This is a genomic window from Shewanella sp. S1-49-MNA-CIBAN-0167, from assembly GCF_040310145.1.
GTDB classification, from domain to species: domain Bacteria; phylum Pseudomonadota; class Gammaproteobacteria; order Enterobacterales; family Shewanellaceae; genus Shewanella; species Shewanella psychromarinicola.
On record NZ_JBEOPO010000012.1, the window covers coordinates 1 to 57,671 of the forward strand.

Consider the following 57,671-nt stretch of genomic DNA (forward strand, 5'->3'; position numbering starts at 1 on the left):
GCCGATACACTCGGTGATACAATTAATGATAACTTTCAGAAATTAAAACCTGCAGTTTGAATTCACTTGAGTATATATGTAAAATATATGAATAACTACTGATTTAGATATGAACTAATAAGTAACGAATATGAAAGATTATGAATACCAATATTTAACATGACCTAAAGCATTCTGGCTCTGTTGATGAGATTTTAATTCCATTGACGATGAACAATATAATAGTCGACACCTATAGGGCTTACCTTGCATTAATATATTCACCCAAAAATAAAGCATTCTAGAATTTAGCTTGTGATCTTCATCATCGGATTTCGATTCTATCAATAGCCGCTTCGGCTATTTTCACTGTTGAAAACCTCCGCCACTGAGTAGATTGGTGGTTATCAACAATGGTTACCAGCATTGGTCTTAATATCATTGCTCATAAAAATAGTGGAATTTCATCATGGCATTACAAGATAATATTGTTCAAATAGTCAGCCACCCTCAACTTTCTCCTAAGCAAAAATCGAATTATTTGGCATTAGAAGCTGAAAACAGCCTGCCTTATGTGGCGGTATCTGAGCAGGTTAATAATGCGATGACGGACGGCATTATCTGCGATATGTTTGAAGGCCATGCGCCGTTTAAGCCGCGTTATGTGTTACCCGATTATGCTAAATACCTTCAGCAAGGCTCCGAGTATTTGGAATTAGCGCCAGCTGAAGATTTTGATGACGCCTTAAATGCATTAACCATTCTTTATCACCATGTGCCGTCGGTGACCAATATTCCGGTGTACTTAGGCCAATTGGATGGGTTATTAATGCCTTTTACCCTAGGGCTTGATAATGATGCAATCTATCGCAAACTAAAACGCTTTTGGATTTTACTTGATAGAACCTTACCCGATGCGTTTATGCATGTGAATATAGGTCCGACCGATAATATTATTTGTCGGACCATATTGCGAATTGATGCCGAGTTACAGCAAATTGCACCTAATTTAACCTTTATGTACGACCCCGCCGTCACCCCAGATGATTTATTACTGCTCGCCACCACCAATATTTGTCAGTGCAGTAAACCTCACATTGCTAATTACCCATTACATGCCGAAACGTTCGATGAGCGGGGTTTTGGGATTGTCAGTTGCTATAACGCTTTACCATTAGCTGGCGGCGCCAATACCTTAGTACGACTTAACCTTAAGCAAGTTGCCATCAAAGCCACCAGCATTGCTGATTTTTTTGAGCAAACGTTAACTCATTATTGTCAGCTCACGTATGAGCTTATTGAAGCGCGTTCGGCCTTTTTACATCAACAATCACATTTTTTTGATAGTTTTTTAGTTAAAGAACAGCTCATTGATGAGTCACGGTTTGCACCAATGTTTGGGATTTATGGTATGGCTGAAGCGGTCAATATTTTACAAGCCTTGCCCACGCGTGGTTTAGCCGACGTAGGATCCACAAACAGTGTTAATCAATCCGGTAACGGTTATGGACACGAGCTTGAAGCAAATGAACTCGGACTGAGGATCTCTGCCGCATTAGATAAAATTGTCAAATCGACGCCGGTGACCTATGGCTACAAAGGCCGAGCATTATTACATTCTCAAAGCGGTATTAGTCTGGATAAAGGCGTAACCCCAGGGGTTCGTATTCCCTATGGTACAGAGCCCGATCCCATTAGCCATATTCAAGCATTAGCGAAACATCATCAGTATTATACCGCTGGGATTAGCGATATTCTCACCATAGATGAAACTGTAAAATCTAATCCTCAAGCTATGTTCCAACTCTGTAAAGGCGCTCTTAGCTCAGGTTTTAGAGAGTTTACCGCCAATGTTGCTAATAATGATTTAGTCCGCGTGACTGGCTATATGGTAAAACGTTCAGACATTGAGACGTTTAAGCAATGTGGCTCGCGTACCAACACCACGGGCTTAGCCGCCGAGGCTGCTACCAATACAGGGATATTACAGCGCCAAGCTCGGGTGATTGCTCACGAACAGTCGCCTCTTGTTTATGAGTAAACACGCCATTGTAAGCCAAATATTGCCGTTTTCATGTGTCGATGGGCCTGGCAGTAGATTGGTAATTTTCCTGCAAGGCTGCAATTATCAATGCAAAAACTGCCATAATCCTCACACGATAAGCTTGTGTGATGCTTGTGGCGATTGTGTTGAACATTGCCCTGAGCAAGCACTGACACTCATGGCGTCACAAGACGCTCTTTCATATGACATAGCGTTGCAAGGTGCTGTGGTAAAGGAGAAGTCGCATATAGTGTGGAACAGCTCGCTGTGCAGTCAATGTGATACATGTCTTGCGGTATGCCCTAAACAGTCAACGCCCAAAACGTCCAATTATACCATTGAGCAAATGCTTGAGGTCATTAGCAGTCAACGGCATTTTATTGATGGTATTACGGTCAGCGGCGGTGAAGCCAGCCTGCAATTACCTTTTGTCATTGAGCTGTTTAAGGCGATTAAGTCATCTGAGCACTTATCACATCTTAATTGCATGATCGACACCAATGGCAGTTTACCTCCAACGGGTTGGCATAAGTTGCTGCCTTTTTTAGATGGCGCTATGGTTGATTTAAAAGCATGGCAACAAGATACCCACCATTACATCACCGGCCGTGATAATCATCCGGTATTTAAATCCATTGAGTTACTTGCTCAGCATCATAAGCTTTATGAAGTGAGACTGTTACACATTCCTGGGATCACAGATTATGATGTGGAGATTAACGCCCTAGCGACATATTTACAGCAGCTACCCAGCGATACCCGAGTTAAGTTAAATGCGTTTCACCATCACGGTGTCGGACAAGTTGCTTCGACATGGCCGCAATGCACCCAAGCCGATATCGAAGCCTTAGCGTCTCAACTTACCCAGCGAGGCGTAAGCAATATCGCCTTGCCGGCCTTGTACATTTAATGTAACTGAGTACATTCAATTTAATTAATTTAACTAAGCGCATTTAATTCAGCTTAGCGACTGCACAGCAATATTTGCTCATACAACCAGCGGTGCGCAGGGTCGTTCATACTCTGGCGATGCCAAACAAGACTATAAGCCACTTTGCCGTAATCTATGGGTAATGTTTTAATGATCAATCCTTGGGCTTGTTTGGCCATTGACGCCCAGCGGCGCGAGCACGTAAATAGCAGTTCACTGTGATGGCACATTAGCGCTGCACTGCCAAAGTCTGCCACCGAAATGGGTACGGCGCGCTTTTTGGATTGCTGAGCCAGCAAAATATCAAAATACGGCGTGCTTAGGTCGGTATCTGTGATGCCGATGTGACTAAAATGCAAATAGTCATCGAGGCTGATGTCTTGCTGCAAAGCTAATGGGTGTGATGAATTCATTAAGCAAACCATCTCATCATTTATCAAGGTTTCCCATTTTAAGTCTTCGTCTATATTAGTCGGTTGACTTAGATCATGGGGTAAAATGATAAAATCTAACGATCCCTTTAGTAGCCCGTCAAAACCAATATTGTCTTTACTGTAAATATCTAAATGGATATTGGGCGCCAAATTGAGAATATGAGCGCTTATTTTGGCGGCCAGCAGTTCAAAGGTGCTTTCTCGCATGGCGAGTGAAAATCGCCCCTGATAATCGGCAGGACTAAACACATCTTGGCTCATGATATGGTTTATATCATTGATCATTTGCTGCACGCTTGGGCCTAACCTTCGCGCTAAGGGGGTGGCGATAAGTGAGTTGCCATGTCGATAGAATAATTCATCATTCAGGCTTTCTCTTAACTGACTCAAGGTTTTACTGACCGACGATGGGCTTAAGCATAACCGTTCTGCACTGGCGGTTACACTGAGGGTATCAAGCATCACATGTAAAGTGATTAAATGTTTCATGCTGATACGGGAAAGTTTAGCCAAATCCATTAGCGTATTGCCCCTGATAAGTGGTGCATTTGTTTGCAAAATATAAACGTAAATTAGCCTGCAGTATAGGCTACACAACCACAATCAAGACCCGCTTCACATTGCTAACTGATATGGTTTACATTTCATCCAGAAGACGGGTTAGATCTTCAGCAACAGCCGAACGTTTCAGTCATAGCGGTTGAAATAAGCGTTTTTGTATTACCCATAAAAAACTTCCTCTCAGACAAGTCCGAGAGGAAGTTAAATGAAGCACACTTTCTACACGTTAAGCTAGCGTATTTCTCTAACTAATATAGCTTTGACCAGCATAGACAATGAAGTGACGAAGGGCTAACACCCCGGTCAAACTACAACATGCCACGGTCAACATTAAGGCTTTACTGTGGCGAGCGCTCGAAGGTAATAGCATTGCCAATAATGGAATAGCGAAGCCAATTCCAACCACCCCAATCCAAAACACGCTTGCCCAAATACCGGTATTTAACGATGCTAACGCAGTAGCGGCTGAACCGCCAGTGAAATAGAGTGCGCTAAACAGCATCACTAGAAACATCATTTCAGCAATGATAACCGGTAACTCAATGCGGTGCATTTTGGCAACTTCAGGGCTATGGGTATCGGTGTTAAACATCAATAACGCCACCACAAGGTTAGCAGCTGCTCCTGCTGATAATCCCGACACTAAAAATAGTGCAGGTAATACCGCAGTGTTGAGCATTGGATAAGCATTCATCGCCGAGATTAAAAAGCCAGTATATGCGCCAACCCCAATAGCAAGGATGAATAGCAAGACTTCAATAATCTTACGGAACGGCATTAGCAAATCGGCAATGCCGGATAAGAAACCCAGCTTCCACTTAGGTAAATCATCCTTAAGCACGATTAGCGCATAGGCGATACCCAGTGGTGAATATGCCAATAACGCTGCAACACCTATTGCCATAACAGACTGGAAGTTATAATTAACTAATATCAGCCAGAAATGAAACGGTTTAGTTAAATCAAACACCAAGCAAGCTAAACCTAAACTGATTGCCACCGGTCCAATTAGCGCTGCAGCTTTTAATATTGGACTTTCAGTTTGCTTATCACGGCTGTACCAACGCATACCAATACCAATGAGTACGCTACCTGCTGATAAACCGGCCATAAATAAGTAGACTGCGATAACCCAGTTCCATGTCACCGGATCATATTGCGCCATATCGCCCCATGTATTATTCATGACTCAATCCCTCCTCGTTTAGTTGGAATACGATACACACGAGGCTTAGTGCCTAAGTGAGTTTTTTCTTGATAGGTTATTTTAGTATTAAGTAATAGTGCAACCTCACTTTGACTATCGTTAGCATCACCAAAATACAACGCATCTGTTGGACATGCTGTGACGCAGGCGGGTTGCTCACCTCTGGCTAGGCGAGTGTCTTTACAGAAGTTACACTTGTCTGCAGCCTTGGTGATTGGATTGATAAAGCGGACTTTATAGGGACATGCCGCCACGCAATACTGACAACCGACGCACTTATCATTATGAATTGACACTAATCCATTTTCATCAATATAAGCCGCTCCTGTTGGGCAAACACTGACACACGGTGCATTTTCACATTGCTGGCAGGACACGCGATTATATTTAAAATGTAGATGAGGAGCTTCACCAAAAGGCCCTTCCACCCTAACCTGCAAGCGTGTGACACCCTCGGGTACGTTGTTTTCACTTCGACAAGCTATATTACAAGCTTGGCAGCCGATGCATTTGTTTTCATCATGCACCATGACATATCGTTTATTCATAGGAGATTCCAAATCTATTATTTACCGGCTAAATTTTTACCAACTTGACACCAGTGGTATGTAAATTCATGCCACAAATGGGCGCAATGACATTCGGAAGCAGATTGCCACAATGGATACCTTTTCCTGTTGCCCTTACCAGCTCTTTGTTTTTAGAGCCAAAGCCCATGTATGCAAATACCGTGTCTTGGCGAATGCCCGGAGTCACTAAAGCGGTTCCTTCTTCACTGCCAACACTGCTGATTAATTGAATGGCATCGCCACTGTGGATATTTAATCGTCCAGCGGTTAATGGATGGATCCAAACTGCGTTGTTAGACATAAGGTTGGCCAGCATTGGCACATTATGTGTTGCGCCGTTGGTATGTACGGCAACCTTACCTTGGATAAAATAAAACTCGTCAGCTTGCTTTAGTTGCACATTTCGATGCTTAATCACGCCTCGGCCAGGTGCCATGTCTTCTATTTTTTGCGATGTTAATTCAATTTTTCCACTGGGGGTTTTGAACTTCATTGCCGTTGCATAGCTGCCATCTTCATCAACACTTCTCGCGTTTGGAAAAGCCTTAACGAACGCTGCAATCATCTCAGGTTCACGCAGCATCAATGGCTTACCATAACTGACATAACCCATTTTTTTGATGTTTTCCAATAAGCTATGGTCACGATTAAGCTGCATTAATTGCAACGTTTGCATATTTTCCCAAGGATAAAATTTATCAAGTCCCAAAGACTGGCCTAACTCTTTGAATATTTGCCAGCTTGGGCGTGTATTCCCAATAGTTTCAACAACACGTTGGCGCACATAATAAGCAGGATTTTTGCCTGATTTATCTTGTATTTCTTCATCTCGTTCAAGGTAGGTTGACTCAGGCAAAATATAGTCTGCATAGGCTGCGGTTTCGCTGATATAAAGATCGCACGACACCACTAAATCTAACGCTTTAAGCGTTTGCTCTACTTTGGCCCTGTCTGTAAGAGTCTGCATAGGGTTAGTGCGGCTCATCACCCATGCTTTTAGTTGATAGGGTTTTGCTTCTAACGTTGCATCCAATATGGTTTGATAAATCCCCCCTGAAGACCACATCATTGCGTATTGCTTTTCAACCTGGTCAATACGAATTGCTGAAGATTTAGGCATACCTTCAACACCTGGTGTAGCTAACACTGGGGCGATATTTTCACCGGCAAATTTATTGTAGCCGGGTGCTTTTTTACCCATGTACAAACCACCTTTACGTTCAATGTTGCCAATTAATATATTGGCAGCATATAACGCACGGCGCATATCGAATTCTTCAGGGGTAAAAGTAGCGCGATGACCAAAGTCGACAACCGCATGTGGCGCATGGCTAGCATATTCGTGAGCGATACGGCGAATGGCACTAGCAGAAACATCTGAAATAGTTTCGGCCCACTCTGGCGTGTATTGCTCGACCTCTGCAGCGAACTCATCAAAACCCACTACAAACTTTTCGATAAAATCACGGTCGTATAAGTTGTCATAAATTAAAACATGACATAGCGCCAGAGCAACTGACACATCAGTACCAGGACGTATCGCATGCCATTCATCTGCTTTGTCGGCCACAATGGAAAAACGTGGTTCGAATACGACTAATTTAGCGCCTTTATCCATTTGCGCTTGCATCATTCCTCTGGTTTCAGACATATTGATGCCTTCATAAAGGTTATGACCAAAGTTAATAATGTATTTAGAATTACTCAAATCGCGCTTCATTTTGGTGCCAAATATCGCCTTAGCGGCCACCACATAACTTCCTGGACAGGTTGAAGCATGGGTAAATGTGTTTGGCGAACCGAATGCTTCAGCCAGATGAAATATATGACCAGAAAGCGAACCAGACTTAGATGAGAACGCAATGGTTTCTGCACCATATTGTTGTTTAATTTGGTTCATTTTGGTTGCAATTTCTTTATAAGCATCAGCCCAAGAAATCTCAATCCATTCACCCGCGCCACGTTCACCAACACGCTTCAATGGATTAACAATCCGCTGTGGATCGTAAAGTAAACTATGACCTGCGCCACCTCTGGCACAGACCTTGCCGCCAAATGATTTGGCTTCTTTATTGCCGGTAATAAAGACATTTTTCCCATCAACTATGCGCGCTTTTATAGGGCACCGAGTGGAACACATCTCACAAATACTGGCCACTTCAGAGGAAACACCTTTGAGAGGTTGTTTTTCTAATGCTGCCAGTGAACCAGGAAGAATACTTGCTAGCGCACAAGATGCACCACTGACCCCAGCTCCCTTCAAAAAATGACGCCGATTTAACTCAATCATGATTGCCTCTTAACCTTCGACGAGGTGCGAAGTTATTACGGTTAACGTATGATTAATGGAACTTATCAAAACTTATAAACTAATAAGCACCATCGCTAAACAGATTGTTAACCGACCAATAACTTAAGGATATTGTGGTAAACCACATCGAAGATAATCATTTGATTGATATCACGGTTTCAGCGCGCAATTAAAGAGATAGCAACATATTACGAGAGTATATAAAAGCGGAAGACGAATTCTTAATAGGCTAATTAGCAGAGTTATTTAACGGTATATCGATTAATACCCGACAACCCATTTGCCAAGCTGAATCTGGATCATCTTTACATTTGGATAAATTTATTTTGCCACCAAACTGCATAATGACATCATTGCAAATGGCGAGACCTAAGCCTAAACCGTTTTCTTTAGTGGAGAAAAAGCTCGTTTTAAAATCATCTGCAGAGCAGCTCAAACCAATACCGTTATCATAAATTTTCAATTTCAATCTATGGTCAACAATATATGAATCAATCCTAATCCGGTTAGGGATTTTTGCTGAGAAACCTCTTTCTGACATGGCATCAACAGCATTTTTTAACACATTAATTAATACTTGGCAGAAGCCCACCTTATCGCCGGTTAATTTGATGTCAGTACTAGTGAGTTGAGTGTTGAGTTTAATATTATGAATTTTAAACTCATGCTCGAGTAACTCTAGGCATATCATTAATTGTTCGTGTACATAAAACTCGGTCGCTTCAGCGTTCTTTCGTTGCAACAAGCCTCTTATTCTATGGACTATTTCACCGGCACGAATCGACTGTTGGTGTATTTTATCGAGCAACTGATACTGTTTAGAATCTTCCCCAGTATTATTGGCCTGCTCAATCATACCTCCTTCACTATATTGTGTTATCGCAGCAATAGGTTGGTTAAGCTCGTGGGCTAAGCCCGCACCTATCTCGCCCAAAATGGCTGCACTTTGTAAACGCTCTAATTGCAATGCTTTGTTTTTTAATTGTCGTTCACTGCTTAATAAATTTTCACTCTTTTGTCTAAACCTATATTCCAGCCATAAGTGATAAATTGTTGCGATAACAAATAAACCTAATAAACCAAAGCCCCACTTTTGATTCAGTTTAATCCATTGCCAAACTTGTAAATAAACCGGCATTTTATTGGACTCTATATCAAGTTCTTTAAATAACTTCACCACTTGAAATTGGCTAATGGGTGCTGCCCAACCTCGATTTTGACCCACAATTGAAGCTTGATGAGTCGCACTGACTGAAAGCAATGCGCGAGTAATATCGGTTCTCACTTTTAATGGCACAGCATCTGACGAGGCAAACGACCAATTAGGATATAGATGCGTACTCACTGCACATTCATAACCTTCTGGTGTGACATCATTGATGACTCTATAATCGGCAGCATTAATGTAGCCATCTCTAACCATCTGCTCTAAAGTACAGAATGGGGTAATGGCAATATCCGCGGTGCCATCACGGACTTGGTAAATTAACGGCTCTAATGGAAAACCGAGAAAAGTCACTTTACCGAAAAAGTTATTTGTCGAATAAGCCTTGGAATTAATTAACCCTATTGCGGCTTGATAACCGCCTAATGCACTAGGGTCACTGGCCACCACGGAATGCCCAGACAAATCTTCAAGAGTCTTATATGGACTTTCACTGCGAACAATAATGGTCGCCCCAATCGCAAAAGTACTGCCATTATGCTGATTGCTTTTCATTGTGGCTAACCACGAAATAGGAAAATCACTACTCATATTAAAGTAATGCCCAGGATTGGTGACGACAAATTGCACCTGACCATTAAGTAACTGATCATTCATATGATTAAAATCTAAGGGCACCACTTCAAAACTGGCGTTTTTTACTCTTTTGGTTAAATAGGTCATTAATGGCTGCCAGCGTTGTATGCTTTTAGCCACACCATAGTTGGCTAATACCGCAACACGGTAATGGACCTGAACAGGATCTTCATTTGCAGCTTGCTGTTGAGCGACTGGCGCAATTTTGGCAGACAGTGCAAACGTTGCTGTTGAATGAACCAACAGAAAAACCAATATAAACCATAATAACAGTCCAAAACGCATCAGTAAGCTTCACCTAAATCAATGTCAATACAGCACAATAAAGGCTAGTTTAATGCAGTTATAGAAACAAAAAAGTTGCGTGTCGCACAAAAAACTCATCTACAATTTGCTCAATCTATAACAAGGATTACACTGTATTTATAATCAATTAACTTATGCTTAAATAACTTATAGCCAAATGCCGAATTTAAACAATATTTTTATGGTTGATGATGACCTCGCGATCCTTGATTCAATGCAATTTATGCTTTTGCAATACGGTTTCAACTTACAAATATACCCATCAGCTAATCAATTCCTTGCCAATAGTGATATATCTCAGCCAGGCTGTCTTATTGTTGACAGTAAAATGCCGGAAATCACCGGCCAAGAATTGCAACAAACACTCGTCAAAGGTAAAAGTCCGTTAGGGATTATTTTTCTGACCGGCCATGGTGATCTGCCGATGGCGGTTCAGGCATTTAGACAAGGTGCCTGTGATTTTTTTCAAAAACCGGTAAAAGGAATAGAGCTTGTTAGTGCAATAGAGAAAGCATTAGCTACTAGCAAATACACATTTGAAGCAATGCAATTAAGGCAACGTTACAGCACCCTAACCGAAAGAGAAAATCAGGTGCTACATCTATTAATTGATGGAAAAACCAATAAGAAAATGGCAGATATTCTGTTTGTATCGTTGCGAACCATAGAGGTTCACCGTTCAAAAATAATTAAAAAGCTCCAGGTACGTAATGCAGCTGAGTTAGCCAAATTCAGTCCCTTACTTGTTGACTAGCAAATTTCATTGATTATTTAGTGGTTACTTAACTGGATATTTAAGCTGCACTACTAAAGGTTATTTGTTCTACGTGAATAATCGATAACGCAACACAAGCAAACCAACAGCGCTATTAAATCAAGTTTTTGGATAATATGAGATAACGTTACAAACGTCCTTGTATAACCCTGTCGACTTAATTAAATTATATTCAATAGCATCAGCAATACTTTCTCTCTTTCGCTGATGCTATCTTTAATTCATAAAATGCGATGTTAAGTTACACCAGATGATGTTCTGAGTCGTTTGCACGCTGCCCTAACCTTGTTCTGGCTCTCTTTAGTGAAGATATTCGCGCATACGCCTTGTTTGTTCATGCCTCAATTCACCACTAATAGCATTTGTAGCAATACTCTTCGACCCACAGCGACAATTAACACAGTCAGTTTTGTCGCTTATGTCATATTTGACACAATAAAATGACAATTTATGATTTCCTTAATAAAACTATGACGTTAAAATTAAATATAAAAACATTAAACTGTTTATAATCATAAGCTTAATAAGTATTGTTATTTTTATTTTAATCTGACTGATGTTGGCCCAGCTATTGCTATTACTAAGTATGTTCGCAATCTACTTTATAGATTAGATTTGGATTAACTTAACCACTTTTTTGGAGTAATAACATGACTGATTCTATTGTTTCTTTTCCACAATTAAACCGACCCGCTCCGGCATTTAATACCAAGACCACACATGGCATGCGTTCACTCACTGACTATAAAGGCAAGTGGCTAGTATTGTTCTCTCATCCGGCTGATTTTACGCCTGTTTGTACTACAGAGTTTATCGGTTTTGCCCAACGTGCAGAAGAATTTGCCCAGCTTAATACCGAATTATTAGGTTTATCCATCGACAGTATTCATTCACACATCGCTTGGGTACGGAATATTGAAGAAAACTTCGGTGTTGAAATTACCTTCCCTATTATTTCCGACTTATCAATGGAAGTGGCTAAAGCCTACGGCATGATCCAACCCGGTGCGAGTGATACCGCGGCCGTCCGCGCGACCTTCATTATTGATCCTGAGGGTATTTTACGTGCCATGGTGTATTACCCAATGAGTAATGGCCGCTCTATCGATGAATTTGTTCGATTAGTCAAAGCATTGCAAACCAGTGACGCCAATGGCGTTGCCACCCCAGAAAACTGGCAGCCTGGTGATGACGTGATAGTCCCCCCACCAGCCACCACAGCAGAAGCCAAGGCCCGTTTAAGCCAAGGGTTTAAATACACAGATTGGTACTTTAGTAAAAAGTCGCTTTAAGCCTTTACCAGCACAGGGGCGCGAGTCCTTGTGCATCATTTATATAGGAGGTTTGTGATGAATTCGACGTTTAGTGTGCATGAGTTTTTAGATGAAGACAGTGAAACATTTACTTATGTCGTAGCCGATAATGCGACCTCATATGCAGTGATTATTGACCCTGTTTTAGATTTTGATTATAAATCGGGCCGCACTGATACCCGCAGTGTGCAACGTGTTTTACATTGGATTAACCGCCAGAAATTGACGGTTAAATGGATATTGGAAACCCACGCCCATGCAGACCATTTATCTGCCGCCAGTTTTCTGCGTGACAAAATAGCGGGCCAAATTGGTATTGGTGAACACATCACTCAAGTACAAGACACCTTTAAAACGATTTTTAATCTAGAGCCAGGTTTTTTGCCTAATGGCAACCAATTTGACCGGTTATTTAAACATAATGACCGCCTAAAAGTGGGTGATATGACGATTCGCATTATGCACACACCGGGCCATACACCAGCCGATCTAGCATATATCGTTAATGAGCAAGCGGCTTTTGTTGGCGACACTATTTTTATGCCTGATGTGGGTACCGCCAGATGCGATTTCCCTGGTGGTGATGCCAATACCTTATACGATTCAATTCAGACATTATTCAGCCTTCCTGAAACCACCGATATTTATGTGTGTCATGACTACCCGACCGAGGGCCGTGACCACCAATTTAAAACCCAAGTAAGCCTACAAAAAAAACACAATATCCATGTTAACGACAGCATGAAAAAAGCAGATTTTGTGGCACTTCGTCAACAACGAGACGCGACATTAACCATGCCAAGGCTGATATTGCCAGCGATTCAAGTCAACATTCGCGCAGGGCAACTACCAGCGGCTGAAGACAACGGCACTGTGTATTTAAAAATACCCATTAATATCCTTTAAGCCTAAGAGTAATCAAGATGATACAAGCAATCATTGGCGCATTATTAATTGGTTTCGTGTTAAGTGTTTTAGGCTCTGGAGGCTCAATTCTTACGGTTCCGGTGTTGCTATACCTTATTGGTATGCAAGCCGAGTTAGCCATTGCTTCATCATTATGCATCGTAGGAGCGATAAGTTTAATCAGTAGTATTGGTTTTATTAAGCAAAAAAAGGTCTCTTGGCCTCATGTATTTTTATTTGGTTTACCCGGCATGGCGGGTACTTATTTAGGTGCATGGACCAGCACCTTTGTCACCAGCGACATACAGCTAATGGTGTTTGTCATGCTAATGCTCATTGGCGCCGTCATGATGTGGCGTAATCAATCTAGCAGGTGTAAAGCGGGTGAACTAAATATCATTAAAATCCTCTCACAAGGTTTAGCTGTCGGTGTCGTGACCGGATTTGTTGGCGTTGGCGGTGGATTTTTAATTGTCCCAGCACTGGTTTTGCTCGGTGGTATTGAAATGTGGCTGGCAATAGGCACCAGCTTGGTGATTATTGCCATGAATTCACTGGTGGGCTTTGTTAAATATTACAGCTTGCTGTCAAACAAAGGACTTGAATTTGATTGGTCGGTTATCGCCATCATGATTGCCGGCGGGCTTGTCGGCAGTATTGCAGGTCAATGGATAAGCCAATATTTACCCAAAGCCATTTTACAAAAAATATTTGCCGTCTTTTTAGTCATGATGGCGCTATTTATGTTATCAAAATCTATCATTTAATATCACGAGGTACACATGAAAACAGCTCAAGAATACATAAGTGAAATCAAAGCGAATATTAGGGAAGTGAGTACTCATGAATTACATACCGCGATGAGTAAACCAGATGTGGTGATCATTGATGTTCGTGAGCATGAAGAGTTTCTGACAGGTCACATAGAAGGTGCAATAAATTTTCCTCGTGGCGTATTAGAGATGAAAATTCATGAACATCCTTTGGTGAGTCATCACTGTGAATGGGTATTAGCATTAACTGAGTTAGCTCAAAAAGACATATACCTTATTTGCCGTACGGGTGGTCGTTCAGCACTTGCCGCAGCATCATTACAGAATATGGGCTTTACCAAACCATTGTCTGTCGCTGGTGGCATGATGCAATGGCAACAAGATGAATTTCCGTTAGTGCCTCATAAGGTATAAATGCATCCAACATAAACCAGCATGTTGTGGTTTATTGCTCATTAATCATGACTGATTGCTGATTTCTAATGGCTAATCGATTTATGACAACTGGTTAAGCGGTATTTTAAGGTAAGCGTTACCCTTACGGTCTGCTGGTGGCATGTTACCTGCTCGAATATTAATTTGGATTGCCGCTAACAATAGATGCGGTATATCAGAATCAATGTGGCGTTGTTGATGTCGCTGAACAAACTCAGCGAGGGTCACTTTACCGCCGACAACGCAGTTATACCTTTTCTGCGCAATCACTGATGTTTCAAATATATTATCTTGGCGTTTGTATCCAAGGGGATCATGCCCTATAAACACCCGAGTACAATTAGGTAACGCTAATATATTGTTAATTGAATGATACAAGGTGGTCGTGCTGCTATTGGGGAAATCAGTATTCACAGTACCCCATTCTGGCGTAGATAATGTGTCACCGACAAATATCACATCTTCAATGAGATAGCTCACACAAGCAGGTGTATGTCCGGGTGTATGCATAATGTGAATAGTTAAATGACCCAATTTAATGAGTTCTTTATCGGTAAACAGTTGATCAAACTGCTCGCCATTGCACTGAAAGCTCTCATCGAGATTTAGCAATCTTTTAACGGTGTGCTGGACTTGAGTAATGTGCTCACCAATCCCCGTTGTTCCCCCGCGTTTGGTCTTGATATAACACGCCGCAGACATATGATCGCAATGTGCATGAGTTTCTAAAATCCATTCAATTTCAAATCCATGCTTATCGATATGATCAATGATGTTATCGGCAAAACATGTACTTATAGTACCAGAGGCCATATCGAAGTCTAAAACGGGATCAATAATCGCACTTTGACGAGTAGCAAGATCGGTCACCACATAGGTAATAGCATGACTAGTATGATGATAAAAAGGATCAATACGGATTTTACTCATAACAATTAACTCCCAACAAAATACCCAATGCATTTGTTAGATAAAGTCTCAGATCAATATTAGCAATAATGGTTAACATCATTTTGTAAATGACTGATAAGGAATCGTAAAGGCAGGATAATGTTAACGTAAACCACCACCATAAACAGCCCATGGGTCGCTGTGCTGTTTGCTTTAGCACCTAGCAGCGAAGCGTCCTAGGCTCTTGCTATAAGCCGCGCAGCGTCCTCGCTTCTAGGTCTTTCGCTTATATTACTTCAGCTTTGATTACGGCTTTGTTGTTGCTGTAACCGATGCGGCTTGATTATTGATAACCTTTTGTAATGAAAACGCACCGCGAATATCACCGAGGGCAAAGTTAACTGCTTTATCATTAGGATAGGTTTTGTTAATCAAAGTACTCAGCTCAGGATTAATATTACTACCATGACAACCTAAGCATAATTGTTGCGCTGGTATCGCCTTCATATAACGAAACTGTGTTTTGCCATCTTTGACGATAAACTCACTCGCCACAATGGGTTTATCAGCAGCTTGCTGTCCTGAAGCATTAACACGTTCAAATTGCTGTAATTGTGTTAACTCCCAAGCATCGGGCGTATTGGCTGGATTACGCACTCGCAAACTGGTCCGGGTAAGTGTCCAGCCCTCTTTTGAGTTTTCTGCTGCAATTGCAGGTGCTACCGCTTGGCACACCGACACTGCGTTGGTTAATCCACCTTGCTTAATGGCTGTCTTTAAATGACCTTTCAGTGCTTGGCTAAATTCGGCAATTCGTTGATTGGCCTGTTGTTCAAGCACTTGCTGCTCGGTTAATGATTCAGCTTGTCCTACCGTCGAGACGCTCATAAGCATGATTAAGCCGGCCATTTGGCTAGCCTTAATCAATGATTGTGTGTGTTTGTGTGTTAAGCGCATTATTGTTATTCCTCTATTTAAAATCGTTTAATCTCAATGAGTTTTAGGGTTATAAAAAACCTATGACCGAGTCCAATCACAAAACATATAGCAAGATCAATACAAAGCTTGTGCCATATTACACCGACAAATTTAAAATATATAAAATCAGCCACTTAAAATTCATTGATATTTGCGAGAGGCACATGCTAGGTTATGAACTGACAAATATGGCATTGTAGTGACAAATATTGCGCTAATAATGTCACTTTAGAGATTAACTGATTAATGTGTACAGTAAGCGAGAGTGATAAATGAGTAACACCACTGTTGTGCAATCAATGATAAACGCGATTGATAAACCGGCAATATTTATTACGCCAGATTATGTTATACATGCGGTTAATCAAGCCTATTTAGAAACGTATGATACACAAGTCATATTAGGCCAAAGTAAATGCCATCAGATATCTCATCACAGTAATGAGCCTTGTGATAAACACGGTGAAGAGTGTCCTTTGCAACAATGCCAGAGTACCGCAAGGGCTGCCAATGCCGTGCATATTCATAGCACTGCACACGGTAAGTCATATTGCGATATTTTAATGAAACCCATTAAAGATAACAGTGGCAAGGTATTGGGATATCTGGAGGTTTTAGATGCCATTGATTATGCATCAACAGAGTCTAAAAAAGGCACCATGGTCGGTCAATCTGCGCCGTTTAAGCAAATGCTCAACAGAATTAACCGAGCATCTCAATCCAGTATTGCGGTGCTATTGCAAGGTGAAACCGGTGCAGGTAAAGAACTCGTCGCTAAAGCGGTGCATCAAGCCAGTAGCCGCAATGATAAACCTTTTGTGGTTATTGAATGTACCGGCCTGAGTGAAAACCTGTTCGAAAGTGAGTTATTTGGTTACGAGAAAGGAGCCTTTACCGGGGCAACCACCAGTAAAAAAGGTCTGATTGAGATAGCCCACGGCGGCACGGTATTCTTTGATGAGATTGGCGATGTACCGATGAACATGCAAGTTAAACTGCTGAGGTTGCTAGAAACCCAATGTTATCGCGCCGTGGGTGGATTAAAACAAAAACGTTCCGACTTTCGATTAGTCAGCGCCAGCCATAAGAATTTACTCGATTTGGTTGAAAAAGGTGAATTTAGACGCGATCTGTATTACCGCATTGCCGGATTTCCCATTTACTTACCCTCGTTGCGTGAGCGCCTTGATGATATTCCAGGACTCGTAAATCATTTTATAAAGTACTCTGAATACAAACATAAAAGGTTTTCGGCTAACGCATTAAATCTGCTCAGTCATTATGCATATCCAGGTAATATTCGCGAACTGAAAAATATTATTGAACAATCGGCACTGATTGCCAACGAAGATATTATCCACAGCAGTGATTTACCTGAAAGCGTTCAACCTAACCACACATCGACAGATAACAAAAATACACTAAAAACGGCAACGGAACTCATGTCACTCGATGACGTGGAGTACGCATATCTTTCTCAGGTCTGTCAGCAATTTCAAGGATCTCCAGCAGAATTAGCCATTAAGCTTAATATTAGTGTGCGGACCTTATATCGTAAATTACAGCGCTATGAGCTAAAGCTAACAGCGCTGTAATGACGTAATATCAACCATAGTTACCATTAATGTTGATGTATTAGTGAATGCTTTTTATTGCAACACGTTTTCATTGTTGCGGTTGCTGTGCCCATTTCTGATCCGCAGCAACGTTTCTTTGTCGCCATTTCTGATCCACTGCAATGACCATCGTGACTGCCCGCTTCTCCGTCAGCATGATTATGATCACAACAACCACCATTCGCTTGTTTAGCAATATGCTTAGATGAAGGGCGTCCCTGACTTGCCTCGGTATACTCCTCACAGTCAGCTAAATTAGCACCGGCAAGATCGTCTATTGCTGTACGACCATTTTTAGCATGAAAAACACTCAGTTGCCGACTTAATAATTTAGCTAATAGTTGTTGGCCAATGTTACGTACGATCACGCGATTAGCGCCATGTGCCAGTATCAAACTGACTAATTGTTGTTTACCCTCACATCCATCTGTTAGTGCAGGATTGGCAAAACGCCCTTTCACTTGACCTTGATCGTCAATAAAGAGCACCTCATCAGCTTTGCTAAAATGGCTGGAAATATGTTCGTCTTTCATTGGTATGGCGGTAATCATCATTTCTCCTCATGTGCATTTTGCATTAACAACGCTTTACCATTAGTTAAGTCGTCCATTAATTTAAAACACACAGATTTAAGTAACTTCAACTCGGGTTAAGAGGTGGGATAAATAGGCTTAACATAGCTTTTGGCTGCCCCATTAATAGTTAACTGAATTTTAGCGCTTGGTATAACCAAACTACAGTTAATAGCATATGCTATATATACGCTTATTTATGGCATATGCCAGCTTTAATTTAGGGTTTGTGATCTGTTGCACTATTTATATCGACATCAATTATCTAAACATCTGACTGACAATCATTAGTGCCCTTGACCTTATTGCGATAAAAATAGCGGGGCGATTATTCGCTCTGTAGTGGCATTAATCATGAAAAACGAATAAAAAAACCAATAAAACCCCTTAGCATTTTATCTTTGGCAAGCATTTCCATTGGGTCGAATATTGAGGTGTTAGTAAATCACGGCGCATGGCCCACTTTTGCTCTATCCCTTGTGCGGCCAGAAACACAGTGTCGCGACCGTAGCGTTGGTTGATGCCATCTAGCGTGTGCATTAGCGCATGGGTGACCTTAGCGGTATTAAATAAATCAAATTGAAAATGCTTCTCGCTGGCTAAATCAACTAGGCCCACGCCTATTTTGTAATAGCGTACTCCTTGACGAAATAGCCTTGGAGCAGCGTGGGTCATAGCTTTGGTGAGCTCAACGCTGCAATGGGTTGGGCATGGAAAATGTACGATGACTTTATAACTTACTGGCTGTTCGTCATGGGGGGAATTACTCGCAAACAGCAACATGGTTTTACAATGGGAGTCTTGCTGACGCGCTTTGAGCGCCGCAATACCAACATGCTTACTTAACGCTTGTAATAATGACTCATAATCGGTGATGCGCTCGCCCACACTGCGGGTGGAGAAAATTTGCTTTTTATCAGCCCTCGCCTCATCCCATTGTTTACACACTTGGCCGTTAAGCTCGCGCACCGTACGCTCTATTTCAATACTAAACTGCTTTCTCGCAAGACTGGGCGGCATAGAGGCGAGATCAAATGCGCTGCGAATATTGATTAACGCAAGCTTGTTACTCATCTTCCTGCCAATTCCCCATACTTCTGCAACCGCCAACTGTTTTAAAATGTCGGTACGTTGCTGCATAGTCTCGATAACGCACACACCTTGGTATCCCTGGATTTTTTTAGCGGCGTGATTAGCAATTTTAGCCAAGGTCAAGGTTTCGGCTATGCCAACACAAACAGGTAGGCGCGCTTCTTTCCAAACCGCGCGGCGGATTAACTGACCTTGGGTATGCAGGCATTTGATCGCGGGATAACAATGCTTAAAAGACAGAAAGCTTTCATCAATCGAATACACATGCTGCTCTGGGGCAAAACGGCCTATTATTGCCATCATCTTTGCCGATAAATCGGCATACAATTCATAATTAGATGAGCAAACGATGACATTGCGCTGGGCGCATAAGGCTTTAACTTGAAAATAAGGTAAAAACTTTTGAATGCCAGCCTCTTTTGCATGTCGATTAGCGGCCACAATACAGCCATCATTATTGCTGAGCACAATCATCGGTCTACCACGCCAATCAGGACGAAACACCTGTTCAGCACTGCAATAAAAAGCATTGGCATCGACTAAGGCAAACATTTTACCTACTCTTATTTGCTTACAAGCAGTGGGCTTTGACGATGACAACGAATTGAGCGGGTCACCACGCCTTCAATACTAAAATCATCATAGTCGCAGATGGTCACTGGTAAATATTGCTCATTCGATGACACTAGCATTCGCCGTGGCATGTCGAGAATTTTACACACAAATTCACCATTAAAATTAGCCACAATCACATCGCCGCTTTTCGCGGTTTCATGGCGATCGACAATCAATAAATCGCCATCGAAGATCCCCACTCCTTGCATCGACTCGCCCTGGGCTAAGCCAAGAAAAGTCGAACTGGGATGCTGGATTAATATCTCATCAAGACTTAAGCCTAATTGAAGGTATTCGGCTGCAGGGCTTTCAAAGCCAGTAATACCGGCACTCGCTGCAATAGGAATAATGCGCATATGACAACCTCGCACACTTATAACGTGTACTGTATAAAAACACAGTACATCTTACCGCTAAATTTAGTTGGTGCAAGTTTATTTATTTTTTCTTGCGCCATGCCCTGTGCTTTTCAAGCATTGGAGTGGTTTTTATTGAACTTTAGACGCCGCTACACGGCAACCTTATCTGTTGTTTATGAAAGAATATGTTCAAGGTCAAAATATAATCAGAGTGATTGGTCTACACTGATCATCAGTACAAGAATTAACCTAGTTCGTGTATAGCGTAACCAATAGCATTATTTTTCCCTTTGCTCGGGGTCTAGTATGACACTCGCTACATTCCACATTGATATGCAAGATGATAACTGTTCACTGCATCTTACGGGTGATTGGCAATTGGGCCAAGCGCCACTGGGCGCGGATATTTGCGCTACGCTACCCTCTGTTTGTCATTCCGTCACATTAATCACCACAGAGTTGTCGCACTGGGACTCAAGTCTCGCCATTGCCTTATTACAATTGTCACGTTGGTGTGAACAACAACAAATCGCCTTAAATGTAAAAGACACCCCACAAGGATTACAGCAATTACTACAACTTGCTACCGACGTTCCTGTTTATCAAGCAACCAATGATGCTGCCATTGGCGGATTATTAGCAGCCTTACGTAGCTGGCTTATTGTGCAAGGTTTACAAGTACACGACGGATTAGTGTTTGTTGGCGAGAGTTCACTGGCATTGGGTCGTTGGTTCAGAGGCAAAGCCAGTACTCGTCGCAGTGATATCGTGTTTTTTATAGAACAAGCGGGACCTAAAGGACTGGCTATTGTCACCTTAATTAGCCTGCTTGTGGGAATGATATTGGCCTATTTAGGCTCGGTACAGCTGCGGCAATTAGGGGCTCAGGTGTATGTTGCAAATTTAGTGGCTATCGGGATGGTGCGTGAAATGGGCGCGCTCATGACAGGCGTTATAATGGCTGGCAGAACAGGGGCTGCTTATGCTGCGCAATTAGGCACAATGCAGGTCAATGAAGAAATTGATGCTCTGCGCGTAATGGGCATTTCGACCATGGAATTCCTGGTTTTACCTCGATTATTGGCATTGATTTTTATTATGCCACTGATGTGTATTTATTCAGATGTGATCGGCATGATCGGCGGTGCGATTGTTGCCAATGGCATGGGCGTAAGTTACACCCAATATATTTTGCAAACCCAGATTGCGATCGATTGGGTAGACATTTCCACCGGTTTGATAAAAAGCCTCATTTTTGGCTTTCTGATTGCTATAGCGGGTTGTCAGGCAGGCCTTCTTTGCGGTCGAGATTCTAATGCCGTTGGTTTAGCCACCACCAACGCTGTGGTTAAGGCGATTGTCTTTCTTGTGGTCTCTGACGCCGCGCTTAATATTTTGTTCGATAAATTAGGGATCTAATGATGCTTGATGATGCCTTTATCAGTGTTCGCAATCTTTGTGTCGGTTATGGCACTACCGAAGTGCAACGACAGTTAACCTTCGACATTCACAAGAATGATATCTTTTTTGTCATTGGCGGAAGTGGTTGCGGCAAAACGACCTTGCTTAAATCAATGGTAGGACTGTTAACTCCGCTCAAGGGCGAAGTACGCTATCAAGGTAAAAACTTTTATGACGCAGATGAACCGGCGCAAGTGGCTATGCTTAAAGACTGGGGCATTACCTTTCAAACTGGGGCGTTGTTTTCCAGTATGTCACTTGCTGAGAATGTCGCTTTACCGCTGCAACTGTATACCGACCTTTCGGAGCGGCAAATCGCTGAAGCCGTGGCCTATAAACTTGCATTAGTTGGCTTAGCCGGGTTCGAGAAATTTTATCCTGCCGAGTTAAGTGGCGGCATGCACAAACGCGCAGGGTTGGCGCGCGCGATTGCACTGGATCCACAATTGTTGTTTTTTGATGAACCCTCTGCAGGATTAGACCCCATTAGTTGTATGCGCTTAGATCATTTAATAGTGCAAATCTGCCAAGCACTCGATTCGACCGTGATTATCGTGTCGCACGAGCTGCCCAGTATATTGTCAATCGGCACCCGCTGTGTGTATCTGGATAATCAAACCAATACCATGCTCGACTGTGGCGATCCGAGAGAATTAAAACTTAACAGCAGCCAACCTCGGGTGCGACAATTTCTCAATCGTGCTGACAAAGTGGAGGCATCATGAGTAAAAGCCAGCGACTTCCTCTTGCGATTGGTGCCTTTATTCTGGGCGCTATTATCTTAGTGTTTATTGCACTGTTATTCTTTTCTGGAGGACGGATATTTGCCGAAAAAGCCCCCGTAGTGATGTTTTTCAACAACTCAATCCAAGGGCTTCAGGTGGGCGCCCCCGTGAAGTTAAAAGGGGTTGTGATCGGTGAAATAAGCGATATCAGTATCGATTTCCCCAATAACAATAGCCAAGGTATTACCGCCGCTGTTCATGCTAATTTGTTGTTGAAACGCATCAATCTAAAGGGTATTCAAGTGGGCGAAGAGTTTTTCTTCCACGCCATCGATAACGGTTTACGTGCCCAGTTGAATTATCAGAGTTTATTAACTGGGCTGCTCTATGTTGAGTTAGATTTTTATCCCAGTACTGTGCCTCAGTTTCATGGTGGAAACAACGCCATATTAGAGCTGCCAACCATAGAAACTGATTTCGAATCCTTGTCAAAAGATTTGCAATCTTTGAACCTTAAAAGCTTAGTCAATAATGTTGATAATTTGGCCCAACAACTCAGCGACATAGCTGCCAGCGGACAAATACAACAGGCACTGGAAAGCTTTGACAGTGCGGCTAACGCAGTCAAAAACACCGCTGTTCACATCGATACGACTCAGGCTACGTTAGGACAACATAGTGCTGAAGTTCTGGTCAAACTGGATAATCTACTTGTCCAATTGAACCAAGATGAACCTAAGGTTATTCAATCACTTGATCACAGTTTGACGGCATTACGCGAGACATTATTAAGCATTAATCAGCTCACATCCCAAGCGGGTAATTCACTTGCTCAAGATTCGCCGCTATTAATCAAGTTAGATAACACGCTAGAAGAAATTCACCGCGCCGCGCGATCACTACGCAGTTTGAGCGAAACCTTAGATGAACAGCCTGAGGCCATCATCCGCGGCAAAAAAACCATACCTTTAGGAGAATAACGTCATGAAATTTGGGTCGTGGTCAATTCATTGGGGAGCCTGCCTACTTGCGCTTAGTCTGCTTTTTGGCTGCCAAAGCTCACCCACGAAACAGTATTTTGTGCTCACGGCTATCCCCAGCCAAATTGAAGCGGGCAGTACACGCTTAGATCGTGATATTGGTATTGGGCCAGTCGAGATTGCTGAGTATCTTAACTTCACTCAGGTGGTGTACCAGCGGGAAGATGGCAGTTTGCAAAGATTCACCAATAGCTATTGGGCTGAACCACTAGACCAAGGCATTAGTCGGGTCATTCGTCTTAACCTTAGCCAAGGCGATCGCAGTCGTAACTTGATATTGTTTCCTTGGCGAGCAGATAACCGTCCTCAATACAGCATAAAAATTAAAATCATCAGTCTCAATCGTGATGGCGTCAACGCCAGAATGAATGCTAATTGGGAACTAATAGATATCCCATCAAACCGTCATATAGAACGACAACATTTTGCGGCGACGACTGAGGCAGGCTCAACAGCCGCTGAATTGGTTAACGCGTACAGCTATTTATTAGCTCAATTGGCTCAGGAAATTGATAAATCGCTGCAACGACTGCCTAATTAAGCGACCGCATGACGATCTGGTTAACTAAGTTCTGATTAAAAAGTAATAGGCTGTGACAACGTCACTCATTGCATGGTATGTAGCCGCTGGATCACCTATGCAACGAAACAAAAGATAACCTGAGGTTAGTTAGCGTTAGCGAGGCACCGATAATATTGTCAGCGCTTATACCTTATCCATCAGCGTCATCATGCTGGCTATTGAAGCGTGAAAACCATGTTCATATTGCAGTCACTAAAATTTGCTAACAATTCAAATATTGACATTTTTTGTCAATCTTTCAAGATAACCTGGCAAATAATTCTGTCAACACATTGGCTAAGGAAAACGATAACAATGAATAGATCCTTAATTGCGATTGGATTAACAACGGCACTATTAACGGGTTGTGGCGTATCTGATACAAATAACACTAAACTTGCAACCGTGACCTCACCTGCACCAGCTCAAGCAGAGTTAGGTACTTTTGGGGTAGACTTAGCCGCGCGTAATGAAGCGGTTAAACCTGGCGATGACTTTTTTATGTATTCAAGTGGCACTTGGTACGACAACTTTGTCATGCCAGCCGACAAAACCCGTTATGGCGCCTTTAATGCGTTGGCTGAGCGCAGTGAACATCAAGTCAAAGCGATTGTTGACGATATTGCCAGTCGCAGTGACTTAACTGCAGAAGAGCAATTAATTGCTGATTTTTATCATGCCTATATGGATACCGAGACCATCAATAAGTTAGGTATCACGCCCATTAAAGGTACCTTAGATCAAATTGCCGCGATAAACTCAACTCAAGACTTAACTAAAGTCTTCGGCGAGGCTTGGCTTACCGGTGCATCATCACCGATTGACGGAGGCATGTGGTTTAACCGTTTAGATCCTAATCAATATGAAATGACTCTCGGTGCCGGAGGTTTAGGTTTACCTGACCGTTCATACTACTTAGAAGAGAGTGAGCGCTTTGTGAATATCCGCAAAGCTTATGTGGATCATATCGCTAAAATGCTGGCTTTTGCTGGCATAAATGACGGCGAAAAACGTGCCCAGGCCATTCTTGTGCTCGAAACTAAAATAGCACAAGCCCAATGGCCTAGAGAAAAACGCCGTGATCGCGACTTAACCTTAAACCAAGTTAAACGCGAAGATCTTGCTCAGCAATACCCAGGATTTGACTGGGATTTATACTTTGCGCAAACGGGTTACCAAGTACCACAACTCAATATCTCTGAGCCTGAGCCAGTTAAGGCTATGATTGGCTTGATAAACCAACAGCCATTAAGCGTATGGCAAGACTATCTGACCTTCCACACCGTCACTAATAACGCAGGGTTACTGTCAGAAGACATTTTCAATACTAACTTTGCTTTTTATGGCAAAGAATTAACTGGCCAAGAGCAACCTCGTCCTCGCTGGAAACGCGCGGTAGAAGAAATGTCAGGCACCCAATCATTAGGCTTTGCGATTGGTAAAGTGTTTGTATCGCGTTATTTCCCTGAGTCGTCTAAAAAGCAAATGGCCGAATTAGTCGAAAACTTACGCACTGCATTGGGTCAGCGTATTGATGGTTTAGAGTGGATGGGCGATGATACGAAAGTTAATGCTCATGCTAAGCTAGCAGCATTTAACCCTAAAATTGGTTATCCAGATGTATGGCAACAATTTGATGGCTTAACCCTAACTAAAAATGATTTAGTGGGTGACATTAAAAATTTACGCCAATACTTCCAAGCCGACAGCGTAGCGAAAGAACTGCAAAAAACCGACCGTAATCGTTGGGGTATGACCCCGCAAACGGTGAATGCATATTACAACAGCTCATTTAATGAGATTGTGTTTCCTGCGGCTATTTTACAACCACCCTTTTTTGATCCCAACGCAGATGCCGCGGTTAACTATGGCAGTATTGGTGCAGTAATTGGTCACGAAATGGGTCATGGTTTTGATGATCAAGGCTCTAAGTCAGATGCGAATGGCATTCAACGTAACTGGTGGACCGATGAAGACCGTGCCGCCTTTGATGCCAAAGCCGATAAGCTTGCTGAGCAATACAGCAAATATGAGCCCATTCCAGAAAACTTTGTCAACGGACGTAACAGCCTAGGTGAAAACATCGGCGACGTGGGCGGCATCGCAATGGCTTACCATGCTTACAAGTTAAGCTTAAACGGTAAAGAAGCCCCAGTCATTGATGGCGTTACAGGCGATCAACGCTTCTTTTTAGCCTGGGCTCAAGTGTGGAAAGAAAAACGCACCGAGCAAAGCATGTTAACTCAGTTACGTGCAGGCACTCATGCACCCGGTCGTTACCGCGCCCTCGCCCCACGTAACCACGATGCGTGGTACAAAGCTTTTGATGTTAAACCAGATGACAAGTTGTACTTGCCTGAAGATCAACGGGTACGTATTTGGTAGTTTGAGTACGTAAATAACTGCAATAACGTGCCTCGGTTGCAACAAGCATCCGTCACAATACAAAAAGGCCAGTCAGTTACTGACTGGCCTTTTATTATCACACTCTGCGCTAATACTTAAACAAATATCAGGAACCTTGTGACTCATGACAGAGGCCAATAAAGGCCTGGATAAACAGTCAGCTTGATTAATCAGTTGCTGGTAATATCGTTTGCACACTTTACAAGTCGGTGAATAATTTTCTCTTGATAAGCTTTAACCGTAGAGAAGCTTTGTATTTTCATAAATAAGTCCGAGGCAGTTTCCTTGGATACACCCGTTAAATTAACCCCCTTATACAGTGCTGGTACCGTGTTTTGTTTCATGGCATTATCTGCAAATATTAAATTTAATTTGACTACACGGGCCAACTCTTCTTGATAGAGAAAAAATTGCCTTAAATGTGTATTCTCTATTTTGGCAGTTTTCGATCTGTCTATTGTTAAAATCTCGTCAATGAGTCGGTTTAATCTACTACGAAATTTAATCGCTTCATCCATAACCTCAAGCCATTTTATTTCAGTACTTGATAACAAAGCCAAGAAATACAATGTGCGTGCTTTGTTATAATTAATGAACCCTGGCCACATAACATCTTCACTAGAAATATGAAGTGCTCTATCAAACTGGTCACATGCAGATTTTAAATACATGGTCACATCTTCTATAATTGATGGAGATATAGAGCCAATACCTTTCTGTACCAAACTAAGACCGTTAAGTGAGAGAATATCTATATCCCCCATATTTAGGGACTCTCTAAGCAAGTGCATGCCCTTTTTGTTGTAATACAAACCAAGGTAATTGTGATATATCGTTTTTGTGACAGGATTTCGAAGTATAGGTCCACGAACATGGAGAAGATCTGCATGGATATTAAAATTACCATCAGCAACAAAATTCTGATATGAAACGACAGCTTTAAATAACTTTATTGTTTCAGTTATTTGAATTGAATTTCCTTTGCTTACCGAATGTAGTATGTCACGTTGCCTATCTACCTCTATTAATATCTTGTCCATACGTTTTTTATAGAGCTTTTTATCCGTATCAGAAGCATTAAAAACAGCCGGAAATAAAACTATAAGATCAATCATATACTGCAACGTATCCGCAAAAAGCACGGCAGTACCTGACTCTTTTTTTAACTTATATTCAACTGAATCAAAGAGTTCTTTGTCGAGTGTTTTTTCGTCTTTAGACTTGAATTGATTGATTAACTCAGGAAGTGAAGTTACATAGTTCTCATTATCAAGAATATTACCTTCCATTTTACTTATATTGTTCACACTGTCGATTGATGTATATGTCCTGACAGCGATAAACAGAGCTAATAGTGCAATGCAGAACCCAACGGTCGATATTGTAAAACTAAGTAAATCTTTGCCTTCTTTTAGATAATATACCCAAACTGCAATACAAGCAGAAAACATTACTAGTATAAAAATGGTGAAATATATTATTTTTGATGTGCGCATTTATCTTCCTAATATTGTTAAATTTGTACGTCTACATTGAACTAATGCCCAACACAGCAGAACGCGATAGCGCGTAAATCCACGAAGCCTTTGCATATAAAATGTCGTTCATCACACACTCTCATTGAGAGTAGGTTGTACCCATTAATAGCATTCTGACTTTTCATTGAACCATGATCAGGTACCATCTTGTAGTCGCTAAATCATTTTAATAATCTCAACGTCGTTAACGTCTTGTATCCAAAGTCAACGAAAACAGTCCTCAAAATAAGAGTTGAACTTATCCATTTTCAAGCAAGGCATGTAACGCATTTATGGACAGAAGTGCGTTTGAGGTATTGATTAACTCAGCTTACTTGGTATTGGTTTAGCTTGATTTATAACGTAGCTTCATTTGAACTTATTGCCTGCAGCATGTGAGCTACAGGACGTAGTAAATGTCGCGATCACAGGGATGTGAAAGAGTGATCTTAGTGCAGATGATTAAGCGAGACGCCAGCTCTTGATTTTAAAATCAGCATCCCTGTGGGCTTTAACCAAAACATCCCTATTTTAGATTCTCGCTGACTCATCTACACCTGTAATTTAACTCTCTTCGATTTAGCTGCATAGTTGTCTATAGATGAAAGCTAAATAGGAAAAGTATGTCAACAAGATATGCGATAACGCCCTATTAGCTAGACATTTAACCCATCTTAAAATCTAATCGAACCGTCATATTTTGTTGAACTACTGCCTTTCCATTTTCTACCTTGGGTGCATACTTCCAATTTGAAAGCGCGCTAATTGCAGCTTTATCAAAAGTTTGTTCTGGAACAGATTTTAAAACTTTTATATTTATTGGATCACCCTTTTCACTAATATCGAAGCTCATTTGAACATAACCTTCTATTTTATTTCGAGCGGCATGAATTGGGTAAGTTGGATTTGCAGTTTCTTGCAGCGCCGCATTAGATCTATCGGGCAAAGGTGTTGAAGAGCACGCGGTAATAAAAACTAATGATATAAGCGCTAAACTAGAATATTTCATTAAAATCCTTTTTGTGTCGTTAACGCCGCATTAAGCGGACTAAACTTGTTGGTTGTAATGCGTAGCGAAGCAGAACCTAACCAACTGTTTTAGTTCCGTTTAAACTTTTTGTGTACGCCCAGCATGGGCATGGACTAATGAGGTGATAGTCCTCTGTAGGAAGGTCACCGTTCAATAACATGCTGTTATTAAACGTTAACTACTAGCGAATGGCAAGGGCTTATCATTGATGATTGGTCTGAAGGAAGCCGCTAGCCATATATTGTAAAGAGGACGAGATGATGAACAAGAATATCATATGAGGCGTAGGCTAGAGGTGAGTTGGCAGGGTCTGCCCCGCGAAGTAAGGGATATCATCAAACAGAAATGCAAATTTGCCGTCGATGTTGATGTTGATCTGTCTAAGTTCTTTGACCGAGTTAATCATGATCACTTGATGACTCAACTTAGGATCAAGGTGCAGGATAAGCGTCTTGCCGATGTCATTCGATCATTATTGATCGGTGCAGCGGCCCAATTTACTGACACCAGTCATCCACAAGGTTGCGCATTAATTAATAGTACTTTGACATGCAATGAAGCGAGCGAATCAATAAAAATCGCTATCAATAATCGGAAAGAAAAAATCAAACCACGATAATTAATAGATTTGAATTGGCTAAAAACAGCGGTGAACTCAATGACAGTTGCCAACCTGAAGCGTTGACACGACTAATTATGACGTTATTTAAAGGGATGTCGTTACAGGCTGCAGAGGGAGCAACTAAAGATGAGTTACACCAAATTACTGAAATGGTCGTTGACGGGGTCCTCAGTCAGCATGTGAATGAGGTTTAGTCGGATTTGCTCGGCTGCGCCTCATATCTATGCCAAATATGTTGGTTATCCTTAGGACGTCAGTAATAGCGCCTATGAATCTCGCAATTCTCGACGTAAGATCTTGCCAACATTTGATTTTGGCAATTCATCTCTAAATTCAATTATCCTTGGGTTTTTATAACCGGTAAGATATTTTCTACAATGTTTTTTTATTTCATCAACGGTCACATTACCTTTGCGTACAATAAATAATTTAACTATTTCTCCTGTGGCGTCATCAGGAATGCCAATGGCCGCAGCTTCGATGATGTGAGGGTGAAGTGTTGCAACTTCTTCAATTTCAGTTGGAAAAACATTAAATCCCGACACTAGAATCATATCTTTTTTACGGTCTTCAATATAAAAAACCCCATCGTCATCCATTCTTCCTATATCGCCAGAGCTTAACCAACCTCCTGCATGCATTACAGTATTGGTTTCGGCTTCTTGTTGCCAATAGCCTTTCATCACTTGGGGCCCTCTAATTTGAATTTCACCAATTTGGTTGGGACCTAAAGGTTCATTTTTATCATTAACGATACGGAGTTCAGTGCTGGGTAAAGGGACACCAATTGAAGAAATAAATGATTGTTGTTGATGAGTACCTGCAGCGACCACTGGGGAACATTCAGTTAAGCCATAACCTTCTATGACAGGCATTCCAGTGAGCTCTTGCCAACGATCAGCAATATGTTTCTGCGTCGGCATTCCACCTGCAATAGTAAAACGAGCGTGACTAAAATCTAATTCTTGAAAACCAGCATGATTGTTTAGACCATTAAAAAGTGTATTTAAACCAAAAACCATTGTGAATGGATATTTACTTAAATCTGCTACGAAACCATCTATATCTCTTGGGTTGGTAATGAGTAAATTCGTTGCACCGAGAAAGAGCATAAACATCATACTCACTGAGTTGGCAAAAATATGATAAAGCGGAAGTGGGGTTACTGCATATTCCTTATCATATAAGGTTCTTGGGCTAAAATGAGCATGAACCTGTAGAACGTTAGAAATAATATTACTATGAGTCAGCATTGCCCCTTTCGCAGGACCCGTCGTTCCACCTGTATATTGGAGGTATGCTAAATCATCTACTGTTATTTGGGGATCAATAAAGGGAAGTTTCTTGCCTTCGGTTAACGCTCTACGCAGTGAAATAGCGTCAGGAATATGATATTTAGGTACTATTTTTTTGACATGTTTGATAAGAAAATTAACCAGTGTACGCTTATGTATAGCTAACTCATCGCCGATTTTGGTTAAAATAACATGCTTAATGTTAGTCTCATGCAGTATTTGCTGAAGATTATTACCAAAATTTGTGACGGCAACAATAGCACTGGACCCTGAGTCTCGTAATTGATATTTTAACTCTCGAGGGGTATAAAGTGGATTAACATTTACAATAATGAGTCCTGCTTTTAATGCACCTAAAATAGTGATGGGATATTGCAATAAATTAGGCATCATCAAGGCGATTCGTTCGCCTTTTTTCATTTTTAGTTCAGATTGTAGATAAGCAGCAAAAGCGTTACTTTTACTTTCGAGATCTTGGTAGGATAAGCTATGTCCCATATTAATATATGCTGCTTTTTTAGCATGCGCACTAAAAGACTCTTTAAACAAATCATTGATATTGTTATACATACTTGAATCTATTGTTGCGGGCACATCCTCAGGATATTGTTTTAACCACGGTTTATCATTTGTCATTATAGCCATCATTAATGTTGTTGTTTAAACATCACTATTGTAAATTAATTTACCTAATTAGTATAAAAATAATAGGCTGAATTCAATGAATTAACTACTGTTCTAGGGGGTTAGCAGTAGCTAATTTCTCGGAGTGTGACTCGTCCCTGCTTTTATCGCTTTTCCGCTTCACTCTATCTTTCTTCAACAATGAAAAAAGCATTCAGCTACTGCATTATCATGGCAGTTTCTAATGTGGCACATGCTTGCTTCAGGGTTTGTTGCTAAAGAAAACTTCGTCAGTCAGAAAAAGATAATGGGGTCAGAGCGAATAAGGTAAATCCCTCCTAACTTTCTATCATTTTGGGTCTAAAACGAGTGACAAAAGGCAAGTAATAAAGCTCAAGTCGAACAATGATTATTCTTGTAAATTAGCGAGTCTAGATGTGGCTGCGAGCTTCCAAAAAGAAACTTTTGGCAAAGCCTACAGGGATTATACTTACGGCATTTCGCATAAATTCAGCTATGGTAACCCCTAATTACTACTGCACCGATAAATGAAACCGCTATATCGTAAAGGGGCATTAATCAGTTACCTGCCTAGCTGAGAAAGGTCAGATTTAACGATGAAATGAGTAAAGCCACTTGTTCGGCTTGGTACAGATAAAAGTAACAATGTTAACCTGGATGAATCAGAGTGATAAAACGGATAATGTCTGCCGGCGACTAAAACCGGATAAAGTACGGTATCGCCACCAAGATAACCCCCATTATCAGTAAGCTGGTGACACTGGCAACAAAATACGGAAACACACATAACGCCATTCCAATACACAAGGGAACAATCGCTCTTTGACGTTTTCCATAGACAAAATACCCCATGCCAATGGCGCCAAATAGCACACTCCACATGATCATTGCTGCACTGCCCATCTGTTTGCCTCTTATCTATTGCCTACCTATTGCCTACCTATAATGAATAGATTGGCTAATTTGTTAGATTATTTTGAGCTTTGGATTTGATCCAGTCAATCAGCTAGTCAGATCTTAATGTTAATAGGCTTCCAACTAATGCAACTAATGCACTAAGGCCCATCCGCCTTTTACTATAAGACTCCAGCGTCTAAGAACCCTAATGCCATCACAAACAAGCTTGGTAAACTGACCACGAGTCAAATCAACATCAAGCACTGATTGCCAATAATGCCAGCCAACAGTACAAAAAAGCACACCTCAGCGTAACCGCTTTGGGTTAATTGTCGCCTATTAACGATGACAGTAACGAGACTAACAGACATGTACAGATCAATCGCCAGAAGCTTAATCATCAGTTTTACATGACAGATAAAACAGTTTTAAGATGACATTTTATCGCTAATCATCTCAAAAATAGCTGCAACTGTAATGATTACATGTAAAACCTTTTTATTTTTAACAACAAAATATCAACTTCATATTATCAACTATTAACCATTAAAAACGTAGACTTAAACTTTAAATGCTGATTTAAATCTTGTTTAGCAACATCTGCTTTATGATCTAGATCAAATAAACGCTTGATACTTAGAGCTCTAATCATTAGTATACTTATTAATTGAGCGTTCAATTAACAATTGTTAATACGGATAACGGACCCATTTTATGTCAAGACCTATAATGAAAAACGTCAGACAACAACAGCTGATAGATGCCACGTTAATGTCTGTCGAACAACATGGGTTACAGAACACGACGATTAATACTATTAGTGGATTAGCCGGAATGTCATCTGGGATCATCAGCCACTATTTTGGTGGAAAACAAGGGTTAATAGAAGCCACGCTAAAATTTCTGTTAGATGAATTGAAGCAAGCATTACTGGCCAGAACATCAGGCAAAACGTTAACCCCGATAGATCGGCTTTCAATGATTGTGGAAGCTAACTTTACTGAATTACAACGTTCAGGCGGCGCGACAAAAACATGGTTAAGCTTCTGGTCCCAAGCGATGCACGATCCTGGACTCGCAAGGTTACAAAACATTAATAGTCAGCGGTTATACAGCAATCTGCTTTTTTCGTATAAACAACTGTTACCTAACATTGAAGCGGTCAATGCCGCTAAGCAAACTGCGGCAGTGATTGATGGTTTTTGGTTACGCAGTGCGCTGAGTGCCACCCCAATTGAAGATTTTAAACAAGCCCAAATTTTATCTAAAGCCTTTATAAAGGCTCTGATCGTGCACAACGGAGTAAATTGATGTCATCTAGAGTTATTTATCAAAATTATATTCATGGAAAATACCAGTCAAATGGCACTGGTGAAACATTTGAAGTAACAAATCCTGCTACAGGGGAAGTCAGCTATTTAGTTGAGGTGGCAACTAAATCTGTGCAACAAGCCGCCATAGACAGCGCTAAAGTCGGTTTTGCGATTTGGTCGGCAATGGCCCCAATTGAACGTAGCCGCATTTTACTAAAAGCCGTTGCCCTACTTCGTGAACAAAATGATGAACTTGCCGCAGGTGAAGTACTCGATACTGGTAAACCATGGCAAGAAGCCTCAGTAGTCGATGTCGTTACTGGTGCCGACTCTATCGAGTTTTTTGCAGGTCTCGCCCCCAGTATTGAAGGTAATCAGCAACCTGTCGGCGCAGATTTTTATTACACTCGCCGTGAGCCATTAGGCATTTGTGCCGGTATCGGCGCATGGAACTACCCACTACAGATAGCTTGTTGGAAAGCCGCCCCTGCACTTGCTTGCGGTAATGTGATGATTTTTAAGCCTTCAGAAGAAACCCCTCGCGGCGCAATGCGTTTAGCTGAAATCTTCACTCAAGCTGGCGTGCCGGATGGCGTATTTAACGTTGTTCAAGGTGACGGTAGCGTCGGTGAATGGCTAACCACGAGTAAAGATATCGCTAAAGTATCTTTTACTGGTGAAGTGGGAACCGGTAAAAAGGTCATGGCAGCCGCCGCTGGCTCACTAAAATACGTGACCATGGAGCTGGGCGGTAAGTCGCCATTGATTATCTTTAACGATGCCGACGTTGAAAATGCCGTATCAGCTGCGATGTTAGCTAACTTTTATACTCAAGGCGAAGTCTGTACTAATGGTACTCGAGTCTTTGTGCAGCAAGATATTTATCCGCAATTTATTCAACGCTTAAAAGAACGTACTGAGCAGAACATTATTTGCGGCGATCCAATGGACCCTAACACTAATTTCGGGGCATTGATCTCACTCGACCATCAACAAAAAGTACTTGACTACATTGATATCGGTAAAAAAGAAGGTGCTACATTATTAACCGGTGGAACAGTATTACAGCCTGACAATGCCCCTAATGGTTTCTTTGTTGCCCCGACTATCTTTACTGATTGTACCGATGACATGACCTTGTCTAAAGAAGAAGTGTTTGGGCCGGTAATGTCGGTATTAACCTTTACTGATGAAGACGAAGTGATCCGTCGAGCTAATAGCACTCATTTAGGTTTAGCGGCTGGCGTGTTTACTCAAGACATAACCCGTGCTCACAGAGTGATCCACCAAATCCAAGCAGGCATTTGTTGGATTAATGCCTATGGCGCCTCCCCTGCAGAAATGCCTGTTGGTGGTTATAAAATGTCGGGGGTTGGCCGTGAAAATGGCGCTGAAACATTAAAGGCATACACGCAAATCAAAGCTGTTTACGTTGGTATGCAGTCACTTGAAAGCCCATTTTAAGGAGTGACTAAACTAATGACTCATCAATATGATTATATTATTGTCGGCGCCGGTAGCGCAGGTTGTGTATTGGCTAACCGCTTAACTGAGAACCCAGACAATAAAGTATTAATTCTTGAAACCGGTGGTAGTGACAAGAGCATTTTTATTCAAATGCCAACGGCGCTATCTATCCCAATGAATACTAAAAAGTATGCCTGGCAGTTTGAAACCGAAGCCGAACCGTATTTAGATAATCGTCGCATGCATTGCCCCCGCGGCAAAGTATTAGGCGGTTCATCATCGATTAATGGCATGGTTTACGTGCGTGGTCATGCTCGCGATTTTGACGAGTGGCAACAAAAAGGTGCAAAAGACTGGGATTATGCTCATTGCCTACCTTACTTTAAAAAAGCCGAAACATGGTCTTTTGGTGGTAATGAATATCGTGGTGATAAAGGCCCATTAGCGGTTAATAACGGCAATGAAATGAAAAACCCTTTATATCAAGCTTTTGTTGATGCAGGTGTCGATGCCGGCTATTTAGCAACCGATGATTACAATGCCAGTCAGCAAGAAGGTTTTGGCCCAATGCACATGACGGTTAAAAACGGCGTGCGTTGGTCTACGGCAAATGCCTACCTTCGCCCTGCAATGAAACGCCCTAATTTAACCGTGGTAACTCATGCTTTAGTGCACAAGGTTATCATGCAAGGTAAAACAGCTATCGGCGTTCGTTACGAGTGTAAAGGTCAGTTGATTGATATTAACTGCAATAAAGAAGTGGTGTTATCGGCCGGTTCAATTGGGTCGCCACATATTTTGCAGTTATCGGGTATTGGCGACGCCAGCACATTAGCTTGCGCAGGCATTGAGCAAGTACATCAATTACCCGGTGTTGGCCAGAATCTGCAGGATCACTTAGAGTTTTACTTCCAATTTAAGTGCTTAAAACCCATTTCGCTTAATGGCAAAATTGATCCATTAAACAAACTGTTTATTGGTGCTCGTTGGATTTTAGATAAGTCAGGTTTAGGCGCAACTAACCATTTTGAATCTTGTGGCTTTATCCGTTCAAAAGCTGGCTTAGAGTGGCCAGATTTACAGTATCACTTCTTACCTGCTGCAATGCGCTATGACGGTAAAGAAGCTTTTGCGGGCCATGGTTTCCAAGTTCATATTGGTCACAATAAACCCAAAAGCCGTGGGACTGTCACTGTGGCATCAAATGATCCCAAGGTTGCTCCACAAATTCAGTTCAATTATTTATCACACCAAGATGATATTGAAGCTTTTAGAGCTTGTGTTCGCTTAACCCGTGAAATCATCAATCAACCAGGTTTAGATGAGTATCGTGGTGAAGAAATCCAACCAAGCTTAGCGGTGCAAACCGATGAAGAAATTGATCGTTTTGTTAGAAGCTCAGTAGAAAGCGCATATCACCCTTCTTGCACATGCAAAATGGGCGAAGATGATATGGCTGTTGTCGATTCAGAAACTAAAGTTCACGGTATTAATGGTTTACGAGTGGTTGACTCGTCTATTTTCCCGACCATTCCGAATGGTAATTTGAACTCACCGACCATCATGGTCGCCGAGCGCGCTGCCGATATTATTTTAGGTAACGAGCCGCTCGCGCCAAGTTTGTCAAACGTGACCATTGCCAAACAGTGGCAAACATCACAACGATTACAAGCCCCCAAACGTCAAGTTGATTAACACTAATTAGTCGATGTGTATTCATTAATACACATCGACAACGGGTTGATGGCCAACCTACATTTTTGTAAATGGCCTATTTAGCTAAGTTCAATCTATCAGGGTTTAACTATCGTCAACACGATACTTAAGGCTTGAGGGTTTTTGCCTTTAAAAATTGTTCTATGGCATAAGAAAACATACAACAAGGAGCCAACATTATGTTCGCACACACCCTTTATTCAGGAGTCAAATAATGACTACCTGGTTATCAATAGGTATTTTATTTACGTTTATCGCTATCGCATTTGTGATTTATCGTTGGGGTAACATGCAGTGCGTTGGCGTCACACCAGTGCGTAAGTTTACTTTTATTGCCATTTTGTTCACATCTGGACTTGATGTGGGTTTAATCATGTTTCCGTTAACTGAATTTGCCGGATATGCAGATTTAGCCGCCAGTCCTGAATATGGATTTAGTAATCCGTTAGCGATTGAGTTTGGTTTTTGGGCCTGCTTAATTTGGGCATTTTATTTTCTAACGTGCTTCTACTTCTGTGTTATTGAACCAAGAGTAAAGTATTTTGAAATTCCATTAATTAAATTTATTAATAACATTGTCATTATTGGCACTTGTGCCTTTACCGCTTACTTATTATTAACCAACTTACCCTGGTATTTGCCGCAATTAGGGGATGGTGAAACGATTGTTGGCAGCTTCTACTTAATAGTATTGATGGTCATTGCCGCCGCAGTGTATTCAAGCACCAGTATTCGCTATGTTCGTTATCTCAGTTTAGGCAGTACATGGTTGTTCCTAGGTTTGATTGCCATTATGTGGTGTGGTGCATTTTTATCAGACGACTCAAGTGTGGGTGAGTTCTTTACCACATTTGCATTACTCGGTGACTACTTCGGTAATATCCATAACTTTGTGCTACCGATAAACGATTACCATGAATTTTACCTGTTCTGGTGGTTTGCGTGGAGCATTATGATTGGTCAATTTACCGCACGTTTTGTTGGTGGAATGAAAACTTATCAAGTGTTAATCGCTATGATGGTGTTCCCTTCAATTCCAATTGCCATTTGGTTCACGGTACTTTACTACTACAGCGCAAACGGCATTGACACGTCAGGTTTCTATAATCTTGCGATGGTGATTGTTGGCGTAACGTTTGTGATTAACTCACTCGATTCACTGGTACGTTTATACACTGACAACTTAAACCTAACGGTTGAACGTTTTGGTAAAATACCTTATATCGTCGGTAATGTTGTCGTACTGAGTGGTTTAACCTTGCTATTTAAATTGGATTTCCTACAAATTCAGTTGGTCGGCGCACTGGCTATTGGCTTGATATTAAGTTGTTTCGTATACATATTAAAATCACACTACCGTAATGTGGGAGATATTGAACGCTCTCCAAAAGAAAATAAAATCGATTTCACTAAAATCGAATTAGCAGACTAAACAAATAATAATAATCCAAGGAATAATGATGAATACGACAATAAAAAAGTTAGCTCTATTAAGCTTATTTGCTATACCAACTACTGTTATGGCTGGTGAGTTAAGTACCACGGTTAATGCAACGTCTGACTATACCTTTAATGGTGTTAGCCAAACGGATAATGACCCTGCATTACAAGCTAGCTTAGATTATGCTGCCAATGACGGTTGGTACGTTGGTGCATGGGCATCAAACGTCGACTTTGGCAGTGCTGATGACACTTGGTTAGAACTTGATTTTTATGCAGGTAATTATGTTGAGTTAACTGACCGAGTCTCTGTTGATGCAGGTATCGCATATTACACTTACCATGGTGATAATGCCTCTGATGAATATTACTACCCTGAGATATACACCAAATTTGGTTACGGCTCATCGCTTGGTCATACTGAATTGAACTTTTGGTATTCATGGGATTACTTTGGTGTTGATGCTGACCATTACATCATGATGGTCGCACATACCTTTACCATTGCAGAAGGTCATGACATTCGTGTAAGCGTTGACCGCTCTACGTCGCAAGACGAAGATAAGTGGGCATGGGATGGTGACAAGTCTTACAACCATTACCGTGCAGAATACATGACTAGCTGGGAAGGTTTTGACTTCAATGTTGCTGCTGAAGATACCAGCATGAACAATGATGTAAGCGATTCTCGTGTAGTATTATCTGTATCACGAACTTTCACGCTATAAACTGTTATAATCAATAATAGCAAAACAGAATAATGTCTTTGACATTATTCTGTTTTTTAATATTGAGCATGAGTAATAAGCAAAATTCTTCTCTCGTGCGGGGTCAATTATGAAGAGGAGAATAAGGGGATTATGGAAAAATACGAGCAGCTGTTAATTTCATTACGCCGGGTGATCAGAGCCATTGACATACACTCGCGCCAATTAAATAAACTATCCGGTCTAACTGGACCGCAATTAATGGTAATACAAAAAGTTGATCAGCTTGAGGCGCCACTGGCTAAAAAAATTGCCCAAGAGATTAATTTAAGTGCAGCCACAGTGACGACCATTATTGACCGACTCGAAAAGCGTGGATTTGTAATTAGAACGCGCAGTGAAACTGACAAGCGTAAAGTTCACTTATCATTAAGTGAAGCAGGTAAAACACTGTTAAACAGTGCACCTAAACCATTGCAAGAACATTTTATTATGCGCTATCAGAATCTTGAAGAATGGGAACAAAGCCAATTATTGTCTGCAGTCGAACGTATTGCGACAATGATGGATGCCAATGATATTGATGCGGCGCCTGTATTGTACGTCGGCCAAATTCAAGTAGAAGATCAACCTCAATAAGTTCCCCCTTTCTTATCTATAGCGCGAGAACCATCTTGCGTTATAGGTATTGCAGCTGGCTAGCGTTTAATCTTAATATTTACCCCTTCGGTTGTCATGTGTTGTCATCTTTTTGAAAGCCATACTGTTTCAACGTCTGCAGTGCAAATCATAGTAAATATCAGCCTAACACCAAATGCTCGATTAAAGCGAGATGGTCGGCACCATAGTCTAGAGAGAACTAAGAAAAGTGAATGGCTAATTTCGTGCATCGATCTATGCAGATATATCAACACTCAGCATTAGCCACATATTAGCCACAGAAAGACTCAAGCGCACAAACATTGATATTATTACTACCCAGAATATAAAAGACGTGACGACTTTAACGTTTCAATAAGCTTGCGACTAAAATTGTTACTCACTTTTTCATAAAACCGATTAGCCAAATACGCTAAATAACTTAACGTTCAAATCACCATCATCAGTATCTCATACTCGCTATTTACACTTTGGTTACAAGGCGCGTTGGGCTAGAAGTCTCATCAAAATTAACCAATATAAAATTGATGATGTAGGATCGGCTCATTTATCCTTTCTGCTTTACACGCTAATCAGTTAGAAAAATTGCACGATTAAAGCCTTTAAAGTCAAACTGGAGTCGTTTAGTATGAGATGAGTATGTATTCCTTTGTGCTTATAACAACATGGGAGTGGTAATTGAAAAAAGTCAATATTATCCATGTGTTATAGAGAAGCTAGTGAGTCAACTTTTTTTACTGGTTGTGCTTTGGGGTATATTGGTAAATTTTAAAATTACATTTTGGAGAGAATCAATGTTAACTGTTATGAGAGCCCCATCTCGATATGTTCAAGGTGCTAACGCTATTTTGGAACTGGAAAAACACGTTTCCTCGATAGGCACAAAGTTCTATGTTGTAGCCGATGAGTTTGTCATGAATATGACCAAGGAAAAAATAGAACAGGCCTTTGGTGGTGATACTTCAAAATTGGTATTTGAAGAATTTAATGGCCAAAGTTCCATGACAGAAATTCGTCGTATCGAAGAATTACTTAAGATGAGCGGTTGTGATGCCATTATTGGGATAGGTGGAGGTAGAACATTTGATACCGTTAAGGCGGTTGGTCATTTTTCTAAAGTCTCAGTAATTATTGTACCAACCATAGCAGCAACTGATGCGCCATGTACTGCATTATCTGTTATTTATAATGATGAAGGAGAATTTAGCGAATATCTTTTCTATCCTAAAAATCCTGATGTTGTTCTGGTCGATTCTACCATTATCGCAAAAGCACCCGTACGTTTTCTAGTAGCAGGAATGGGCGATGCGTTAGGAACCTATTTTGAGGCCAGAACTTGCTTAAATACAAAATCTGCCAACCTTGTTGCTGGTGCGGTATCTCAAGCCGGTTTTGCACTGTCTAAATTGTGTTATGAAATATTGCGTGATTATGGCTTAAAAGCCAAACTTGCCGTCGAAAATGACGCAGTAACACCTGCGGTTGAAAAAGTGTTGGAAGCCTGTACTTATCTCAGTGGTGTCGGCGCTGAAAACGGTGGTTTAGCTACGGCTCATTCTATCTATAATGGTTTCACTATTCTTAAGCAGTGTGAAAAGACCATGCATGGTGAAATCGTGGCATTTGGCACATTGGTTCAATTGATCCTTGAAGATCAGCCAATGGAAGAAATTGAAAATGTGATCGATTTCTGTTTAACCGTCGGTTTACCCATTACGTTAAATCAGATTGGTTTAACAGATTACACCAGTGAAGAGTTGATGCGTGTTGCCCAAGCGGCTTGTAAGGAAGGAGAAACGATCCACAACACCCAAGGCGGTGTGACCGTTACTGAAGTTTACAATGCTATTGTGACTGCCAATGCGATGGGTGAAGAGTATCTGCAATTAGCTTAATTTTATAAGGTAACTCCCCATCATTATAAACCGGCCGAGATGTTAATCTTTTAATGTTAGGTCCAAATTCCAAACATAAAAAGCCCCAACTCATGTTGAGGCTTTTTTTTACCACTTTCTATTACTAGAGATTATAATGGTACCCGAGGCCGGACTATTCTTGATAACAAAGAGTGGCACGCCTGATGCTTAACAAGAGTGAGATGGATGTTCATCTTTATTCTTTACAACTAAATTCAAGATGTAAAAAAGCCCCAACTAATGTTGAGGCTTTTTTACACCATACTTACGTATGTAAATGATGGTACCCGAGGCCGGACTTGAACCGGCACGCTTATTCAGCGAGGGATTTTAAATCCCTTGTGTCTACCGATTCCACCACTCGGGCAAAGTGTTGTTTTAACCGTTACTAAAAGTAACCATTAAACGCAATATTGTGGAGGCGCAACCCGGAGTCGAACCGAGATAGGCGGATTTGCAATCCGCAGCATAGCCATTCTGCCATCGCGCCATGCTTTAACCAATTTCATCTCTATCGGATGAGAAAGAAATTGGAGCGACATATCGGGTTCGAACCGATGACCTATACCTTGGCAAGGTATCGCTCTACCAACTGAGCTAATGTCGCATATCTAACGCTTTAACGCTTCATTAATACTGCAGAAAAACCTGTATCAACTGAATTAATGTCGCATTTGTAACTCTTTAACGCTTAACAGCTAGAGAACGTTTCCCCTGACTGCGGAACGGCATTCTACCGTTTTAGCCCTGATAGTCAATCAATAAAAACAGATTTATTGCCACAAAATGACTGTTTGGTGCATAAAACAGCAGTATGATTAAATATATTACAAGGCGCATAAAAAAGCATCTCCAAAGAGATGCTTTATCATTAACCTTACGGGTAAGTACTCAATAAACAGACATATTCAGTATAAAGACTTTACTGATCGTCCCCATCACCTAAGGTTGATATTTATAACGTATTAATTTTTTGGTAACGACAATGTGGTTAAACCAAGCATTTTTTGCATAACACCAACAACTTGGCAGCTATAGCCAAACTCGTTGTCATACCAAACGTATAAAATAGCGCGCTTACCTTCAGCAATCGTCGCTTGAGAGTCAACCACACCCGCATAACGTGAACCAACTAAATCGCTAGATACAATTTCAGTTGACTCAGTAAAATCAATTTGATTCTGAAGTCCAGACTGTAATGCCACATCTTTTAAGTATTCATTCAGCTCATCACGATTAGTTTCAGATTGTAGATTAACACTGATGATAGCCATAGATACGTTAGGTGTTGGTACACGGATCGCGTTACCGGTTAACTTACCTGCTAATACAGGCAATGCTTTGGCAACGGCTTTAGCTGCACCCGTTTCAGTAATAACCATATTCAATGGTGCGCTGCGACCACGACGGTCAGCACTGTGGTAGTTATCGATCAGGTTTTGATCGTTAGTATAAGAATGAATGGTTTCTACGTGGCCATTCTCAATACCGTATTTATCATTGACCGCTTTTAACACTGGAGTAATGGCGTTAGTGGTACAGCTTGCCGCCGATACAATGGTGTCTTCATCGAGAATATCATTTTCATTAACACCGAATACGATATTTTTAATCGCACCTTTAGCGGGTGCCGTTAACAATACTTTGGTCGCACCAGGGCTTTTAAGGTGTAAACCTAAACCAGCTTCATCTTTCCAAATACCGGTGTTATCCACGACTAAAGCATCGTTAATGCCATACTGAGTGTAATCAACTTGGTCTGGAGAATTAGCGTAAATGATCTGAATGTAAGTACCGTTGGCAATGAGCGCGTTGTTTTCTTCATCCACTTCAACAGACCCATTAAACGGTCCATGTACTGAATCACGACGTAATAGACTGGCACGTTTTTCTAAATCGCTCTTTTTCCCACCCCGTAAAACAATGGCACGCAGACGCAATTTATTGCTCTTACCTGTACGTTCAATTAACAACCGAGCTAATAAACGGCCGATACGACCAAAACCGTAAAGAACAACATCACGAGGAGGGGTATCATCACCATGATTAACCGCTTCTGACAATTCGTGAGCCATATAAGCTTCAATACCGCTCGCATCCTTGTTATCACGCCAGTAATTAATGGCTAATTTACCGATATCCACTCTGCAATGCTTAATGGCTAATTTGCTTAGTGCTACAACAAATGGGAAACTTTCACGAAGACGTAACTTTTCACCGACATGACGACGCACTAAACGGTGTGACTTAATGATTTCGATGGTTGATGCGTTTAGTAATGGTTTACCATATACCATTACTTCAATGCCTTGATTACGATACAATTTGCCAAGCAACGGTTGCATTGCTTCTGCCATTTCGAAACGTTCTTGCCAGCTTTGTAAATGTTTATCTGCACTCATGTAGGGATCCTTTATCTCACTTTTCTATTATTTTCAGAAAGGTTTGAGTAACAATAAGAAAAGACCAATAATTTAGTATATTGTATGGGGACTGCCCCTGTTGGTCGGCGACATTGTAATAAAATACACGCTATTTCGCTAGTAACAAATTTTCGGTAAACGTGTAATTTTATTAGACAATTCAGCTCTTGGAGACGCTTTTGAACCATAATTTTGTATTAATTACATCATTTACAGTTATTGGGGCGTTTTTTGGTCTTTTTGGCTGTGATAATGGCCGTAATAGCGAACTAATTTGTAAAAATAATCCTGAACTTTGTAGCGATTTACACAAAGATAGTTGGTGTCGCTTTGAAAAAGCCGACTTGATCCGTCATCGATACGCGTTAAAACAAACTTCATCGCCCACTGGTAAGCAACTCTATCAACAGCTTGTCCATCTAGAAGATTATAGTAAATGCATCGAATTGGCCGCTGGAGTGCAACATAAACTTAATACCTACCGTACTCGTGATCGCGAGCAAGCATTTGCGGTAAGCACCCAAACACTCGCTGAACTGCAAGAATTTACCCGCACTAATAATGATGTGCATTTAGCTTTTTATCGTTGGATGCGTTTCAACGACCAAGCCGGATTCACCATTGTAGAAGACACCTATAAGCAAGGTAACCTCGTCGACAATGAAATTATTACTCAACTAGCCGCCTATTATGTGCGGGTCTCCCCTCACGACGCTAAATCACTTTATTTGCATTTGTTATCCACATCAGAGCCAGCCAATGTCGATCCTGATTGGTTTTTAGCATTAGCCTCAATTTACCGCCAACAACAGGATAGTGAAAAAGAGTATATGCTAACCAGAGCCAATTTGTTAATGAGCGAAAACCTTGCCGATGAGGAACAAGTATTAGCCATCATTAATAGTGATCATAAGCGCGCATTAGTTTTAGACCGCCAAGCAGTTGAATTAGTATCAACGGTAATGAGCAATAAATTTGCCAATAGTCACAGTGAAACATTATTGAAATAAACGACGATTTTACTGTTTATGTCAGCTTTTGCAGCAATAATTATTTATGTAAACTTACAAAAATGTGGTTAATTTATCTTCAATACGGGCTAAATGTAAAAATAATACGACAATTATGCCCTTTATTCGGCATATTTGGGTGATTTAACTTGATTATTATAGCCAGTTTGGTAATTTTACAACTAGGCGATCCACATGCCACCAAATTATTTTAACTTGAGGGATATGAGATGACTATCCGTGTAGCAATTAACGGCTATGGCCGTATCGGTAGAAATGTTTTACGTGCACTGTACGAAAGCGACAAAGATTACCCAATCGAAATCGTAGCATTGAATGATTTAGGTGATGCGTCAATTAATGCCCACTTAACTAAGTATGATACTGTTCATGGTCGTTTCAACGCTAAAGTTGATCATGACGATGAAGCTATCTACGTCAATGGTGACAAAATCTTAACTTTCCAAGAACGTGACCCATCAAAGTTACCTTGGGCTGAGTTAAAAATTGATGTTGTTTTTGAATGTACTGGTATCTTTACTTCTAAAGAATCTGTGCAACCACACCTTACTGCAGGCGCAAAGAAAGTTATTATTTCTGCTCCAGGTAAGAATGTAGATGCAACCATCGTTTATGGTGTGAATAACGACATATTAACCTCAGACATGACAGTGATTTCAGGTGCATCATGTACTACTAACTGTTTAGCGCCTATGGCTAAGCCGTTAAATGATGAAATTGGTATTGAGTCAGGTCTAATGACCACAATCCATTCATACACTAACGATCAACGTTTATCTGACGTGTACCACACAGATTTACGCCGTGCTCGCGCTGCGGCAATGTCGATGATCCCAACTAAAACCGGTGCAGCTGCTGCAGTAGGTTTAGTGGTTCCTGAGCTTCAAGGCAAATTTGACGGATTAGCGGTACGTGTACCAACGATTAATGTGTCTTTAGTTGACTTAACCTTCTTAGCGTCTCGCGACACCACTATTGAAGAAGTTAACGCCATCATCACTCGTGCTTCACTGCAGTCTCCTATGTCTGAAGTGTTAGCGATTAATGAAGAACCATTAGTGTCTATCGACTTTAACCACAATCCTTTCTCTTCTAATTTCGACGCAACACAAACACGTGTTAACGGTCGTTTAGTGAAAGTGATGTCATGGTACGACAACGAGTGGGGTTTCAGTAACCGCATGTTAGACAACGCTGTTGCACTAATGAACGCTAAGTAATCTACCTTGTAGAGTCGCTTGTTGGATTTAGTTTAGCTTAAGGGCCTCGCATTTATTGTGGGGCTTTTTGTTGGCTGTTGGGTAAACCGTGTACCCTTTGTGTGTGCTGGTGCTGGCAGGATTTTAGCTTCAACGTTACTGAAGTAGGTAACAAAAATGAATGTATCCATTAATGTCTAAAATACCATCGTGATTATGTGGTGATGAAATTATAATCGTTACAACAAATTGCCACATAATTGGATCATGGTTATTCGAAGCACAAAATCGAGTCAAAAATTTTTTAGCTCTTGGTAATTATTATTAATTTAAAAAACAATACCTTTGACTATAACCTCAGCTGAACAATATTTTAATATCAGATATTAGTTGTTACTAAGCATTGGTATTATTTTAGATAACTCGATTCTGCTAAATAAAAAGCCGACTTGATGTCGGCTTTCATTTTTCTGTTCACACTAAACTTTGCGCTTAGGCGTTGCCCTTCACTTTCATATTCAATTCTTTGGCAAAATCGAGCATGCGGGTGAGTGGGATGAGTGCTTTGATGCGCAGTTCTTCGCTAACAAAGATTTCATGGTCAGTTTTGTCGGTATCAACCAATGACGCTTCGATAGCGGGTAAACCGTTCATGGCCATCCACGGGCAATGAGCGCAGCTCTTGCAGGTCGCGCCGTTACCACCGGTTGGAGCTTCGAGTAAGGTTTTACCTGGCGCCGCTTGCTGCATTTTATAAAAAATACCGCGGTCTGTGGCAACAATAAAAGTGTCATTAGGCATTGTTTGCGCAGCGTTAATGAGCTGGCTGGTAGAGCCAACGGCATCGGCAAGTTCAATCACACTGGCAGGTGATTCTGGATGAACAAGGACGGCTGCTGTTGGATGTTGCTTTTTAAGCTGGCGTAAGGCTTTGGCTTGAAACTCATCATGCACAATACAATCGCCCTGCCATAACAGCATATCAGCGCCAGTTTGCTTATTGATGTAAGCGCCTAAGTGACGGTCTGGTGCCCAGATGATTTTTTTATCTTGGCTGTCTAAGTGCTCAACAATTTCAAGTGCAATACTTGAGGTTACCACCCAATCTGCACGGGCTTTTACTGCGGCAGAGGTGTTGGCGTATACCACCACGGTATGATCAGGGTGCGCATCGCAAAACTCACTAAAGAGTTCTATCGGACAACCTAAATCTAATGAACAGGTTGCTTCTAACGTTGGCATTAAAATGGTTTTTTCTGGGCTTAAAATTTTTGCGGTTTCGCCCATAAACTTCACCCCTGCGACAATTAATGTCTTTGCTGGGTGATCACGACCAAAGCGTGCCATTTCTAGAGAATCAGATACGCAGCCGCCGGTTTCTTCTGCTAAGGCTTGAATTTCAGGGTCGGTATAGTAATGGGCCACTAACACCGCATCTTTTTCAATCAGTAACTGCTTAATGTGTGCTTTATATTGTGCTTTTTCAGCGTCAGACAACACGGCAGGTTTAGGTGGAAACGGATACTCAATAGTTTCAATTTTAGGTGCCGACAAACTCATACAGGTTCCAAACGATTGACATTGTCCGGATATTATACGAAATCGTGGTTAAAAACAAAAGGACGCGTTAGCGTCCTTTTAGATAAGGTAGTGTATTAAACACTTAACAGTATTAGTGCATGGCTAAAAGCATTTCTTGCGGTTGTTCTAGGTAGTGTTTCCATAGATTACAGAAACGGGCAATGGTGCCGCCATCAATGACGCGGTGATCGCCTGACCAACTCACTTGCATGATCTTACGTGCTTCAACTTCGCCATTGGCGTTAAAGCGCGGCAATACCTGCAATTTACCCAAAGCCACAATCGCCACTTCAGGTTTGTTGATAATGGGTGTTGCCACCGTACCACCTAGAGCACCAATGTTAGAAATCGAAATAGTGCCGTCTTTTAAATCTGCTGGTGATACTCGTCCGCTGCGCGCGGCAGTCGTTAAGCGAGTAATATCAGCGGCGATTTCTAAAATCGATTTACTTTGCACATCTTTAATATTGGGCACCAACAAACCGACTTTGGAGTCAACGGCCATACCAATGTTATGACGTGACTTGTAGGTGAGTTCAGTGCAATCGGCATTCACTTGGCTATTTAATATCGGAAATTGGGTAATCGCTAACGACATGGCCTTCATAAAGAAGGGCATCATGGTGAGCTTCACTTCATCGGTTGAATAACGTTGCTTCATGCTTTCACGCAAGGCAACCAGTTCGGTTAAATCAAACTCTTCACAGTAAGTAAAATGCGGGATAGTCGATACCGACTCTACCATCATCTTCGCCATGATAGCCTTCACGCCTTTGATGGGCTCGACTCTATCGCTTGCTCCAGCATAGCTAACAGTAGGGCTATTATTTATTTGACCAGCTTGATTTTCTAATTGACCACCGACTTGACCACTTACTTGATTAGCAGAAGATGACACCGGCGTTGTGCTTACAGCAGCTTGGGTGGAACTTGCTCCCTGCTGATGACGTTCAATGTCTTCTTTATAAACACGGCCATTTTTGCCAGTACCCACAACCATAGCAATATTAATGTCTCGCGAGCGGGCCATGCGGCGTACCGCCGGACTGGCTAACGCTTTACCTTGTGCAACAGGTTCAAGATTACCTTGTGGCGCAGCAACTTGAGCTTGTTCAGCAACCTCTACCGTCGCGGACTGAGTATGACTATCCGCTGCCACTTCAATGGCAAATAAAGGCGAGTGAACTTTAGCGAGCTGTCCTTTGCGATAATGCAGTTTGACAATTTTACCGGCTTTCATTGCAGGTATTTGCACTAAGGCTTTATCGGTCATCACATCAGCAATAGGCTGATCTTCAACCACCATATCGCCTTCTTTTACTAACCAATCAACCAATTCACATTCAACAATACCTTCGCCAATGTCTGGCAATAAGAATTCTTCAATGTTTGATTGGCTGCTTGAGGTGGTAACAACAGCATTACTGTCGTTAACGCTTGTGTCATTAATGGCCGTGTCGCTAACCGCTGTGACTTCAGCAACCGGCGCGTCAGTGACACTATCGCTCTCTTCACCTTCCATTTCTACTGCGTACAATGGTTGATGCACAATGGCTATTTCACCTTTAGCGTAGTACAGCTTAGTAATTTTTCCGCCATGGGGCGCTGGAATTTGCACTAACGCTTTATCAGTCATTACATCTGCAATCGGCTGATCTTCAGTGACCATATCACCTTCACTGACTAACCAATCAACTAATTCGCATTCCACCACACCTTCGCCGATGTCGGGTAAAATAAAATCTTTAATCATATCTTACTCCTAATAGGCCACTGTGGCTTTGATGGCTTCGAATGTCTTTAACTCATCTGGCATGTATTCTTTTTCATGCACTAATGGATAAGGCGTATCTAATCCGCACACACGGCTGATGGGTGATTCAAGTGATAAGAAGCATTCTTGCTGAATAGTTGCGGCAATTTCACCGGCAAAACCTCCGGTTAATGGCGCTTCATGGTTAATCAGCAAACGACCCGTTTTGGTCACTGATTTTACAATAGTTTCAACGTCCCATGGCGCTATGGTGCGTAAGTCGATAATTTCACATGAAATACCTTCTTTCTTGGCACGTTCGCAGGCCTTTTCAACGATGTCCATCTGTGCCCCCCAAGCCAAAACAGTAATATCACTGCCCTGTTTAACCACTTGTGCTTTACCTAACTCAATGACGTAGTCGCCAGCTGGCACTTCGCCAACAGAGGCTCGATACAAACGTTTAGGTTCAAAGAAAATCACTGGGTTTGGATCGCGAATAGAGGCCAATAACAAACCTTTAGCTTGTTCAGGATTACGCGGAATGACCACCTTTAAACCTGGCGTTTGCGTAAAATACGCTTCAGGTGATTGGGAGTGGTAATGACCACCTGCGATACCACCACCATAAGGTGTGCGGAAAGTTAACCCACCTACATCGAATTGATTGCCGCTGCGGTATCTGAATTTTGCTGATTCATTAACGATTTGATCGAATGCAGGAAAGATATAATCAGCAAACTGAATTTCAGCAACCGCGGTCATACCATAAGAGGCTAAGCCATTAGCAAAACCCGCAATACCTTGTTCAGTCAACGGCGTGTTAAAACAACGGTCGCGCCCAAATAGTTCTTGCAGGCCCGAAGTGGCACGAAATACCCCACCGAAGTGACCAACGTCTTCACCAAAAATTACCATGCGCTCGTCGGCAGTCATGGCTATTGATAGCGCCTCATTAATGGCGTGTAACATATTCATTTGAGCCACGGTTTAGAGTCTCCCTGCACTTTTTGGATAGGCTTTTGGATACTTATTGATATGCTCTTTCAACTCTTTCAGCTGCTTTCTCAATGCTGGAGTGGGTTTATCAAGCACGTCTTCGATGATCTCGTCTAATTTCGGAACAGGTAACTTTTCAGCCACTTTAACCGCTGCGAGGACTTCTTCGCGATAACGTTCGAACAATTTGGCTTCATCGGCTTCGGTGAGCCAATCTTTATTGATCATCCATAATTTAAAGCGTTTAACTGGATCGTGTTGTTGCCATTTGGCCTCTTCATCTTTTGAACGATAACCCGATGGATCGTCAGATGAAGAATGCGCACCCAAGCGATACGTCATCGCTTCAATTAATACTGGTGCATTGTGCTCAAGTGCATAGGCACGAGCTTGTTGAGTTGCCGCTAACACCGCAAGCATGTCATTACCGTCAACACGAATGGTGTGCATACCGTAACCGACTCCACGACTGGCAATACCATTGCCGGAGTATTGTTCTTCCGTTGGTGTTGAAATGGCATAACCATTATTGCGGCAGAAGAAAATCGTCGGCGATTTCAGCACTGCAGCCATGTTTAAACCAGCATGGAAGTCACCTTCTGACGCGGCGCCTTCACCAAAATAACAAATGGCCACGTTACGTTTACCTTGTAACTTCATACCGTAAGCCACACCTGTGGCTTGTGGGATTTGGGTTGCCAATGGTGACGAAATCGTTTGGTAATTCAGTTCACGGCTGCCGTAATGAATCGGCATTTGACGACCTTTACCTAAATCTTTTTCGTTACTGAACATTTGGTTCATAAATTGTTCAGTCGTAAAACCGCGATACCGCAATGATGCGTGTTCACGATATTGAGCCAAAATGACGTCGTCTTTATCTAACGCGGCGGTACTGCCTATAATTGAGGCTTCTTCACCGGTACAGGTCATGTAAAAACTAATACGCCCTTGACGCTGTGCACCCAACATACGCTCGTCTAATACGCGTGTAAAAATACACGTATCAAAGATTTTATCAGCCAGAGCCTTGTCGATTACCGGTAAAACCGCGTTTTCATACGTGGTGCCATCGGCTTGCAAAATACGCAAAATGGGGATGTGCAATGACGCTTTGTCTAAGAAGCTGACACGGTGCACTGTTTCATTGGTCAGTGGTGCGTTGCTCATATTATGCTCTTGTTATTGTTGAACCATGTTCAATATAAACACGGCTCTATTTATACTATGCAAGTAGACATTACGTTAACGTAAACTACCTATCAATACTTACTTTAACGGTAAATGCATTTTACTCACGATTAACATGTATATATTGCTTTACGGCTATACGATTGACTCATTCGGTGCAGGCACTAAACATAACACTGTACGCTGCCCTATCGGCACATTCGCATTAGGAAACACAATCGCTTCTTGAGGGTGTTCTACTTTAATCTCTACACCACCTTCGGTTGCTAGCACTTCGCCCTGACTAAAGGCACTGAAGTTTTCGGCATCACCGGCAAAGCTAAAAGCAAAGTCTTCAACATGCTTATTGATCGAGCGAGACACCTTATATAAGTTGACCTTGGAAGAGTCGAACTCAACAGGCGCTAACGCAGTTTCGGTGATCAGCTTTTCAAGCATAGTATGAGTTTGAGTAAAACGACTCATGTCATTTTGCCCAAATGGCATCACCTTACCTAATTCAACCGTGAAGGCATCTGCTTGAAATTGCTGTGACGAATAATAACTAAACGTCGTTGTGGGTTCATGATGAAACAACATGGTATCGACACCACATGCCGCTAAAAACATGATTTGCTCCGCGCTAAAGGCTCGCCCTGGGCGGTATGGATAAATAGCAAATTTTTCATGCTTTGACGCACGGATGGCGGTATGTAAATCGTAATGTATGCGTTGATGGTCGCTATTGGCGTTAAAAAAGTCGGCGACATGTTGCTCTAATGCTTTGGCGCGGTGACGTTCTGGATGAGTTAAACCCTCACCTTTTGAGTGCGCACCACTGAACAGACGGTTCATGTTTTCGTCAATAAAACGGGTTTGATTAATGATGGCCGCAGGATTACCTATTAAGAATAAACACCGCTGTTTAGCGATGATTTTCTCACTCAACAAATCATGAATAAGTTGATTACACATTTCAATTGGCGCGGTTTCATTACCGTGGATAGCACTGGATAGTACAATGTCTTTGGTCGAATTTTGGCTCGGGGTAAACACAATGACACCCGTGTCGAGTACATCAACATGAGTATGTGTCCCTAACATAAAATCAAAACAGCCATCTATTTTGTCGGGATTGGCTAAAGTGTAAGCTAAAAAATCTTGGTCTTTCAGTAGATTAGATAACACAAACAACTCCTTGTATGCTTTATTATGCGGCATGATTAAGTTAGCCATTGTGCACCACTTAACATTAATTGCCTGTTTTTATCGGCGGATTCTAACATAGGCAAACATTATTTTATTGGTGGCATATGTTAGATTTATTTATTAATAAAAGTTTGCTTGCAAAACATCTCAATATTCAACACAACTATAGCCATCTAGACTTCTGTAAATTATTTTAAGGGTATGTCATGGCGTTAGCAACATTTGGTGCAGGTTGTTTTTGGGGTGTTGAATATTTTTTCCGTGACATTAACGGCGTCAGTAACGCAACTTGTGGCTACATGGGTGGCCAAGACAGTGCGACAACATATAAAGAAGTCAAAACCGGTTCAACCGGTCATGCTGAAGTGGTACAAGTTGAATTTGACCCGCAAGTAGTCAGTTTTGACGATTTATTGGACGTGTTTTGGCAGAACCATAATCCAACCATGTTAAATATGCAGGGCGGCGACATTGGTACCCAATATCGAAGTACTATATTTTTCCACGATAAACAGCAAAAGGCCGAAGCTGAAACCTCTAAGCTGGCGTTAGCGCGCAGTGGTAAATGGGGACAGCGTCATATTGTGACCGAAATTGTACCGATACAAACATTCCACATAGCCGAGGAATACCATCAGAATTATTTAGAAAAAAATAATTTACCAACATGTCACTTGGTTTATTAATTGGATTTAGATAAATAGTACTTTTCTTATTGCGTGATCAATCAAAATCACTGAGATTTTTGAGTTTACGACACATTGTTGAAATAAGGGAGATGTCCTTATTTCAACAATGAAAAATAAACACCCTATTTGAGCAACGGCAGAGGATAGATTTTTTTGTTAGCTTTTACTTAATATTACTCATCGATGTTCAATCAATCACCCAGTAACACTATTAACTTTTATGGATATATAAATAGTAAATAAATATTCCAAGAGTAAAAATACTGACCGATGAAATAATGTAGAACCACGCAAGTTTTTTGTCTTTGCTTCGACTAAAGCGCTTTGTCGCTTCAATATTAACAAGAGAAGCATGACGTTTGAGGTTGGGCCAAGCGATAACCCCAGCGTAAGCAACCATTCGTGTACAAATACCTTTATCCCAAGCAGGGGGCTCTATCCCTTCTTTCAACATTTCTTGCTCAAGATGTTTAATAGTAATGCGGCCAAATAAAAAAGTTGTAATACACCATATACAAAGAGCAATAAAAAATAATATTTCCATCCAACTTTCAGTTGATAGTTCTAACATAAATCCCTCGCTATAGGCTATTTAACCAGTCACCTAAATTAAAGGCTTTATTATCTCCGAATATCACAATCCCATCACCGGCCTTAGTAACCACAAAACCAATTGTTATCGTCGTATCTAAATATTAACGCAACCAATTTTGCTAGCTATCAGGGCCGTATAGATAAGCAACAGTGAACATAAGAGTAAAAAACACAACACTAGAGATCTGTACAAATACAGCCAAATACCAGTCGACTTTTCGACTAAAGCGCTTGGTAGCTTCTATGTCAACAATAGAAGCATGCCTTTTAGCGTTAGGGCGCATGATAATACTCGCATAAGCTGGGTATCTCATACCTATGCCTTTATCCCATTCTGCCGGCAATATGTCTTCTTTTGCCATTTCGCGCTCAATATGCTTAACGGTAATTCGGCCAAACAAAAGTACAGCAATACTCCACATACAGAAGGTAATAAAAAAAAATATACCCATCCAGTCTTCAGTTGATAGTTCTGACATGAATACCTCCTTTACAGGCTATTAAGCCAATCTCCGATATTATAGGCTTTATTGGCAGCCCATTTCCCAGCAATATCTCCACCTTTAGCCGCTACAACTCCAACCGTTATGGCAGTACCGATAATAATGACCCATCCAACAGGCGTAGCTAGCATAGCAACACCTAGGCCAGCTGCTACGACTTGACCTCCCCCCCATAAACCAGCAGCTGTACCCATACCAAAACCGGCAGTTTCAACTGCTGCACGTTTTTGCCAATTAGCTCCAGCTAAATAATCAACATGCACATTGCCCGCACGAATCCCAGCATCAAGCACAATTAATCCTTTACCGAGAACATTAGCTCCCATTTCAAAAGCACGTAAATTTTGAAAATCGACTGTAGAGGTAAATTGAATTGGTTTTATGGACCTACCGCTTTTTGCTTTATTGATACCACGATCAGCATTACGGTAAACAGTACCTCTTTTGCTTTTGACCCGACCAATGTATTTATTGATTTCTGTTTGGAATTTTTGATTAAAGTCTTTCCCGAGTTCCCTTGCATTTTGTTCTAATATCATCATTTGGGCTTTAGGATATTTTGCTTGTGCGCCAATTCTTACTTTCTCTAATGCATCTTGAAGTTTATGAGCGGCTTTAGCAAAGCTACTTAATCTTGTATCTAAGGCAGTTGATGCTGCGCCTATGGCTCCTATGCTTTCATTGCGCACCATGGGTGCTAACTCAGCTTGATAAAAATCAGCGAGTGCTTGCAGGTTTTCGCCTCCAAACATATAATCCATCACAGCGATATTTCGTTTTGCTTGTTGTGGTAAAGATTGTATTTGATTAAGCGTGCAAACTAATTCAGGCCTTTCTTGGCGCCAATTAGTGCCATTAGTGTTGCCACTACGCATAATAAAAGGGGTGCCAGCAGAGACAAAAGCACCATTAATATGTGGGTTGTCTTGTTGAAACGTGGCAAAGACTTGTTCGTTATTTGGGTTAATTGGGAAGGTATTACTTTTGCTATAGCATAGCTCTATATTATTTGGCATCGTTTAGTCCTTTAAAAAAATCAATCCTATTGAAGCTGCTATGAATCATTTGAGCTTCAATCAATGAGCAATGAATATATTATCATTTAAAAAAAATGATGTATAATTGTTAAACAAATATTTGGCTTTAGCGATGAGCGATGACGTTTCATTGGAATAAATGTTATTTCTCTGATCCAAGGTATGCTTTCAGATCAGCAATTGTTTAATCGCCATTTTAAAAACGATTGTTTTTTGCACACCAGTTCTGATTTGCTCACAAAAAAAGTCTTTAGATATCACTTACTATCGTTCGTTACTACTCATTTGGTATATTTTACCGTTGTGGTTACCTCTACCTAAGCAAGTTATAACGATTAACTATTCTATTGAAAAAAGTCAACAGGCACTAGCTCGTTTGATTTATTTCAGGCTAGTTCGCTTGCCTAAAGCGAGTTATTGACATAATAGATAACCCCAATCGATTTCTTACACTCAACTTCACTTTACCCGCCGCAGTAAATTCCATACAATCCATGGCAATTGCTTAGGGCATGTTATCGGAGAACAAAATCATGAGTGAAGCTCGTCACGTTAACCTACTAATTTTAGGTTCTGGCCCTGCCGGCTATACTGCTGCAGTTTATGCTGCACGTGCTAATTTAAAACCTGTGATGATCACAGGCATGCAGCAAGGTGGGCAATTAACCACGACTACTGAAGTTGAAAACTGGCCAGGCGATGCAGAAGACTTAACCGGCCCAGCATTAATGGAACGCATGCAAAAACATGCAGAAAAGTTTGATACTGAAATTATTTTTGACCACATCAACGAAGTAACCTTAACCGAGCGCCCTTTTCGTTTAAAAGGCGATAATGGCGAATTTACTTGTGATGCATTAATTATTGCTACTGGTGCTTCAGCTAAATATTTAGGGCTTCCTTCTGAAGAAACCTTTATGGGTCGCGGTGTGTCAGCGTGTGCGACTTGTGATGGCTTCTTTTACCGTAACCAAAAAGTTGCAGTGATCGGTGGTGGTAACACCGCGGTTGAAGAAGCACTTTATCTAAGCAATATTGCTTCTGAAGTTCACTTGGTTCACCGCCGTGACAGTTTCCGTTCAGAAAAAATTCTGATCAACCGTTTAATGGACAAAGTGGCTAACGGTAATATCATTTTACATCTCGACCAAACACTTGAAGAAGTCACTGGTAACGAAATGGGTGTAACGGGTCTTAAAAAGAAAAGTACTAAAGACGGTTCAGTAACTGATTTAGACGTTGCGGGTGTATTCATCGCCATCGGTCACAGCCCAAATACGGGTATTTTTGCTGACCAATTAGAAATGAGTCATGGTTACTTACAAGTAAACAGTGGCTTACAAGGTAATGCGACTCAAACTAGCATTGAAGGCGTGTATGCTTGTGGCGACGTAATGGATCAACATTATCGTCAAGCTATCACATCAGCCGGTACCGGTTGTATGGCTGCATTAGATGCAGAGCGTTTCTTAGACGCGCAAAAGTAATCTACCTCGCTAACGCTACAAAAAAAGAGCAGCTTCGTCTGCTCTTTTTTATTGTCTGATAAATGGTTTACATCGCTTTATACCCATCAGGCCTCAAGATGCTTTATCC

General features: G+C 41.4%; 49 protein-coding genes, 3 tRNA genes and 1 pseudogene. 26 read left to right on the top strand and 27 right to left on the bottom strand.

Going from position 1 to position 57,671, the window contains the following annotated elements:
* Window positions 1–448: 448 nt before the first annotated feature.
* Together AAEZ00_RS07300 and AAEZ00_RS07305 are read left to right on the top strand one after the other, a co-directional pair.
* Window positions 449–2,020, top strand: a complete 1,572-nt coding sequence (locus AAEZ00_RS07300) for a YjjI family glycine radical enzyme (protein ID WP_351088488.1) — start codon at window positions 449–451, stop codon at window positions 2,018–2,020.
* A complete protein-coding gene (locus AAEZ00_RS07305; RefSeq protein WP_351088489.1) occupies window positions 2,013–2,933 on the top strand; it encodes a YjjW family glycine radical enzyme activase in 921 nt (306 codons plus the stop codon). Before AAEZ00_RS07300 ends, AAEZ00_RS07305 begins: the two co-directional genes overlap by 8 nt.
* Before the next feature lie 53 nt (window positions 2,934–2,986).
* On the opposite strand, the gene AAEZ00_RS07310 is transcribed toward AAEZ00_RS07305, so the two are convergent.
* The 5 genes from AAEZ00_RS07310 to AAEZ00_RS07330 form a co-directional block, all read right to left on the bottom strand.
* Window positions 2,987–3,907, bottom strand: a complete 921-nt coding sequence (locus tag AAEZ00_RS07310) for a LysR family transcriptional regulator (protein ID WP_124011448.1) — start codon at window positions 3,905–3,907, stop codon at window positions 2,987–2,989.
* A gap of 286 nt (window positions 3,908–4,193) precedes the next feature.
* A complete protein-coding gene (nrfD, locus tag AAEZ00_RS07315) occupies window positions 4,194–5,135 on the bottom strand; it encodes an NrfD/PsrC family molybdoenzyme membrane anchor subunit (protein WP_101031583.1) in 942 nt (313 codons plus the stop codon).
* Window positions 5,132–5,704 carry a 4Fe-4S dicluster domain-containing protein gene (locus AAEZ00_RS07320; protein WP_124011449.1) on the bottom strand — a complete coding sequence of 191 codons (573 nt, stop codon included), beginning with the start codon at window positions 5,702–5,704 and terminating at the stop codon, window positions 5,132–5,134. The genes nrfD and AAEZ00_RS07320 overlap by 4 nt, the downstream gene beginning before the upstream one ends.
* A gap of 28 nt (window positions 5,705–5,732) precedes the next feature.
* Window positions 5,733–8,015 carry a thiosulfate reductase PhsA gene (phsA, locus tag AAEZ00_RS07325; protein ID WP_335687749.1) on the bottom strand — a complete coding sequence of 761 codons (2,283 nt, stop codon included), beginning with the start codon at window positions 8,013–8,015 and terminating at the stop codon, window positions 5,733–5,735.
* A gap of 250 nt (window positions 8,016–8,265) precedes the next feature.
* Window positions 8,266–10,122 (bottom strand): sensor histidine kinase, encoded by a 1,857-nt coding sequence (locus AAEZ00_RS07330; protein ID WP_124011451.1) that lies wholly within the window; start codon window positions 10,120–10,122, stop codon window positions 8,266–8,268.
* Window positions 10,123–10,300: 178 nt separating this feature from the next.
* On the opposite strand from AAEZ00_RS07330, the gene AAEZ00_RS07335 reads away from it, so the two are divergent.
* The 5 genes from AAEZ00_RS07335 (at window position 10,301) to AAEZ00_RS07355 (ending at window position 14,324) form a co-directional block, all read left to right on the top strand.
* Window positions 10,301–10,897 (top strand): response regulator transcription factor, encoded by a 597-nt coding sequence (locus AAEZ00_RS07335; protein ID WP_101031591.1) that lies wholly within the window; start codon window positions 10,301–10,303, stop codon window positions 10,895–10,897.
* Window positions 10,898–11,568: 671 nt separating this feature from the next.
* Window positions 11,569–12,210 carry a peroxiredoxin gene (locus tag AAEZ00_RS07340; protein ID WP_124011452.1) on the top strand — a complete coding sequence of 214 codons (642 nt, stop codon included), beginning with the start codon at window positions 11,569–11,571 and terminating at the stop codon, window positions 12,208–12,210.
* 57 nt (window positions 12,211–12,267) lie between these two features.
* Window positions 12,268–13,137, top strand: a complete 870-nt coding sequence (locus AAEZ00_RS07345; protein WP_351077688.1) for an MBL fold metallo-hydrolase — start codon at window positions 12,268–12,270, stop codon at window positions 13,135–13,137.
* 17 nt (window positions 13,138–13,154) lie between these two features.
* Window positions 13,155–13,904 (top strand): sulfite exporter TauE/SafE family protein, encoded by a 750-nt coding sequence (locus tag AAEZ00_RS07350; RefSeq protein ID WP_206191805.1) that lies wholly within the window; start codon window positions 13,155–13,157, stop codon window positions 13,902–13,904.
* Between the two features lie 15 nt (window positions 13,905–13,919).
* Window positions 13,920–14,324: a rhodanese-like domain-containing protein gene (locus AAEZ00_RS07355; RefSeq protein ID WP_124011454.1), complete on the top strand. Its 405-nt coding sequence runs from the start codon at window positions 13,920–13,922 to the stop codon at window positions 14,322–14,324.
* A gap of 81 nt (window positions 14,325–14,405) precedes the next feature.
* Here the strand turns inward: AAEZ00_RS07355 and AAEZ00_RS07360 are convergent, their stop codons facing one another.
* Window positions 14,406–15,275, bottom strand: a complete 870-nt coding sequence (locus AAEZ00_RS07360) for an MBL fold metallo-hydrolase (protein WP_101031599.1) — start codon at window positions 15,273–15,275, stop codon at window positions 14,406–14,408.
* 267 nt (window positions 15,276–15,542) lie between these two features.
* The gene (locus AAEZ00_RS07365) at window positions 15,543–16,193 is read right to left on the bottom strand and encodes a Tll0287-like domain-containing protein (RefSeq protein WP_124011456.1); all 651 of its coding nucleotides are present in this window, start codon (window positions 16,191–16,193) and stop codon (window positions 15,543–15,545) included.
* 293 nt (window positions 16,194–16,486) lie between these two features.
* On the opposite strand from AAEZ00_RS07365, the gene AAEZ00_RS07370 reads away from it, so the two are divergent.
* A complete protein-coding gene (locus tag AAEZ00_RS07370; protein ID WP_351088490.1) occupies window positions 16,487–17,809 on the top strand; it encodes a sigma-54 interaction domain-containing protein in 1,323 nt (440 codons plus the stop codon).
* A gap of 26 nt (window positions 17,810–17,835) precedes the next feature.
* On the opposite strand, the gene AAEZ00_RS07375 is transcribed toward AAEZ00_RS07370, so the two are convergent.
* The 3 genes from AAEZ00_RS07375 to AAEZ00_RS07385 all read right to left on the bottom strand — a co-directional run bounded on the left by AAEZ00_RS07375 (window position 17,836) and on the right by AAEZ00_RS07385 (window position 20,465).
* Complete coding sequence (locus tag AAEZ00_RS07375; protein WP_124011457.1) at window positions 17,836–18,384, bottom strand: NifB/NifX family molybdenum-iron cluster-binding protein; 549 nt, start codon at window positions 18,382–18,384, stop codon at window positions 17,836–17,838.
* Window positions 18,385–18,789: 405 nt separating this feature from the next.
* On the bottom strand, window positions 18,790–20,046 hold the full coding sequence (locus tag AAEZ00_RS07380) for a Y-family DNA polymerase (RefSeq protein ID WP_124011458.1): 1,257 nt from the start codon (window positions 20,044–20,046) through the stop codon (window positions 18,790–18,792).
* Between the two features lie 11 nt (window positions 20,047–20,057).
* On the bottom strand, window positions 20,058–20,465 hold the full coding sequence (locus AAEZ00_RS07385; protein WP_101031607.1) for a LexA family protein: 408 nt from the start codon (window positions 20,463–20,465) through the stop codon (window positions 20,058–20,060).
* A 309-nt stretch (window positions 20,466–20,774) separates the two neighbouring features.
* On the opposite strand from AAEZ00_RS07385, the gene AAEZ00_RS07390 reads away from it, so the two are divergent.
* From AAEZ00_RS07390 to AAEZ00_RS07410, 5 genes are all read left to right on the top strand, one after another.
* Window positions 20,775–21,887 (top strand): MlaE family ABC transporter permease, encoded by a 1,113-nt coding sequence (locus AAEZ00_RS07390; protein WP_124011459.1) that lies wholly within the window; start codon window positions 20,775–20,777, stop codon window positions 21,885–21,887.
* Window positions 21,887–22,654, top strand: a complete 768-nt coding sequence (locus AAEZ00_RS07395) for an ABC transporter ATP-binding protein (protein WP_233768528.1) — start codon at window positions 21,887–21,889, stop codon at window positions 22,652–22,654. The genes AAEZ00_RS07390 and AAEZ00_RS07395 overlap by 1 nt, the downstream gene beginning before the upstream one ends.
* A complete protein-coding gene (locus tag AAEZ00_RS07400; protein ID WP_124011460.1) occupies window positions 22,651–23,634 on the top strand; it encodes an MlaD family protein in 984 nt (327 codons plus the stop codon). Before AAEZ00_RS07395 ends, AAEZ00_RS07400 begins: the two co-directional genes overlap by 4 nt.
* 4 nt (window positions 23,635–23,638) lie before the next feature.
* Window positions 23,639–24,235 (top strand): PqiC family protein, encoded by a 597-nt coding sequence (locus AAEZ00_RS07405; RefSeq protein WP_124011461.1) that lies wholly within the window; start codon window positions 23,639–23,641, stop codon window positions 24,233–24,235.
* 336 nt (window positions 24,236–24,571) lie between these two features.
* Entirely contained in the window at window positions 24,572–26,641 is a 2,070-nt protein-coding gene (locus AAEZ00_RS07410; protein WP_101031618.1) for a M13 family metallopeptidase, read from the top strand.
* Window positions 26,642–26,832: 191 nt separating this feature from the next.
* Here the strand turns inward: AAEZ00_RS07410 and AAEZ00_RS07415 are convergent, their stop codons facing one another.
* Both AAEZ00_RS07415 and AAEZ00_RS07420 read right to left on the bottom strand, forming a co-directional pair.
* Entirely contained in the window at window positions 26,833–28,158 is a 1,326-nt protein-coding gene (locus AAEZ00_RS07415) for a hypothetical protein (protein WP_101031620.1), read from the bottom strand.
* Window positions 28,159–28,843: 685 nt separating this feature from the next.
* The gene (locus AAEZ00_RS07420; RefSeq protein WP_101031622.1) at window positions 28,844–29,188 is read right to left on the bottom strand and encodes an energy transducer TonB; all 345 of its coding nucleotides are present in this window, start codon (window positions 29,186–29,188) and stop codon (window positions 28,844–28,846) included.
* Window positions 29,189–29,504: 316 nt separating this feature from the next.
* On the opposite strand from AAEZ00_RS07420, the gene AAEZ00_RS07425 reads away from it, so the two are divergent.
* Together AAEZ00_RS07425 and AAEZ00_RS07430 are read left to right on the top strand one after the other, a co-directional pair.
* Window positions 29,505–29,828, top strand: a complete 324-nt coding sequence (locus AAEZ00_RS07425; protein ID WP_232772040.1) for a hypothetical protein — start codon at window positions 29,505–29,507, stop codon at window positions 29,826–29,828.
* A 14-nt stretch (window positions 29,829–29,842) separates the two neighbouring features.
* The gene (locus AAEZ00_RS07430) at window positions 29,843–30,025 is read left to right on the top strand and encodes a hypothetical protein (RefSeq protein ID WP_101031624.1); all 183 of its coding nucleotides are present in this window, start codon (window positions 29,843–29,845) and stop codon (window positions 30,023–30,025) included.
* Window positions 30,026–30,097: 72 nt separating this feature from the next.
* Here AAEZ00_RS07430 and AAEZ00_RS07435 read toward each other — a convergent pair whose 3' ends face one another.
* The 3 genes and pseudogenes from AAEZ00_RS07435 to AAEZ00_RS07445 all read right to left on the bottom strand — a co-directional run bounded on the left by AAEZ00_RS07435 (window position 30,098) and on the right by AAEZ00_RS07445 (window position 32,674).
* Complete coding sequence (locus AAEZ00_RS07435) at window positions 30,098–31,774, bottom strand: AMP-binding protein (RefSeq protein WP_101031626.1); 1,677 nt, start codon at window positions 31,772–31,774, stop codon at window positions 30,098–30,100.
* A 115-nt stretch (window positions 31,775–31,889) separates the two neighbouring features.
* Window positions 31,890–32,020 (bottom strand): annotated as a pseudogene (locus AAEZ00_RS07440) (IS3 family transposase); the annotation flags it as partial.
* Between the two features lie 447 nt (window positions 32,021–32,467).
* Window positions 32,468–32,674: a hypothetical protein gene (locus tag AAEZ00_RS07445; protein ID WP_101031628.1), complete on the bottom strand. Its 207-nt coding sequence runs from the start codon at window positions 32,672–32,674 to the stop codon at window positions 32,468–32,470.
* Between the two features lie 708 nt (window positions 32,675–33,382).
* Between AAEZ00_RS07445 and betI the strand changes: the two genes are divergently transcribed.
* From betI to AAEZ00_RS07480, 7 genes are all read left to right on the top strand, one after another.
* Window positions 33,383–33,979: a transcriptional regulator BetI gene (gene betI, locus AAEZ00_RS07450; protein ID WP_101031630.1), complete on the top strand. Its 597-nt coding sequence runs from the start codon at window positions 33,383–33,385 to the stop codon at window positions 33,977–33,979.
* Window positions 33,979–35,445, top strand: coding sequence for a betaine-aldehyde dehydrogenase (gene betB, locus AAEZ00_RS07455; RefSeq protein ID WP_351088491.1), 1,467 nt, complete (start codon window positions 33,979–33,981; stop codon window positions 35,443–35,445). Before betI ends, betB begins: the two co-directional genes overlap by 1 nt.
* A gap of 15 nt (window positions 35,446–35,460) precedes the next feature.
* Window positions 35,461–37,143: a choline dehydrogenase gene (gene betA / locus AAEZ00_RS07460; protein WP_101031634.1), complete on the top strand. Its 1,683-nt coding sequence runs from the start codon at window positions 35,461–35,463 to the stop codon at window positions 37,141–37,143.
* Window positions 37,144–37,378: 235 nt separating this feature from the next.
* Entirely contained in the window at window positions 37,379–38,596 is a 1,218-nt protein-coding gene (locus AAEZ00_RS07465; protein ID WP_101031636.1) for a BCCT family transporter, read from the top strand.
* Window positions 38,597–38,624: 28 nt separating this feature from the next.
* Window positions 38,625–39,332, top strand: a complete 708-nt coding sequence (locus AAEZ00_RS07470) for a TorF family putative porin (protein ID WP_101031638.1) — start codon at window positions 38,625–38,627, stop codon at window positions 39,330–39,332.
* 132 nt (window positions 39,333–39,464) lie between these two features.
* Window positions 39,465–39,950, top strand: a complete 486-nt coding sequence (locus AAEZ00_RS07475) for a MarR family winged helix-turn-helix transcriptional regulator (RefSeq protein WP_101031639.1) — start codon at window positions 39,465–39,467, stop codon at window positions 39,948–39,950.
* An 815-nt stretch (window positions 39,951–40,765) separates the two neighbouring features.
* Window positions 40,766–41,866 (top strand): glycerol dehydrogenase, encoded by a 1,101-nt coding sequence (locus AAEZ00_RS07480; RefSeq protein WP_101031641.1) that lies wholly within the window; start codon window positions 40,766–40,768, stop codon window positions 41,864–41,866.
* A gap of 302 nt (window positions 41,867–42,168) precedes the next feature.
* Here the strand turns inward: AAEZ00_RS07480 and AAEZ00_RS07485 are convergent.
* The 4 genes from AAEZ00_RS07485 to AAEZ00_RS07500 all read right to left on the bottom strand — a co-directional run bounded on the left by AAEZ00_RS07485 (window position 42,169) and on the right by AAEZ00_RS07500 (window position 44,289).
* A tRNA-Leu gene (locus AAEZ00_RS07485) sits at window positions 42,169–42,254 on the bottom strand.
* A 49-nt stretch (window positions 42,255–42,303) separates the two neighbouring features.
* Window positions 42,304–42,377: transfer RNA gene (locus AAEZ00_RS07490), tRNA-Cys, on the bottom strand.
* 41 nt (window positions 42,378–42,418) lie between these two features.
* A tRNA-Gly gene (locus AAEZ00_RS07495) sits at window positions 42,419–42,494 on the bottom strand.
* Window positions 42,495–42,852: 358 nt separating this feature from the next.
* Window positions 42,853–44,289, bottom strand: coding sequence for a glyceraldehyde-3-phosphate dehydrogenase (locus tag AAEZ00_RS07500; RefSeq protein WP_101031643.1), 1,437 nt, complete (start codon window positions 44,287–44,289; stop codon window positions 42,853–42,855).
* A 200-nt stretch (window positions 44,290–44,489) separates the two neighbouring features.
* Here AAEZ00_RS07500 and AAEZ00_RS07505 point away from each other — a divergent pair, with 200 nt between their 5' ends.
* Window positions 44,490–45,320: a DUF2989 domain-containing protein gene (locus tag AAEZ00_RS07505; protein WP_351076901.1), complete on the top strand. Its 831-nt coding sequence runs from the start codon at window positions 44,490–44,492 to the stop codon at window positions 45,318–45,320.
* 230 nt (window positions 45,321–45,550) lie between these two features.
* On the top strand, window positions 45,551–46,561 hold the full coding sequence (gap, locus tag AAEZ00_RS07510; protein WP_101031647.1) for a type I glyceraldehyde-3-phosphate dehydrogenase: 1,011 nt from the start codon (window positions 45,551–45,553) through the stop codon (window positions 46,559–46,561).
* Window positions 46,562–47,032: 471 nt separating this feature from the next.
* On the opposite strand, the gene nadA is transcribed toward gap, so the two are convergent.
* From nadA to astE, 5 genes are all read right to left on the bottom strand, one after another.
* The gene (nadA, locus tag AAEZ00_RS07515; protein WP_351088492.1) at window positions 47,033–48,100 is read right to left on the bottom strand and encodes a quinolinate synthase NadA; all 1,068 of its coding nucleotides are present in this window, start codon (window positions 48,098–48,100) and stop codon (window positions 47,033–47,035) included.
* Window positions 48,101–48,212: 112 nt separating this feature from the next.
* Window positions 48,213–49,874 (bottom strand): dihydrolipoyllysine-residue acetyltransferase, encoded by a 1,662-nt coding sequence (locus AAEZ00_RS07520; protein WP_351088493.1) that lies wholly within the window; start codon window positions 49,872–49,874, stop codon window positions 48,213–48,215.
* A gap of 9 nt (window positions 49,875–49,883) precedes the next feature.
* Window positions 49,884–50,861, bottom strand: coding sequence for an alpha-ketoacid dehydrogenase subunit beta (locus tag AAEZ00_RS07525; protein WP_351088494.1), 978 nt, complete (start codon window positions 50,859–50,861; stop codon window positions 49,884–49,886).
* A 3-nt stretch (window positions 50,862–50,864) separates the two neighbouring features.
* A complete protein-coding gene (locus AAEZ00_RS07530) occupies window positions 50,865–52,043 on the bottom strand; it encodes a thiamine pyrophosphate-dependent dehydrogenase E1 component subunit alpha (RefSeq protein ID WP_101031655.1) in 1,179 nt (392 codons plus the stop codon).
* Between the two features lie 156 nt (window positions 52,044–52,199).
* Window positions 52,200–53,231, bottom strand: coding sequence for a succinylglutamate desuccinylase (gene astE / locus AAEZ00_RS07535; RefSeq protein ID WP_351076925.1), 1,032 nt, complete (start codon window positions 53,229–53,231; stop codon window positions 52,200–52,202).
* Between the two features lie 227 nt (window positions 53,232–53,458).
* Here astE and msrA point away from each other — a divergent pair, with 227 nt between their 5' ends.
* On the top strand, window positions 53,459–53,938 hold the full coding sequence (gene msrA / locus AAEZ00_RS07540; RefSeq protein WP_351076886.1) for a peptide-methionine (S)-S-oxide reductase MsrA: 480 nt from the start codon (window positions 53,459–53,461) through the stop codon (window positions 53,936–53,938).
* A gap of 214 nt (window positions 53,939–54,152) precedes the next feature.
* Here msrA and AAEZ00_RS07545 read toward each other — a convergent pair whose 3' ends face one another.
* From AAEZ00_RS07545 to AAEZ00_RS07555, 3 genes are all read right to left on the bottom strand, one after another.
* Window positions 54,153–54,512 carry a hypothetical protein gene (locus tag AAEZ00_RS07545; protein WP_351076883.1) on the bottom strand — a complete coding sequence of 120 codons (360 nt, stop codon included), beginning with the start codon at window positions 54,510–54,512 and terminating at the stop codon, window positions 54,153–54,155.
* 142 nt (window positions 54,513–54,654) lie between these two features.
* Window positions 54,655–55,014: a hypothetical protein gene (locus AAEZ00_RS07550; protein ID WP_351076880.1), complete on the bottom strand. Its 360-nt coding sequence runs from the start codon at window positions 55,012–55,014 to the stop codon at window positions 54,655–54,657.
* A gap of 11 nt (window positions 55,015–55,025) precedes the next feature.
* Entirely contained in the window at window positions 55,026–56,054 is a 1,029-nt protein-coding gene (locus AAEZ00_RS07555) for a hypothetical protein (protein WP_351076877.1), read from the bottom strand.
* A 554-nt stretch (window positions 56,055–56,608) separates the two neighbouring features.
* Here AAEZ00_RS07555 and trxB point away from each other — a divergent pair.
* Complete coding sequence (gene trxB / locus AAEZ00_RS07560) at window positions 56,609–57,562, top strand: thioredoxin-disulfide reductase (protein WP_101031659.1); 954 nt, start codon at window positions 56,609–56,611, stop codon at window positions 57,560–57,562.
* Window positions 57,563–57,671 lie beyond the last annotated feature (109 nt).

Coding starts and splice junctions, on each gene's coding strand:
- AAEZ00_RS07310 (WP_124011448.1), bottom strand. CDS start 3,907: ATGGATTTGGCTAAACTTTCCCGTATCAGCATGAAACATTTAATCACT.
- AAEZ00_RS07555 (WP_351076877.1), bottom strand. CDS start 56,054: ATGCCAAATAATATAGAGCTATGCTATAGCAAAAGTAATACCTTCCCA.
- gap (WP_101031647.1), top strand. CDS start 45,551: ATGACTATCCGTGTAGCAATTAACGGCTATGGCCGTATCGGTAGAAAT.
- AAEZ00_RS07375 (WP_124011457.1), bottom strand. CDS start 18,384: ATGATGATTACCGCCATACCAATGAAAGACGAACATATTTCCAGCCAT.
- AAEZ00_RS07470 (WP_101031638.1), top strand. CDS start 38,625: ATGAATACGACAATAAAAAAGTTAGCTCTATTAAGCTTATTTGCTATA.
- AAEZ00_RS07550 (WP_351076880.1), bottom strand. CDS start 55,014: ATGTCAGAACTATCAACTGAAGACTGGATGGGTATATTTTTTTTTATT.
- betA (WP_101031634.1), top strand. CDS start 35,461: ATGACTCATCAATATGATTATATTATTGTCGGCGCCGGTAGCGCAGGT.
- trxB (WP_101031659.1), top strand. CDS start 56,609: ATGAGTGAAGCTCGTCACGTTAACCTACTAATTTTAGGTTCTGGCCCT.
- AAEZ00_RS07445 (WP_101031628.1), bottom strand. CDS start 32,674: ATGGGCAGTGCAGCAATGATCATGTGGAGTGTGCTATTTGGCGCCATT.
- AAEZ00_RS07360 (WP_101031599.1), bottom strand. CDS start 15,275: ATGAGTAAAATCCGTATTGATCCTTTTTATCATCATACTAGTCATGCT.
- AAEZ00_RS07530 (WP_101031655.1), bottom strand. CDS start 52,043: ATGAGCAACGCACCACTGACCAATGAAACAGTGCACCGTGTCAGCTTC.
- AAEZ00_RS07500 (WP_101031643.1), bottom strand. CDS start 44,289: ATGAGTGCAGATAAACATTTACAAAGCTGGCAAGAACGTTTCGAAATG.
- AAEZ00_RS07520 (WP_351088493.1), bottom strand. CDS start 49,874: ATGATTAAAGATTTTATTTTACCCGACATCGGCGAAGGTGTGGTGGAA.
- AAEZ00_RS07465 (WP_101031636.1), top strand. CDS start 37,379: ATGACTACCTGGTTATCAATAGGTATTTTATTTACGTTTATCGCTATC.
- phsA (WP_335687749.1), bottom strand. CDS start 8,015: ATGATTGAGTTAAATCGGCGTCATTTTTTGAAGGGAGCTGGGGTCAGT.
- AAEZ00_RS07335 (WP_101031591.1), top strand. CDS start 10,301: ATGCCGAATTTAAACAATATTTTTATGGTTGATGATGACCTCGCGATC.
- AAEZ00_RS07350 (WP_206191805.1), top strand. CDS start 13,155: ATGATACAAGCAATCATTGGCGCATTATTAATTGGTTTCGTGTTAAGT.
- AAEZ00_RS07415 (WP_101031620.1), bottom strand. CDS start 28,158: ATGCGCACATCAAAAATAATATATTTCACCATTTTTATACTAGTAATG.
- AAEZ00_RS07305 (WP_351088489.1), top strand. CDS start 2,013: ATGAGTAAACACGCCATTGTAAGCCAAATATTGCCGTTTTCATGTGTC.
- AAEZ00_RS07435 (WP_101031626.1), bottom strand. CDS start 31,774: ATGATGGCTATAATGACAAATGATAAACCGTGGTTAAAACAATATCCT.
- msrA (WP_351076886.1), top strand. CDS start 53,459: ATGGCGTTAGCAACATTTGGTGCAGGTTGTTTTTGGGGTGTTGAATAT.
- AAEZ00_RS07330 (WP_124011451.1), bottom strand. CDS start 10,122: ATGCGTTTTGGACTGTTATTATGGTTTATATTGGTTTTTCTGTTGGTT.
- AAEZ00_RS07365 (WP_124011456.1), bottom strand. CDS start 16,193: ATGCGCTTAACACACAAACACACACAATCATTGATTAAGGCTAGCCAA.
- AAEZ00_RS07400 (WP_124011460.1), top strand. CDS start 22,651: ATGAGTAAAAGCCAGCGACTTCCTCTTGCGATTGGTGCCTTTATTCTG.
- AAEZ00_RS07420 (WP_101031622.1), bottom strand. CDS start 29,188: ATGAAATATTCTAGTTTAGCGCTTATATCATTAGTTTTTATTACCGCG.
- AAEZ00_RS07385 (WP_101031607.1), bottom strand. CDS start 20,465: ATGCGCATTATTCCTATTGCAGCGAGTGCCGGTATTACTGGCTTTGAA.
- AAEZ00_RS07545 (WP_351076883.1), bottom strand. CDS start 54,512: ATGTTAGAACTATCAACTGAAAGTTGGATGGAAATATTATTTTTTATT.
- AAEZ00_RS07410 (WP_101031618.1), top strand. CDS start 24,572: ATGAATAGATCCTTAATTGCGATTGGATTAACAACGGCACTATTAACG.
- AAEZ00_RS07390 (WP_124011459.1), top strand. CDS start 20,775: ATGACACTCGCTACATTCCACATTGATATGCAAGATGATAACTGTTCA.
- AAEZ00_RS07405 (WP_124011461.1), top strand. CDS start 23,639: ATGAAATTTGGGTCGTGGTCAATTCATTGGGGAGCCTGCCTACTTGCG.
- betI (WP_101031630.1), top strand. CDS start 33,383: ATGTCAAGACCTATAATGAAAAACGTCAGACAACAACAGCTGATAGAT.
- AAEZ00_RS07395 (WP_233768528.1), top strand. CDS start 21,887: ATGATGCTTGATGATGCCTTTATCAGTGTTCGCAATCTTTGTGTCGGT.
- AAEZ00_RS07340 (WP_124011452.1), top strand. CDS start 11,569: ATGACTGATTCTATTGTTTCTTTTCCACAATTAAACCGACCCGCTCCG.
- AAEZ00_RS07475 (WP_101031639.1), top strand. CDS start 39,465: ATGGAAAAATACGAGCAGCTGTTAATTTCATTACGCCGGGTGATCAGA.
- AAEZ00_RS07355 (WP_124011454.1), top strand. CDS start 13,920: ATGAAAACAGCTCAAGAATACATAAGTGAAATCAAAGCGAATATTAGG.
- AAEZ00_RS07370 (WP_351088490.1), top strand. CDS start 16,487: ATGAGTAACACCACTGTTGTGCAATCAATGATAAACGCGATTGATAAA.
- nrfD (WP_101031583.1), bottom strand. CDS start 5,135: ATGAATAATACATGGGGCGATATGGCGCAATATGATCCGGTGACATGG.
- AAEZ00_RS07345 (WP_351077688.1), top strand. CDS start 12,268: ATGAATTCGACGTTTAGTGTGCATGAGTTTTTAGATGAAGACAGTGAA.
- AAEZ00_RS07320 (WP_124011449.1), bottom strand. CDS start 5,704: ATGAATAAACGATATGTCATGGTGCATGATGAAAACAAATGCATCGGC.
- nadA (WP_351088492.1), bottom strand. CDS start 48,100: ATGAGTTTGTCGGCACCTAAAATTGAAACTATTGAGTATCCGTTTCCA.
- AAEZ00_RS07380 (WP_124011458.1), bottom strand. CDS start 20,046: ATGTTTGCCTTAGTCGATGCCAATGCTTTTTATTGCAGTGCTGAACAG.
- betB (WP_351088491.1), top strand. CDS start 33,979: ATGTCATCTAGAGTTATTTATCAAAATTATATTCATGGAAAATACCAG.
- AAEZ00_RS07480 (WP_101031641.1), top strand. CDS start 40,766: ATGTTAACTGTTATGAGAGCCCCATCTCGATATGTTCAAGGTGCTAAC.
- AAEZ00_RS07300 (WP_351088488.1), top strand. CDS start 449: ATGGCATTACAAGATAATATTGTTCAAATAGTCAGCCACCCTCAACTT.